Genomic DNA, 56,518 nt, shown 5'->3' with positions numbered 1-56,518 from the left:
TTCGGCGTCGAAGCCGTGCGCAGCGTGCCCATGCAGAGCCGCGGGCTCGCCATGGGCGCCTACACGGCGTTCCTGGATCTCGCGCAAGGGCTCGCGAGCCCGGCACTCGGATTGATCGCGACCGGCGCGCGACTGAACGTCGTCTTTCTCGTCAGCGCCGTGACCGTGCTCTCTGCCGCCCTGGTGGCGCTGTGGCTGATGGCGCACCCGACAAGCTTGGAAGGAACCCCGTCATGAGGATGCTCGCGACCTTGCTTTCATTGTGTCTGTTCGCCGGCGCGGCCGCCGGACAGACGTCCATCGCAGGAGTAAATCCAATGCCAAAGCCGGAAGACGTCCGCGCCGTCGCTCCCGCCCTCGAAGGCTATGCGCAAAAATTCGTCCTCGGCGATCTCTGGAAGCGACCGGGGCTGTCGCGGCGGGATCGCAGCATCGTCACCGTCGCCGCGCTGATCGCGCGCGATCAAACCGTCGAGCTGCCCTCCTATTTGGCACTCGCGCTCGATAATGGCGTGAAACCGTCGGAGATATCGGAGATCATCACGCACCTGGCCTTCTACACCGGCTGGGCGAACGCGATGGATGCGATCCCCGCGGCGAGGCAGGTGCTCAGGAGCCGCAACATCGGGGACGATCAGCTGCCGCCGGCCTCGGGACCGCAGCTGCCGCTCGATGAGACCGCGGAGAAGCAGCGGGCGACGCGGGTTGCAGAGCAGTTCGGGCAAATCACGCCAAGCCTGGTCCAGTACACGACGGACGTGCTGTTCCGGGATCTCTGGCTCAGGCCGGCGCTGGCGCCGCGCGACCGCAGCCTAGTCACCGTGAGCGCTCTCATCGCAACCGGCCAGGTCGCGCAGATCACCTATCACCTGAACCGCGCGATGGACAATGGGTTGACGCAGGAGGAAGCCGGCGAAGTGCTCGGCCATCTCGCCTTCTACGCCGGCTGGCCCAACGCATTCTCCGCAGCGCCAGTGATCAAGGACGTCATCGAAAAGCGTCCGCGCTGACCGGAGACACACCGTGATCACGCGACGGGGCGTACTCATCGCCGGCAGCGCCGCCGCCACTCTCGGAATTCAGCGGGTGCAGGCGCGCGCGTCCGAAGCACAGAAGGAGGCTCAAATGGAAATCGACATCAAGAGAAACGGGTCTCGGCCCTCGCAGAAGGGCTCCCAAGACTGGTTCAGTGGGAGCGTCCGCATCGATCCGCTGTTTCAGGCGCAGGATCCGGCTCGCACTGGGGCCGGCCAAGTCACGTTCGAGCCCGGTGCCCGCACCGCCTGGCACACGCATCCACTCGGGCAGACGCTGATCATCACGGCCGGGCTCGGCTGGGTTCAGCGCGAGGGCGGCCCGATCGAGGAAGTCCGCCCCGGCGACGTCGTCTGGTTCCCGCCCGGACTGAAGCACTGGCACGGCGCTTCTCCGACGACGGCGATGACACACATCGCAATCCAGGAGTCCTCCGGCGGCAAGAACGTGGATTGGCTGGAGAAGGTGAGCGACGAGCAATATCGGAAGTGATGCGCGGGCGCTGTAGAGTACATCCAGAAATCCGGAGAAACAGCGCATGGCGATCGTATTCATCACGGGCAGCACGGACGGCCTCGGCCGGGCGGCGGCACAATCCCTGCTTGATCAAGGCCACCGCGTGGTGCTGCATGCGCGATCGGTCGATCGTGCCGCGGCGCTTGGCGAGCTCACGCCGCGTGGCGCCGGAATGGTGGTCGGTGATCTCAGAAGTGCCGCTGAGACGAAGAGCATCGCGGACCAGGTCAATGCGATCGGCCGCATGGATGCGATCATCCACAACGCCGGTGTCTACACCCAGCGGAGCCGCGGCTCGACTCCGGAAGGCCATGCCAGCACGCTGGCGATCAACACTCTCGCGCCGTACATGCTGACGGCACTGATCGAGCGGCCCCGCCGCTTGATCTATCTCAGCAGCGGGCTGCACCGCGGCGGAGAGGGATCGCTGGATGACCTCGACTGGAACAGCCGTGCCTGGGATTCGGCAAAGGCCTACGCCGAGAGCAAGCTGCACGTGGTCGCCCTGGCGTTCGCGCTGGCGCGGCGCTGGCCGAACGTCCTCAGCAACGCCGTCGATCCCGGATGGGTGCGCACGAAGATGGGTGGCGCGAGCGCCCCGGTCGATCTCGACACCGGACAACGGACTCAGACCTGGCTGGCGGTGAGCGAGGATTCCGCGGCCCTGGTCAGCGGGCGCTACTGGCATCACCTGCGGCAGGAGGAGCCAGCCGATGAGGCGACGGACCCGGGATTTCAGGAGGACCTCATCGCAAAATTGGGCAAGCTGACGGGCGTTGAACTCCCACAGGTCTAGGCCGTAGCCCAACAAACATTGCGCTCGCTACGCGATCGACAGGATCTCGATCTCCTGGTTGCCCGAACCGACGACGTCGCCGACCGCTTTCCCAATCAACGATCGCGCGACCGGCGAGACGAAGGAGATCGAACCGGCCTTCGGATCGGCTTCGTCCTCACCGACGATACGATAGGTCTGCACGCGGCCATCGGCGCGGCTGAAGGTCACCGTGCTGCCGAAGGCGACTGTGTCGGTCGAGGTCGGATCGGGAGCGACCTGCGCCGTGCGCAGCCGTTCCGTCAGATAGCGGGCATCGCGCAAGGGCACCGCCGATTGTCGGCGCTTCTCGTTGACGTCCTCGATCGCTTGCGCGGCTTCATAGGCCGCGCGCGCCTCGGCAAGCTGCGTCTGCAACGCCTGCAAGCCTTTTTCCGTCACGAGGTTTGGATGCGGCGAGATCGGGCGATCCGGCAACAGCGTCTCGGACGCGGTTTCGGCGCTCTCTTCCTTGGTAAAGGCGACGCTCAATTTCAAAATCCTGTCGAACTTGTTTTGGCTAATGGCGCGACGCTCGCGCCGCCCGCCGATTGCCCTGACTATATCTCAAGTTCGACGAAGCGGCGCAGCTTGAAGACGAGATCCGGCAGGGCCTGGCGGAACCGGGTCGCGTTCCGGAACGTGGTCGAGAACGGCGCGAAGGTGATCATGGCGTTCCAGTGCCGGTAGCCATAGACCGTGACCGAGACGCCGGTCGCCGGAAAATTCTCCAGCTTGCGCAATTCACCAAGCACGAGATCGGCAATCGCTTCCGCAGGCAGCAATTTCTTGCCGTCTCGTGTGGTGGCGATTTTCGGAGGTGGCGCGACCGGCTTGGTCTCGGCTGGTACGGCTTCGGGGGCCGGCTCAGACTCCGCCGGCTCCGCATCGGTGCTGGAGGGCTCGACCGCCTCGAACCCGTTCGTCGGCGCTGTCGGAGGAGCCTCGGTGAGGGGCGGCGTCACGACGTCCGCGCGCTTGTTGCCTCCAAGGATGCTGCTGATCATGGCCACAAGGCCAGCATCCTTCCCGTCGTCACTCATTCCTTCCCCCGGACTTAAGCCTAATCTATCACCGCGCGCCACAATGTATGTGGTTGGATCCCATGGCGAAGGCCATCCTGCAATGGGCAACGGCGACGCAGCCGCTGATCCGGTCGCGCCGCCATGCGATCCGCTACCGCTTATCGAACGGAATGTATTGCTGGTACTGCTTGGGCACTGAACTGCGGTAGCGCGCGGGAACGGTGCCGGTGTCGATCGAATGATCGATCTCCTGCTGCCGCGTCATCTTCTTCTTCGCCGGCTTCTTCGATGCGCTCTTCTTGGAATCGGTCGGCTGGCTGGAGGTGTCGGTGGTCGCAGCCGGTGCCGTCGTCGCGGCCGGCGCAGCGGTTGTCGCGGCCGGTGCAGCGGCTCCACCGGCGGCCGGCGCGCTCTGCGCCAGCGCGAGCGGCGTTTGCATCGTGAGCACCAGCGCTGCCGTCGCTGCCAGCAAATATGACTTCTGCATCAGAACCTCCAAAATGCCTGATCCGAATGAGGCAAGCCTAGTCCCACGGGATCGAGGCGTGCAAGGTCGTTGAGAATAGGTCGGGAACCTGTGCGCGAACTGTGGTGGAGATCACATTGTCCGGCGCCGGCTGCGTCACGATGTATCTCACCTCGAACGCATCCCGCGTCGCGGACACCAACACAGCATGACCGTGCGTCAGACAGGCCACGGGAACGCCAAGGCAAGGCCGTTCCACCACCCTCGAAGGAGATTTGAAATGCGTCGCACCATCCTCACGCTTGCATCGTTCGCAACCCTGATCGCAGCGTCATTGTCAGCGGCGCCGGCGCAGGCCGCAAACGACAGATACTGCCTGCAAGGCCGCCAGTGGGGCTATCCCGGCAATTGCCAGTTCGCGAGCTATCAGCAATGTGCCGCCACCGCCTCCGGCACGTCGGCCTATTGCGGCATCAACCCGCGCTACGCGTACTCGCAGCCGTACCATTACTGACGAGCTGTTACCGACGAGCTGGCGGCGTGCGTCACCGCGCACGTCGCGCTGCTCTATGCGCGAATTCCGAGGCCGGTCTCCTGAAGCCGCGTCGCGAACCAGCGCGACAGCGCCTCGTCGACGAGGCCGCTGACGTAAACCTCCGACATCGTCACGTGCTGCCGGTCCAGCACCAACAACAAACCGATCCAATAGGGAAACCAGACATGCACGTCGGTCAGCGCCCTAAGCTTGTGCTGGTCGTGCTCGAGCGGCGTATGATTGCTCGCCTTGCGGATCTCGACAGTGAGCAGATTGTTCGGGATCTCGCGCTGGTGCACGGCGACATCAGGATAGATCGATTTGCCGAGATGGTCGTCGGTCGAGATGATCGTGCCGTGTGGCAGATGCAGCGTGCGCTCGCCGAGCCGATCGTAATTGCAGTCCACCGACCAGCCGGAGAACTGCTTCTCCAGGTGCACGGCGAAGCGGTGCGTGATTGCGCGCTCACCGACGTCCTTCTCGAACAGGAATGCTTCCTGCGCGTAGAAGTCCCGGAGCGCCGCGATCACCTTGTTCAGCTCGGTCTGCATCGTGCCTCCGGGCTCACGGCGCTCCGTCTGTTGATGCCTTACATCTGAACTTCGATCAGGCGCGGGCCGGGCTCGGCGACGGCTTCCGCCAGCGCCTTGTTGAACTCGTCGGCATTGGTGACGGCGCGGCCGGGCACGCCCATGCCCTTCGCCAGCGCGACGAAATCCAGCGTCGGGCGATCAAGCCGCAGCATGTCGTTGGCGCGCTGGCCGGGCTCGCCGGCGCCGACATTGTCGAACTCGCCGCGCAGGATCTGGTAGATGCGGTTGGCGAACACGATGGTAACGATGTTGAGGTTCTCGCGCGCCTGCGTCCACAGCGACTGGATCGTGTACATCGCGCTGCCGTCGCCGACCATGGTGATCACCTTGCGATCCGGACAGGCGATCGCCGCGCCGATCGACAGCGGCGTCGAGAAGCCGATCGAGCCGCCCATATTCTGGAGCCAGTCGTGCGGAGCCGCCGCCGCCGTCGGTGGGAAGAAGCCGCGGCCGGTGGTGAGGGATTCGTCGACCATGATCGCATTCTCGGGGATCGCACAGGCGATCGCCTGCGCGATCGAGGCGAAGGTGAGTGCGCCGGTCGGCTTGACCAGTTCCTGCAACGCCTGCGGCTTGACGTCCTTGGCGCTGGCCTTCACGGCGCCGGCAAGCGCTTCCAGCGCCGCGACTGAGTTCTCGCCCCAGGAGGTCATGCGATGGACCTCGCAGCCCTGAGGCTTGAGCATGCTCGGCTTGTTCGGATAGGCGAAGAACGCCACGGGATCGTCGGACTCGACCAGCACGATGTGACGGAATTTTGCCAGCATCGGCAGCGCGTTCTCGATGACGTAATGGATGCGGTCGATCGAGAAACGGCCGCGGCCCCGCGCCATCTTCGGGCGGAAGGTCGGGCCCATCACCGTGCAGCCGGTCTTGCCGGCGATCCGTTCGGCCAGCGCCAGGCCCTGCGCGCTTAGCGCGCTGCCGGTCATCAGCAGCAGCGTACCCTCGCCGTCGCGATGCAGGATTTTTGCGGCCTGCTCGACGGCCTGCGGCGAATAGCTCGCCCGCTGCTGCTCAGCCGGAACCTCGGCGACGCCGTCAGCCTCATTCCAGGCGGTGTCGGCGGGCAGGATCAGGGTCGCGATCTGCGGCGGTGCGCTTTTGGCGGCGGCAATCGCCGCGGCGCCGTCGGCAGCGACCGATTTGGAATCCGGCGAGGTGCGGACCCAGGACGACATCGGCCGGGCCAGGCCCTCGATGTCGGAGGTTAGCGGCGCGTTGTAGCCGATGTGGTAGACCGCGTGCTGGCCGACGATGTTGACGATGCCGGAATTCGCCTTCCTGGCGTTGTGCAGATTGGCGAGGCCGTTGGCGAGACCGGGGCCGAGATGCAGCAGCGTCGAGGCCGGCGTGCCCTTCATGCGGAAATAGCCGTCGGCGGCGCCCGTCACCACGCCTTCGAACAGGCCGAGCACGCAACGCATGCCCGGCACGCGATCGAGCGCTGCGACAAAATGCATCTCGGAAGTGCCGGGGTTGGTGAAGCAGACGTCCACCCCGCCCTTGACCATTGTCCGCACCAGGCTTTCCGCACCGTTCATTCCAAGGCTCCCACGACCGGCATTGTCCAGATATCGGTTCGATCAATCATTGTTCGCGCGTGCCGTCAAAGCAATAGCCGCCATCGCTGCCCTGCCCCGCGTGACGATGCGCCGGCTTGGCTAATTCTTTTCGGCAAATTGGCGTGGTTGCCGATTTGGTAACGCCAATCGTTAAGCATGGTGTTCCTCACGGGGCCGTGGCTTGCGGAAAGCCCGCAAATATGGCCTGTGGCTGTCATTGAATCGATTTTTTGCTGGGGGAGACAATGATCCGGTTTTTTGCCGCGCCGATCGCCGCCATCGCACTGCTGTCGGCCATGGCGGGCGGCGTGCTCGCCGAAGAGTTCGACACGCGCGACATCATGGGTGGCGGCCCGAACTTCTTCCGTTCCGGCGCAAATCCCGTCCCCCGCACCACCGTCATCTATAACGGCAATTACGCGCCCGGCACGATCGTGGTGAACACCGGCGAGCGGCGGCTGTATCTGGTGCTCCAGAACGGCCAGGCGCTGCGCTACGGCATCGGCGTCGGCCGCGATGGCTTCCGCTGGGGCGGGGTGCACAAGATCACCGCCAAGAAGGAATGGCCGGCCTGGACGCCGCCGTCGCAGATGCTGGCCCGCCGGCCCGACCTGCCGCGTCACATGAAGGGCGGCCTCGACAATCCGCTCGGCGCCCGCGCGATGTATCTGGGCTCGACCCTCTATCGCATCCACGGTTCCAACGAGCCGGAGACGATCGGCCAGGCGGTGTCCTCGGGCTGCTTCCGCATGACCAATGAGGATGTCACCGACCTCTACAGCCGCGTCGCGGTCGGCACCACCGTGGTGGTGCTGAACAATTAGAGCCACACCGGTGCTGCGCTCCCTCTCCCGCCCGCGGGAGAGGGTTGGGGAGAGGGTGTATCCGCACTGAGACTCCCAATGAGGAGAGAGCCCTCACCCGGCGCGCGGGACGATGCTTCGCATCGCCCGGGCGCGCCGACCTCTCCCGCCTGCGGGAGAGGTTGAGCCCGCGGCCCGAGCTCGGCATTGCGAAGTCCGTACTCTTTGGCTGCAGACGAGTGGCGGGAACCCGCGAGGCGCGTGAATTTGCGGGCTTGTGCGCGCGACGCGAATGCGGCAGCGTCGCACGACAATGAGCGCATTGAACCTGACCGCGCCGGCCTTCCGCATCGCCCTCTTGGCGCTCGCCACGCTCACATTGGTGCCTGACACCGCTACCACGGCCCGAGCGGGTGAACTGCCCGCCATCGTCTCGCGCCAGCGCTCCGAGAAGAAGAGCTTCACCGACGGCGAGATCGTCGAGGGATTCCTGAAGACGGCGTTCGGCGCCGAGTACCATCTCGCCGGTCGCGTCGACCGCATCCGCAAGTTCGACGGACCGGTGCGCGTGTACGCCGAGAGCGACCGCGCCGATCGCAAGACGCAGCTTGCGAAGGTCGTGAACGACATCGCCACGCGCGTGCAGCATCTCGACATCGCCATGACCACGACCAGCGAGGCGGCGAATGTGCGGGTCAAGCTCGTGCGCGACCGCGATCTCTACCGCACCCTCACCAGCTTTTACGGCGCCGAGAAGGCGCGCGAGATCCGCACCTCGCTCGATCCGCAATGCCTGTCCGGCTTCCGCAAGAACGACAATTTCGAGATCGAGCATTCGGACGTCATCCTCACCGTCGACAACGGCGATTTCGTCTTCCTCGACTGCGCCTATGAGGAGCTCTTGCAATCGCTCGGGCCGATCAACGATACCACCAGCGTGCCCTGGACCATGTTCAACGACAATGTCTCGATGGGCTATTTCGACGTCTACGACCAGTACATCCTCAATCTGCTCTACGATCCCCGCATCAAGGCGGGCATGACGGTGGCGGAGGTCAAGGCGGTGCTGCCCGCCGTGCTCAAAGATGTGCGCGCCTGGGTGAAGCGGGTGAATGATCTGAAGGAGTAGGTGATCCGTCATCCTGTGATGACGGTCATATGATTGCGCTCGTTGCTTCCGCCTTCGTCATTGCGAGCGCAGCGAAGCAATCCAGAATCGTTCCGCGGTGATAGTCTGGATTGCTTCGCTGCGCTCGCAATGACGGGGCAACAAGCGGGCCCTACTGCACGAGATCGGCAACGGTGGTTGCGGCCTTGAGGCCGGTGCCGGTGAGGACGGCGACCGTGGTTTCGTTTGCCTTGACCGCACCAGCGGCTGCGAGTTTGTCCAGCGCGGCGGCTGCGCTGGCGCTGGTCGGCTCGGCGAACAGGCCTTGCCGCGCGAGACGCCGCAGGGCGGCGACGATCTCATCCTCGCTGAGCGCGACGGTGCCGCCGCCGCTCTCGCGCAAGGCGCCGATGATTTCGCGCAGCCGCAACGGATTCTTGATGGCGGTGCCTTCGGCGATGGTTTTGTGCACCTCGCGCGCGACAGGCGTATCGACACCGGCCTGGAAGCTTGCATCGATCGGCGAGCAATTGAGCGGCTGCGCCGCGAACAGGCGCGGCAGTCTTGCGATCTGGCCGGCCCCCAGCAGCTCGCGGAAGCCGAAGGCGCAACCGAGCAGGCTGCTGCCCGCGCCGACCGGGACGATGACGTTGTCGGGCGCGCGGAAGCCGAGGTCTTCCCAGATCTCATAGGCGAGCGACTTGGTGCCTTCGAGGAAGAACGGCTGCCAATTGTGGCTGGCGTAAAAAGTCTGATGCGACTGGCGAATGGCCTCGGCTTCCGACTCCTCGCGCGGCCCCTCGACGAGTTGCACCGCGGCGCCATAGGCGCGGACCTGCGCGATCTTGGCCGGCGAGGTCGAGGCTGGCGCGAGGATCTTCACCCGCATGCCGCCGGCGGCACCGAGCCCGGCCATGGACGAGCCACCATTGCCGGAGGAGTCCTCCAGCACCGCATTGACGCCGATCTGGCGCAGGAAGGACAGCATCACGGAAGAGCCCCGGTCCTTGAAGCTGCCAGTCGGATTGAACCATTCGAGCTTGAACAACGGCCGCAGCTCGCCCCACTCCTGCTGGACCAATGGCGTGCAGCCCTCGCCGAGCGTGATCGGCTTTGCGATCTCGACCGGCAGCGCCGCCCGGTAGCGCCAGAGCGATCGTGTGCGGCCATCGATGTCCTCGCGCGAGATACCGGCGCCCGGCGTCACCAGCAGCGGCGCGCGCTCGTCCGAGCACCAGCGCGGCTGATCCAACGGATAAAGCTGTCCGTTGCGGGGGTCGATATAGCTGGCGGCGGGCATGGCAGTCTCCTGGACAAGGCGATTCGTACGATCGGGTTGATGTCACGTTTTGTCGAGAACCTGACGCCTGTCGCACGAAACGACGCAGCCCCCTTGAAAACATGAAAAATGGAAATATTTCAATCTCTTAAACTGGCCGCCGAGGCAGAGCGGCGAGGTCGGCCAACGCGCTCGGTGTTAAAGGGAGATCCTGCCGGCGCGGTGACCGACGGGAATTTGGCAACAAAGGGCCCTGCCCGCCCGGCACGATTAACTTGTCTGTCGTCGCCGGCCGCTACAATATGTTGGATTGAGCTCGCGTCGCCGGTGTCCTCGACTGGCAACGCGACCGAGCCAGGCCCGTCCGAACGGCGGGCCGTTGGCTTTTTGGGAGCCTGGACATGAGCCGCGCGAACCGTACCGACCACATCCGCCTGACCTCCCATCCGGAGCCAGGCCGGAAGGCCGCCTTTCCGATCCATTGGGGCGCCGCCGACCCGCGCGCACGAGGGCCGATCATCGGCACAGTGTCGCGCGCTGGGGATCGCAACGTGATCGGCAGCCATGGCGGATCCTACGCGATGTACCGGGCGCTCGCGGTGTCCGCCGGCGCGCTCGACCCGATCAGGCGTCCTGACCTCACCAACACGTTTCCGGCCGCGACCATCGGCCCGTTCCCGCAATGGAGTGATCCCACGAAAATCGTCGCGCTCGATCCCTGGGGGCATCTCGTCGCCGAGAATTTTCGCCAGGAGATCGCCGAAGGCGCCGACATCAGGCCGAGCATCGCGGTGACGCGAGCGCGGCTGGACCTGCCGGAAATCCGCGAGGCGCTGGCCGCAAAGCGGCTGCGCGCCGACGGCGAGGTCGTGCACGCCAATGGCAGCGTGTCGGTCGTCAAGATCGCGATCGATCCGGTCTGGCACCTGCCCGGCCTTGCGCAGCGCTTCGGCACCAGCGAGACCGAGCTGCGCCGCACGCTGTTCGAGCAGACCGCCGGCATGTTCCCCGAGCTGGTGACGCGACCGGACATGAAGGTGTTCCTGCCGCCGATCGGCGGCACCACCGTCTACATGTTCGGCGACGTCAGCAAGCTGCCGGACCATCGCACCAAGATCACCTGCCGCGTCCATGACGAGTGCAACGGCTCCGACGTGTTCGGCTCCGACATCTGCACCTGCCGGCCCTATCTGATCCACGGCATCGAGGAATCCGCGCGCGGCGCGCAGGAGGGCGGGCTCGGGCTCGTCGTCTACAACCGCAAGGAAGGCCGCGCGCTCGGCGAGGTCACAAAATTCCTGGTCTACAATGCGCGCAAGCGCCAGGAGGATGGCGACGCGGCCGCAGCCTATTTCGAGCGCACCGAATGCGTCGCCGGCGTCCAGGACGCGCGCTTCCAGCAATTGATGCCGGATACCATCCACTGGCTCGGCTTGACGCGCATCGACCGCTTCCTGTCGATGAGCGACATGAAATACGACGCGCTGACCTCGCAGGGCATCGACATCGTCGAGCGTGTGCCGATCCCGCCGGAGCTGATTCCCGCCGACGCCTATGTCGAGATCGCCGCGAAGAAGGCCGCCGGCTATTACTCGACCGACATCGCGCCGGAAAAGGACGTCAACGACGTGGTCGGGCGTTCGCTGGAAAAGTACTGATCGCGCGATGGCGGACGCTTTGGAACGAGAGGCGCGCGTGCTGCTCACCGCAGCGGCGGTTCGCGCGCGGGCCGCGCAGATGCTCGAGCTCGGCCTGGCCGGCGGGCTGAGCCATTTCACGATCGATCTCGACCGCATGGACGGCGTTGCGGAGGCGGTGCTGGCGGTGACGCGAAAGGCCTATCCGACGCTGGACGTTCCCTTCCATGCGCGCTGGCGGCATTTTGTACCTGGCGGCGTCGATCGCTGGGCGGAGCTTGCGGACGCGACGTCCTGGTCCGATCGCGCGGCGCGGGCGCGCGCGGAGTTCGATCTTGCCATCATCAGCGTGCTGCTCGATGCCGGCGCGGGTGCGATGTGGCGATATCGCGACGCGGTGACAGGAGAAAGCATCGGCCGGTCCGAAGGGCTCGCGATCGCAAGCCTCGACATGTTCGCTGGCGGCCTCTTCTCGCGCGATGCCGGCACGCCGTTCAGGGCCGATGCGGAAGTGCTTGCGCAACTACCCCTCACCTCTCTCACATCCGCTTTTCAGGTAACCGACGCCAATCCGCTGCTCGGTCTCGACGGACGCACCGATTTGCTGCGGCGTCTCGGCAAGCTGGTGGCGGAACAGGCTGAGGTTTTCGGCCTGCGCGATACGCCGCGGCCTGGCGGCCTGTTCGATCACATCGCGGCGCAAGCGAATGGCGGCGCCATTGCCGCACCTGCCATCTTGTCCGCCGTGCTGAACCAGCTCGGAGCGATTTGGCCGTCGCGGCTGGAACTCGCAGGCATTCCGCTCGGCGATTGCTGGCGTCACCCGGCCATCAAGGCGGACGACGCGACCGCCGGTCTCGTGCCGCTGCACAAGCTCTCGCAATGGCTGAGCTATTCGCTGATCGAGCCGCTCCAGCGTGCAGGCTTCGATGTGACAGACATCGACGGCCTGACGGGGCTGGCCGAATACCGCAATGGCGGCCTGTTCATCGATCATGAGGTGCTGCGCCTGCGCGATGCAGCGGACGCTGCGCGCGCGCATGCGGTGGATTCGCTGCTCGTCGTGGAGTGGCGCGCTCTCACTGTCGCCTTGCTCGATCGGCTGGCGGAGCGCATCCGCGCCAAGCTCGGCCGTACGCCAGAGACGCTGCCGCTCGCCAGCATCCTGGAAGGCGGCACCTGGGCTGCGGGCCGCGCCATCGCCTTTGCGCGCCGGCCCGACGGTTCGCCGCCGCTCAAGGTGATCAGCGACGGCACGGTTTTTTGAGCATGGTGCAGTCGGGCGCGATGCATGCCACAAAGCAGGTGCGCTCCCTCCCCCGCTTGCGGGGGAGGGCTGGGGAGAGGGTGTCTCCGCAGGTCGAGAATCCCCAAGAGGACAGAGCCCTCACCCGGCGCTTTGCGCCGACCTCTCCCGCACGCGGGAGAGGTTGACGAGCCTCGCACACAGCCTTTGTGAACTCAGGAGCATCCCATCATGCAAGGCGTCACGATCGTCGATCACCCACTGGTGCAGCACAAGCTGACGCTGGTGCGGGACAAGTCCATCTCGACCAAGTCGTTTCGCGAGCTGATCAAGGAGATCGGCATGCTGCTCTGCTACGAGGTGACGCGCGATTTGCCGCTCACCGACGTCGTGGTCGACACGCCGCTGGCGCGGATGCACTCGGCCAAGATCGCCGGCAAGAAGCTGGTGTTCGTGCCGATGCTGCGCGCCGGCACCACCTTCGTCGACGGCATGATGGACCTGGTGCCGACTGCGCGCGTCGCCCATATCGGGCTCTACCGCGAGCCGCATAGCTTTGCCGCGGTCGAGTACTTCTTCAAATCGCCGTCCGATCTCGGCGAGCGCCTGGCGATCGTGGTGACGTCGGTGGTCGCCACCGCCAATACGGCCGTGGCCGCCATCGACCGGCTGAAGGAGCGCGGCGCCAAGGATATCCGCCTCGCCTGCCTGATCGCCGCGCCGGAAGGACTTGAGCGGCTGCGAGGTCTGCATCCGGACGTACCGATCTGGACCGCCGCGGTCGACGAAGGCCTCGACGAGAACGGCTTCATTCTGCCAGGCCTCGGCGACGCCGGCGACCGCGCTTATGGGACGAGATAAGCGGAGCTAGATCTTCCCGCCGCCGCAAATGCCCTTCAGCGACTGCCACTCCTTGTTCGTCAGCAGCGGCGGGCCGCTGGCGGGACGATCTTCCCTGGTCATGCGCGCGAGGCGGTCTTCGGTGAGCGGGTGGCTGGCGAGGATATTTGTCAGACCAGAGCCGCCTTCCTTGCCGGTGATGCGGAACATCAGCTCGGCCGCGGGTTTTGGCGAGCGGCCGAGCGCATGCATGATCTCGATGGCGAAAGTGTCAGCGCCGGTCTCGGCCCCGCGCGAATAGGACGCTTCGACCACACTGCGCGAGGCGAAGATCACCGCCGAGGAGCCGGTGACGTCGCCGAACAGCAGGCCGATCAGGAACGAGGTGCCGCCGTTGTAGATCAGGCCGCGCATGTTGTCGTGATGCTTGAGATGACCGAGCTCGTGCGCGAGGATGCCTGCGAGCTCGTCGGGGCTTTCAGCCTTGTCGAGCAGGCCCTTCAGCACGAACACCTTGCCGCCCGGCAGCGCGAACGCGTTCGGCACCGGGCTCGGCAGCACGCCCGCCGTCGTGGAATCGTCATCGAGGCCGGCGGCATCGCGCAGGCGGTTGACGAGCTTTGTGAATGCGGCCTTGCCCGCGGGGTCCTCGCACACTCTGCGGCCGAAGATGGTCTTGACCTGGACCTCGGACGCATCGCCAATGCGTCGCTCGATCGGTTTCGGCACCAGCGGCGCGAGCCGGTCGGCGGCGAGCGGCACGCCGAACAGCACGACACAGACGATGGAGACGGCGGCGGCCACCGACCAGCCCACGATCTTTGCGACGCCGCGGCGCGAGGTCTGGTGCTCGTCGAGCCGCAAGCATCGCGCGGTGAGATCCGCTGCAAGCGCGGCATCACGGATCTCGAGCCGCGCGAGCGGCGGCGCTGACGTCGATGCCAGGCGCAAAACCCCGTCCGGGCCGTCGGCACGGCGGATATCGGCATAGGCCCAGCGAACCGGCGCTTCGCCGTCCTCGGCGATCTCGAGCACATCCCCGAGCGACAGCATCACCTGACGCCTGCGGCTCGAGACGCCGTCGAAGAAGATCGTCGGCTTGACGGACTGCGCCGGGGCCTCGGCAGACAACTCACTCACAGCTCAAAATCCTGCAACATCCAGTCCATCGGCAAAGCCTTCACCGAGCGCGCTGGCGAGCTTTCCGCTGCCGCGCACATCCGCCGCGGCCACGATGTTGTGCACCTCGACAGTCTGCAGCACCTTGGCCCAGAGATCGCGCTGAAGATAGATCCGCATGACGATGTTGGCGGCAAGGGCGAGCGCGAAATAGCCGATCACCATCATCACAACCATCGGGATGCTCTTGGCAGCATTGCCAGCCCCGAACACCTCCTCGGCCGAAACGCCGGTCAGGGTGACGACGAGAAAGGCGCCGCCGCCCATGTAGGCCGCGAAGGCGGTCGTGAGCAGCATCCACCAGCCGATCACCTTCCAGTACAGGCCGTAGAAGGCGTCATGAGGCAGGTGCGAGGACAGGCTGACGTCGCCGATGCGGATGCCGTCGAGCCACCAGCGCCATTCGCGCGCCTTGAACTCGGCATAGAAGAACGGCGCGAGCGGGAAGATCAGCACCGCGATCGGGCTGAGCAGCCACAGCCACCAGCCGCGCTTGAAGAACGTCCAGCCGTCGCCTTCGAAATCGCCGGTGAGATCGCCGTAATGGGTGTGCTGCATCTTGTAGCGTTCGAGTGCAGCCTCGCGCCAGGGCAGCGCCAGGCCGAGCGTCAGGAACACCAGCACGCCCCACAGCATGGCGCGGAGCGAATAGGCCCAGCCCGAGCCGTCCATCCAGAACCGCAGGCCGCGCCAGACCGTACGCGTCAGGCGATAGCGCCGCGCGCGAAAAATCGCGAATTGGCCGAAGGCGTAGAAGGCGATGAAGAGTGGTGTCGAGGCGAAGCCCTGCCAGCGCTCGAATTCGATGCCGACAAGAAAATACGCGAGATAGATCGGCATCAAGATCGCGAGCGCGAACAGGAAGCCGACCAAGAGCTCCTTAGCCCGTCCGGTGTATTCGGCGGCATCGCCGTCCACCGCGGTGTTCGTCCACAAATGACGGCGAATGTCGGTGACGAGCCAGAACCGGTAGAAGCCGAAGGTGACGAGTTCGAGCATGGCACCCCTGGTGACCAACTTGCGGAACTCGGAGCGGTTGCCGATGAAATCGACCCGCGTGGGCGGCAGCGGCGGCGGGACCGGTTCGGAGCCGATAGGGGCCCATTGCATGTCGTTCACGGCGGCAACCTCGGGATGCGGATCTGTTACGGCCAAACTATAGATCAGAGGTTAGTCGATCCCCAAGATGACCGGGTTCGATTTACCCCGATTCCAGTTGGTTTCTTGCACGATTCCGCCGTTAGAGGCGTGAGGGGGATCACGTCGCAAATCTGTCGTCCCGTAGCCTGGATGGAGCGCAGCGCAATCCGGGTCAGCGGTCGTGGCGGCCCGAACCCCGGATTACGCTTGCGCTCCATCCAGGCTACGCACCTCCCGCAAAGGTTGGATGTGGCAAACTCTCCCTTGCCCCGACGCAGACAACCGGCTGTAATTGCAAATCAAATGCCGCAGCGCAGAATTCAACGAGAACGCGCGGTTCACCACAGGGAGAGCGGTCATGCATGGGACCATCGAGAGCGCCGCCAAGCTCGACGCACTTCGCGCACGCGCGACGTCGCTGCCGCTGGAGCAGTTCGATCCGGGCGATCCTGAATTGTTCAGGACCGATACGTTCTGGCCCTATTTCGACCGCCTGCGCCGGGAAGATCCGGTGCACTACTGCAAGAACTCGATGTTCGGGCCGTATTGGTCGGTGACGCGCTACAACGACATCATGGAGATCGAGACCAATCATTCGGTGTTCTCCTCGGCCTCCTCGCTCGGCGGCATCACCATCCGCGACATCGATCCGGACTTGCGTCGCGAGAGCTTCATCTCGATGGACCCGCCGCGGCATGCGGCGCAGCGCAAGACCGTGGCGCCGATGTTCACGCCCACTCATCTGGACAATCTCGCGCTGAACATCCGCAAGCGCTCGGCCGAGTGCCTGGACAACCTGCCGCATGGCGAGGTTTTCGACTGGGTCGACCGCGTCTCGATCGAGCTCACCACGCAGATGCTGGCGGTGCTGTTCGACTTCCCCTGGGAGGACCGCCGCAAGCTGACGCGCTGGTCCGACATCGCCACCACCATTCCCGGTCCCGACGGCCTCGTTGCGAGCGAAGACGAACGGCAGGCCGAGCTGACGGAATGCGCGGCCTATTTCTCCCGCCTCTGGAAGGAGCGCATCGCGCAGCCGCCGAAGAGCGACCTGTTGTCGATGATGGCGCATGGCACTGCTACGCGCGACATGGATGCGAAGAACTTCCTCGGCAATCTCATCCTTTTGATCGTCGGCGGCAACGACACCACCCGCAACACCATGTCAGGCTCGCTTCTCGCGCTGAGCCAGCATCCGGAGCAGTACCGCAAGCTGCGCCAAAACCCCGATCTACTCGACAGCTTCGTGCCGGAGGTGATCCGCTGGCAGACGCCGCTCGCGCATATGCGGCGCACGGCGCTCTCCGATTTCGAGTTCCGCGGCAAGCAGATCAAGAAGGGTGACAAGGTCGTGATGTGGTACGTCTCTGGCAACCGCGACGAGGAGGCGATCGAAAAGCCCTACGATTTCATCATCGATCGCGCCCGCCCGCGCACCCACCTCTCCTTCGGCTTCGGCATCCACCGCTGCGTGGGCTTGCGGCTAGCCGAACTCCAGCTCAGGATTATTTGGGAAGAAATTCTCAAGCGCTTCGACCATATTGATGTGGTCGGCGAACCCAAGCGGGTCTATTCGAGTTTCGTGAAGGGTCTGGAAGAGCTCCCGGTGAAAATCGCGGCATAAATCTGCAGCAGATGAGCCCGAACGATATCCACGAGGAAGCTGCGCCCCCTCTCCCGCTTGCGGGAGAGGGTTGGGGAGAGGGTGTCTCCGCAACGGGACAATCCCCAATAGGATAGAACCCTCACCCGGCGCTGCGCGCCGACCTCTCCCGCAAGCGGGAGAGGTTGAGCAGAAACAATGGAGCCACGACGATGAACATCCAAGCGCCGGTTAAAGTGGACAAGGCCGAACGCATGCGCAGGGCGCGCGAGGAGGCCTATGCGACGCCGCTGGCGCAATTCCACCCCGGCGCGCCCCGGCTGTTCCAGGACGACACGCTGTGGCCGTGGTTCGAGCGGCTGCGCAAGGAAGAGCCGGTGCATTACTGCACCAACGCGCCGATCGAGCCGTACTGGTCGGTGGTGAAGTACAACGACATCATGCATGTCGACACCAATCACGGCATCTTCTCCTCGGACTCGACGCTCGGCGGCATCTCGATCCGCGACGTGCCGGAGGGCTACGACTGGCCGAGCTTCATCGCCATGGACCAGCCCCGGCATTCGGCGCAGCGCAAGACGGTGTCGCCGATGTTCACCCCTCAACACCTGGACGAGCTGGCAAAACTGATCCGGCAGCGCTCGCAGACGGTGCTGGACAATCTGCCGCGCAACGAGACCTTCAACTTCGTCGAGCGCGTCTCGATCGAGCTGACGACGCAGATGCTGGCGACCCTGTTCGACTTCCCCTGGGAGGAGCGGCGCAAGCTGACGCGCTGGTCCGACGTCTCCACCGCGCTGCCCAAGAGCGGCATCGTCGCCTCCGCCGAGGAGCGCCGCCGCGAGATGGACGAGTGCTATGCCTACATGTCGAAGCTGTGGAACGAGCGCGTCAATTCCGCGCCGCGCAATGACCTGTTGTCGCTGATGGCGCACAACGACGCCACGCGGTTCATGGATCCCGATAATCTCATGGGCAACATCATCCTGCTCATCGTCGGCGGCAACGACACCACGCGCAACACCATGACCGGCTCGGTGCTGGCGCTGAATGAGAACCCCGAGCAGTACGACAAGCTGCGTGCCAATCCGGCGCTGATCGATTCCATGGTGCCGGAGGTGATCCGCTGGCAGACTCCGCTGGCGCATATGCGGCGCACCGCGCTTGCCGACACCGAGATCGGCGGCAAGCCGATCCGCAAGGGTGACCGCGTCGTGATGTGGTACGTCTCCGGCAACCGCGACGAGGAGACGTTCGAGAAGCCAAACGACTTCATCATCGACCGCCCGCGGCCGCGCACCCACCTCTCCTTCGGCTTCGGCATCCACCGCTGCGTCGGCATGCGCCTTGCCGAGCTTCAACTCCGCATCGTCTGGGAGGAGATGCTGAAGCGCTTCGACCGCATCGAGGTGGTCGGCGAGCCCAAGCGGATCTATTCGAGCTTCATCAAGGGGTATGAGTCGCTGCCGGTGAGGATTCCGGGGTGATCGCCCCATCCTCCGTCATTGCGAGGAGCTCTTGCGACGAAGCAATCCAGACTGTCACCGCAGAGGAATCCTGGATTGCTTCGCTGCGCTCGCAATAACGAGGTTTTGCACACTCGTAGCCGCAGCGCGTTGACGCCCGCCAGCTATAAAATTCCGGCATGACAGCTCGCTCAAGATGCGAAGGGCCGGCTGCGGGCTTGTGCCCTAAACCGCTGGCGCGGCAGCGTTCGGTGCGCTCCGTCGCCCCGAGGCGAAGATCAAGCGAGCCTGATGTCCCACACCCCTTCCTTGCGGCAGGCGGCGACTTCCTCGCGCAGAAGCGCGGTGATGGCGAGCGAGGCCGTCGAGGCCGGACGATCGATCGGAGAAGCGAAAATGAGCTCGCGCGTCATCGGCTTGGATACGGGCGCGGTCTCCAGCCGCCCGTCCGCGACCTCGCCGTGGACGGATGAGGGCGGCAGCAGCGCGAAACCAAGGCCCTCCTCGACCAGGCTCGTCAGCACGCGGAACGAATCCGCTTCTAACTGGACGTCGAGCTTGATCTTGCGCTGGGCGGCCGCGTGCTCGATCAGGGCGCGGAGGCCGTGGGAATGACTGGGCAGCACCAGGCGTTGTCGCAGCAGCCAGCCGATATCGACGCTCTTCCTGCGCGCGAGACCACAGCCGCGCGGGCCGACCGCGACGATGTTGTCGCGCCCCAAGCTCTGCACATTGAGATGCAGATCGGCCGAGCGTCCATAGAGGATGGCAAGATCCATCTCGCCGCGGTGCAGCCATTCGACGAGATGGCCGCTGTAGCTCTCGACGATGCGCAGCGAGATGCCGGGAAATTTCTCGACGCAGCGCCGCGCAAAACGCGCCGACAGCACGCAGCTCACGGTCGGAACCAGGCCGAGCACGACTTGGCCGGACGGCGGGCCCTTGGCCGACTGGATGTCGTCGCGGATCTGGTCGATCTGCCGCACGATGCCGGAGGTGCGCGCCAGCAGCAGGCGGCCAGCGTCGGTCAGCACCATGCCGCGGCCGTTGCGCGTGAACAGCTCGGTGCGCAGCTCGTGTTCCAGGAGCTTGATCTGGCGGCTCAGCGCCGGCTGCGCCACACGCAACGTGTCGGAGGCCTTGGACAGGCTGCCGAGCTCCGCCACGCAACTGAAGGTCCTGAGTTGACGGAAATCCATGCTTGCCAATCCTGGAAGGCTACTCCATACGCTATAACAAATGAGCATAGGGGGCTGGCGTTGTTTTCACAACGCCAGAGGATTGGCCGGCGTTATCTTAACTGCCGTTACTGATTGGAAACGCCATGAGTCAAGAACACCATACCGAAGATTACGCCGACATCCGCGAAGCCGTCGCAAAACTCTGCGCGCAGTTTCCCGGCGAATATTGGCGCAAGCTCGATCGCGAGATGGCTTACCCCAAGGCCTTCGTGGATGCGCTGACCGAGGCCGGCTATCTCTCGGTGCTGATCCCCGAGGAATATGGCGGCGCTGGCTTGAAGCTCTCCGCCGCGGCTGCGATCCTCGAAGAGATCCAGCGCGCGGGGTGCAATGGCGGCGGCTGCCATGCCCAAATGTACACGATGGGCACGGTGCTGCGGCACGGCAATGCCGAGCAGAAGGCGAAGTATCTGCCGAAAATCGCGAGCGGCGAATTGCGCCTGCAGGCCTTCGGCGTCACCGAGCCGACCAGCGGCACCGACACCACCTCGCTGAAAACCTTCGCGCGCAAAGAAGGCAACGACAGTTACATCGTCAACGGCCAGAAGATCTGGACCAGCCGCGCCGAGCATTCCGACCTGATGATCCTGCTGGCGCGCACCACGCCGAAGGAGCAGGTCAAGAGGCGCACCGACGGGCTTTCGGTGTTCATCGTCGACATGCGCGAGGCCAAGAACCATGGTCTGGAGATCCGCCCGATCCGCACCATGATGAACCATGCCACCACGGAAGTGTTCTTCACCGACATGAAGGTGCCGGCGGAGAATCTGATCGGCGAGGAAGGCAAGGGCTTTCGCTACATCCTCTCCGGCATGAATGCCGAGCGCATTTTGATTGCGGCCGAATGCGTCGGCGACGCCAAATGGTTCATCGCCAAGGCCACCAATTACGCCAAGGAGCGCGCAGTCTTCGGCCGGCCGATCGGCCAAAATCAAGGCATCCAGTTCCCGATCGCCAAGGCCTATGCCTCGATGCGTGCGGCCGAGTTGATGGTGAAGGAAGCGACGCGCAAATACGAGGCCGGCCTCGACTGCGGCGCCGAGGCCAACATGGCCAAAATGCTCGCGGCGGATGCGTCCTGGGAAGCGGCCAATGCCTGCATCCAGACCCATGGCGGTTTCGGATTTGCCGAGGAATACGACGTCGAGCGTAAGTTCCGCGAGACGCGGCTCTACCAGGTGGCGCCGATCTCGACCAACCTCGTGCTGTCCTATGTCGCCGAGCACGTGCTCGGCATGCCCCGCTCGTACTGAGGTAGCAATCATGGGAGCACTTGACGGGATCAGGGTGATTGCGGTCGAGCAGGCGGTGGCGGCGCCGTTCTGCTCCTCGCGCCTGGCGGATGCCGGCGCGGAAGTGATCAAGATTGAGCGGCCCGAGGGCGATTTCGCCCGCGGCTATGACGCGGCGGCCAAGGGCCAGAGCAGCTATTTCGTCTGGCTCAACCGCGGCAAGCAATCGGCGGTGGTCGATCTCGCAACGAAAGAAGGCTGCGCCGAGCTGGAGAAGCTGATCGCCAGTGCCGACGTGCTGATCCAGAACCTCAAGCCGGGCTCGATGGACAAGCTCGGCTTTTCGCGCGAGCGACTGCTCAAGGACTATCCCAAGCTGATCTCGTGCACCATCACCGGCTACGGCGATGAGGGCCCCTACGCGCATCGCAAGGCCTATGACCTTCTGATCCAGGCCGAGAGCGGCCTCGCCTCCATCACCGGCAACCCCGACGGCGCCTCGCGCGTCGGCATGTCGATCGTTGACGTCGCAACCGGCGCCACCGCCCATGCGGCGATCCTGGAAGCGCTGATCGCACGCGGGCGCACCGGCAAGGGCGCCGACATCCGCATCTCCATGTTCGACGTGATGGCCGATTGGTGCACCGTGCCGCTGCTCAACTCGGAAGCCGGCAATCCGCCCAAGCGCATGGGCCTGCGCCATCCCTCGATCGCGCCCTACGGCGTGTTCACCTCGAAGGACGGCAAGGATATCCTGATCTCGATCCAGAGCGAGCGCGAGTGGAAGACGCTCTGCGCGAAGGTGCTGGACCAGCCGGATCTGCCGAGCGATCCGCGCGTCGCCAACATGGTCGAGCGCGTGCGCAACCGCGACTTCACCGACAGGACGGTCGCAGATATCTTCGGCAAGATGACGCGCGACGAGCTTCTCAAGCGGCTGTCGGACGCCGACATCGCGTTCGCCGAGGTCAACACCATGGCCGATCTCACCAACCATCCCCATCTGCGCCGCATCGAGGTCGACACGCCGAACGGCCGCGTCAGCTATCCCGCGCCGGCGCCGATCATCGTCGGCGAGACGCGCTCGTATGGCCCGGTGCCCGCCATCGGCGACCGTCCCCAATCCAGGAAATAACAAGAGCGAGGCGTCATGACCGAGAAGCTCGACATCGATCACTTGCGGCAATGGATCGGCCGCAGCACAGAGGCCACCGACATCGTCACCACGCAGCTCGTGAAGGGCCTGCGCGCGACGCTGTTCCAGGACGTTGGCGAGCCCAGGGCGGGCGATGCCGCACCGCTCACGGTGCATTGGTGCCTGGCACAGCCGGTGTTTCCGATGTCGATGCTCGGCCCCGACGGTCACCCGACCCGCGGCGGCTTCCTGCCGCCGGTACCGCTGCCGCGCCGGATGTGGGCCGGCGGCGAGATCGAGTTTTTGCAGCCGCTGCGCGTCGGCGACGAATCGACGCGGACCTCGCGCATTGCCGACGTTCAGGTGAAATCAGGCTCGACCGGCACGCTGTGCTTCGTCTCGGTCGAGCACAGCATCTCTTCGCCGCGCGGGCTCGCTATCCGCGAGCGGCAGGACATCGTCTATCGCGAGATGACGAGCAGCGCGCCGGCGCCCGCAAAGGCTCCGCCCCCGCCTCCGAAGGCACAGCACCGCGAGACCCATGTCTCCGATCCCGTGCTGCTGTTCCGCTACTCCGCGCTGACCTTCAACGGCCACCGCATCCATTACGACCGCGACTACGTCACCAAGGTCGAGGGTTATCCGGGCTTGATCTTCCACGGGCCGTTGCAGGCGGCTCTGATCATCGAAATGGCGGCCCGCTTGCGCGACGGCAAGGCGCCGAAGAGGTTCACCTATCGTGGCGTGCAGCCGCTGTTCGAAGGCACGGAGTTCTCGATCAACGCGAATGACAGCGGCGAGAGCATGGAGCTGTGGACTGCGAATGCCGAGGGGCAGCCGACGATGAAGGGCACAGCGGTGTGGTAAGCCACCGCTGCCTCCTCGTCATTGCGAGCGCAGCGAAGCAATCCAGACTCTCCCCGGGGAGATAGTCTGGATTGCTTCGTCGCAACGGCTCCTCGCAATGACGTTGGGGCTGATTGCGCGAGAACCAACAAGGGACGGAACCATGTCCAAGAACGGCAAGACCGGCAGCAAATCCGTCACAGTGAAGCAGGCGACTCTCGGCCTGCTGCGATCCTTCGGCATCGACAGGGTGTTCGGCAACCCCGGTTCGACCGAGCTGCCGTTCCTGAGCGACTGGCCCGACGACATCGACTACGTGCTGGCGCTGCAGGAGGCCAGCGCGGTCGGCATGGCCGACGGCTACGCGCAGGCGACGCGCAATGCCAGCTTCGTCAATTTGCATTCGGCGGCCGGCGTCGGCAACGCGCTCGGCAATATCTATACCGCACATCGCAACCAGACACCGCTCGTGATCACCGCGGGCCAGCAGGCGCGTTCGATCCTGCCGCTGCAGGCGTTCCTCTACGCCGAGCGCGCCTCCGAATTTCCGCGGCCTTACGTCAAATACAGCGTCGAGCCGGCGCGGCCCGAGGACGTGCCGGCCGCGATCGCGCGCGCCTATTACACCGCGATGCAGCCGCCCTGCGGGCCGACCTTCGTGTCGATTCCGATCGACGACTGGGCGCATGCGGCAGCTCCCATCGAGGCCCGCAAGGTCAGCCGCGAGATCGGACCCGAACCGGAGGCGATGCAGGCGCTGGTGAAGGCGCTGACGTCGAGCAAGCACCCCGCCCTCGTGGTCGGTCCCGGCGTCGACCGCGCCGGCGCGGTCGATCTGATGGTGCGCGTCGCCGAGAAGGCCAGGGCCAGCGTCTGGGTCAGCCCGTTCTCGGCGCGCTGCTCGTTTCCCGAGCGGCATCCGCAATTCGCGGGCTTCCTGCATGCGTCGCCCGCGCAGCTGTCCGATGCGCTACGCGAGCACGACCTCGTCGTCGTCATCGGCGCGCCGGTGTTCACCTTCCATGTCGAGGGCCATGCCGCGATCTTCGACGGCGGCGCGACGATCTTCCAGATCACGGATGATCCGGATGCGGCGGCGGTGACGCCGGTCGGCACCAGTATCATCGCCACCATCAAGCCGGCGCTGAGCCTGCTGCTCGACCTTTTGCCGGAGAGCAAGCGGTCGACGCCGAAAGGCCGCACGCTGCCGCCGCCGCCGCAAGCCGCCGATCCGCTGCCCGTCGACTTCTTGCTGCACTCGCTGTCGCAGGCGATGCCTGAGGGCGCGTCGCTGGTCGAGGAAGTGCCCTCGCACCGGCCGGCGATGCAGAAATTCATGCCGATGCGCGGCCAGGACAGTTTTTACACGATGGCGAGCGGCGGCCTCGGCTACTCCTTGCCCGCCGCGGTCGGCATGGCGCTCGGCAAGCCAAAGCAGCGCACGGTCTGCCTGATCGGCGACGGCTCGGCGATGTATTCGATCCAGGCGCTATGGACCGCTGCGCAGCGCAAGCTGCCGCTCACCGTTGTCGTCATCAACAATTCCGGCTACGGCGCCATGCGCTCATTCAGCCAGGTGATGCAGGTGCGCAACGTGCCCGGGCTGGAGCTGCCGGGGATCGATTTCGTGCGGCTCGCCGAAAGCATGGGCTGCCATGCGGTACGGGTGAGCGAGGCGGCGGAGCTGGGCGAGGCGCTGAAACGCGGGATGGCACACGAAGGCACGAGCCTCGTGGAAGTGATCGTGGATGCGGCGGTGCCGGTGCTGTACGGGCAAAAGCATTAGGAGTGCAGGCCATATCTTCACCGTCGTCCTGGCTCGCATGCACCACTAGGACGCCAAAAATCCTCCATCCGCCGCGAGCACGTGTCCCACGACATACGACGACGCGTCCGACGCCAGCCACACCACCGCCTCCGCCACTTCCTCCGGGCTCCCCATCCGCCGCAGCGGCAGGCCGGCGCTCACCGTTGCGACATCGCCGACGCCGGCGCGAAGCATCATGTCGGTGACGACGCGGCCGGGGGCGATGGCGTTGATGCGGATGCCGCGGGGGGCATTCTCCATCGCGGCCGAACGCGTCAGCGAAATCGCGGCGGCCTTGGAGGCCGAGTAGAGCGAGAAGCCGGGATTGGGATTGCGCACGCCGCTGACGGAGGCGTTGACGACGATGCTGCCGCGGCCCTTCGCGAGCATTGCCGGCAATTGGTGGCGCAGGCACAGGAACAGCGCGCGGACATTGGTGTCGAACACGCTGTCGTAGATATCAGTGCCCTGCTCCTCCAGCGGCGCGCGGCGCTCCTGGAATCCGGCATTGTTGAAGGCCACGTCGAGCCGGCCGCAGCGCTTCATGGCCGTGCTGACGAGGCGCGCGACGTCGTCCTCTCGCGTGATGTCGGTCTTGACCGGAATGGCCAAGGCACCGAGCTCGCCGCATGCCGCGGCGGTTGCTTCGATCTCGGCCTCGCGCCGGCCCGCGACAAAAATCGCTTCCGCGCTTTCGGACGCCATCCGTAGCGCGGTGGCACGGCCGATGCCGCTGCCGCCGCCCGTCACCAGGCAGACCTTGCCCCTCATCCGCATCCCCGCCGGCAAAGTTCCGCTCATGGCTCACTCCAAAACGCTTGCGTGCGCCGTTGCACGCATATAGTTGTATGATACAACTATATGCCAGGAGTCAAGATGGCCGAGCTTTCGCTGATCGACGACATCCGCGCCGCCTCGCGCCTGATGGTGCGCGAGCTCGGCTTCATGGACGCGACGGTGGCGGCATCGGACTATCCGCCGTCGGCGGTGCACACCATCCTCGAGATCGGCATCCGCGGGCCCATGACCTCGGGACAGCTCGGCGATTTCCTGCGGTTGGAGAAATCCAGCGTCAGCCGCCTGGTGCGCAAGCTGATCGACTGCGGCGAGCTCAGGGAGACGCCGGATGAGCTTGATGCACGCAGCAAGCTGCTGTCGCTGACAGCGAAGGGACGGCGCACGCTGCAGGCGCTGCACGCGTTTGGGCGGCAGCAGGTGAGCGGAGCGCTGGCGGCGCTGACGGAGGCGGAGCAGCGCACCGTGCGCGAGGGGATGATGCTCTATGCGCGGGCGCTCAGGCAGAGCCGGATGGAGGAGGAGGGGCGGAGTGCGGCGTAGCCGTGTAGCTCGCCCCATCGTCGTCCTGGCGAAAGCCAGGACCCATTACCCCAAGGAGTAGTTTGGCGAAGACTTGCCGTTCGGTACTCCTATCGCGGCTAGATCGGTAGACCTCGCGGTATGGGTCCTGGCCTTCGCCAGGACGACACCGAAATTGCGGCACTCCCTCCCTACTTCCCGAACTCCTCCCGCATCTTCGCCTGGATCTTGGCCATGCCGCCGATCCAGCGGTCGTAATTCTCGGTCTTTTTGCGCATGTAGCCGAGCACCTGGGGGTGCGGCAGGATCAGGAACGTCTCCTGTTCGAGGCCGGCGAGCACGTCTTTCGCCACCTGCTCCGGCGTCAGATCGCCGTCGCCGGATTGCGGGCCTTTCGGGATCGAGCGCAGCATGTTGGTGTCGACGCCCTGCGGGCAGAGGATCGAAACCTTGATGTTGTGGGCCTTGTGCGAGATCGCGAGATTTTCGGCAAAGCCGACCGCGGCGTGCTTTGTCGTCGAATAAGCCGGGCTGCCGACCTGCGACAACAGGCCGGCGGCCGAGATCGTGTTGAGGAAATAGCCGCCGCCGCGCGCCTTCATGCGCGGGATCAGATGCCGCGCGGCATAGACGTGGGCCATGACGTGGATCGCCCAGCTGCGCTGCCACGGCTCGTCGGAGGCGCCGCCGGCATTTTCTGACATCGGATCGAAGCCGCCGCCGATGCCGGCATTGGAGCAGAACAATTCGATCGGGCCGAACTGCCGCTCGGTCTCCTCGATGACGTGCGCAATGTCCTTTTCCTGCGCGACGTCGCATTTGAAGGCGGCCCCATCCACCATGGCCGCGACCGCCCTCGCATTGGCGGCATCCATGTCCGCGACGACCACCTTGGCTGCACCCGCCTCGTGAAAAGCCTCGCACAGCGCCTTACCGATGCCATTGGCGCCGCCCGTGACGACCACGACCTTGCCGGTCACCTGCATGCGACGTCTCCTCTTGTCTTGGACCGCGTCTCTTATACCGCTTCGCGGCTTGCTCAGCTCAACACGAGGTCGAGAACCGCGGTATAATGACACGCCGCGCCGGCCAAGACAAAGCCGTGCCAGATCGCATTCTGGAAGCGCAGCCGCCGCCAGGCGTGGAAGATCACGCCAAAGCTGTAGAGCAGGCCGCCTGCAAGGATGAAGCCCAGCACCAGCGAGGGCAACGCCCTGACGACGGCGTCGTAGATCATGAGGCCACTCCAGCCCATCGCGAGATAGATGCCGACCGAGACCCGGTCGAACCGGCCGGGATAGAGAAGCTTCAGCACGATGCCGAGGATCGCCACGCACCAGACGCCGGCAAGCAGCACCAGCGCGAACACGCTGTCCTTCACTTCCAGGATGAACGGCGTGTAGGTCGCCGCGATCAACAGATAGATCGCGGAATGGTCGAACCGCCGCAGCAGCCATTTGGCCGGCGACACCGGCCAGAGATTATAGGTCGCCGACAGCACCAGCATCGAGATCAAGCCGGCGACGTAGATCGAGACGCCGACGATGTCGGTGGCCTTGGAATAGACCGCGGCCAGCACCACCAGCACGGTCGCTGCGATGATGCCGAAGAGGACGCCGATCGCATGCACGACGCCGTCGGCGATCAGCTCGGCGCGATCGTAGTTCCAGCCGATCGCGTCGGCTGCGGCGTGGACGGAGCTGGATGCAAGCTGTTTCAGTTGGAAGACGGTCATGGCAATCCGCAAAGCGTGGCAATGCCCTCTTGTATGGGTCTTTCGAGATCGGCGCATCGTTCAAACGGCTGATTTGCCGACAAAGGCGGTGGAAGTATGAAGCTTGATTTTCCTCAGGCAGTTGCCACTTTTGTGAACGGTCGCACATTCCTCCCGCCCGAGATCCCCTAACGTTCATATGGTATTCAGTTTCCAGGATATGGTCGAGGAGGCGCGGCTGTCGGCGAGGGCGCTGATCGACTATGGCGAGCATTTCTTCAATCCGACGCTGCGGCTTGGCGTCACCGGCCTGTCGCGGGCCGGTAAGACGGTATTCATCACGGCGCTGATTCACGGCCTCACCCGCGGCGGCCGGTTTCCGGTGTTCGAGGCCTATGCCTCGGGCCGGATCGCGCGGGCGCATCTGGCGCCGCAGCCCGATGATGCCGTGCCGCGCTTTGCCTATGAGAACCATCTGCGCGCACTGATCGAGGAGCGGCGCTGGCCGAGCTCGACCGTCGATATCAGCGAGCTCCGTCTCGTCATCGACTACCAGCGCCCGAATGGCGCCGACCGCGCGCTCACGCTCGACATCGTCGACTATCCCGGCGAATGGCTGCTGGATCTGCCGCTGCTGCAGAAGAGTTTTAGGCAATGGTCGGCGGAAAGCCTGGCGCTGTCGCGTGAGGCGCCGCGTGCGCATCTGGCAACGGACTGGCACGCGCATCTCGCAACGCTCAAGCCCGACGCACGCGAGGATGAGCAGGCAACACTGACGGCCGCGAAGCTCTTCACCGATTATCTGCGCGCTTGCCGCGACGAGCGCTTCGCGATGAGCCTCTTGCCCCCCGGCCGCTTCCTGATGCCCGGCAGTCTCGCCGACACGCCGGCGCTGACCTTTGCGCCGCTCGACGTGCCCGCCGACGGGCGGGCGCCGGAGGGATCGCTATGGGCGATGATGGTGCGCCGCTATGACGCCTACAAGGACATGGTGGTGCGGCCGTTCTTCCGCGATCATTTTGCGCGGCTCGACCGCCAGATCGTGCTGGCCGATGCGCTCACCGCGTTCAACTCCGGACCCGAAGCGCTGCACGATCTCGAAGCCGCGCTTGCCGGCATTCTGGATTGCTTTAACATCGGTCGCAGCACGTTGCTCTCCAGCCTGTTCCGGCCACGCATCGACCGCATCCTGTTCGCGGCGACCAAGGCGGACCATCTGCATCATTCCAGCCACGACCGGCTCGAGGCCGTGCTACGCCGTGCGGTCACCGGCGCGGTTACGCGCGCGGAAAATACTGGCGCGGAGATCGACGTGGTGGCGCTCGCCGCCATACGCGCCACGCGCGAGGCGCAGGTGGCGCGTGGCCGCGACAAATTGCCGTCGATCCTGGGAACGCCCGCCGCGGGCGAAAGTGCCGGCGGCGAATTCTTCGACGGCAACACCGAGGTTGCGACCTTTCCAGGCGATTTGCCGCTGGATCCCGAACCGCTGTTCAACGGTACGGACGCGTTCCGCGGGCTCTCGACGCAGGCCGCCGAGAAGAGTGATTTCCGCTTCCTGCGCTTCCGCCCGCCGAAGCTCGAGCACGAGGGCACGGAAGAGCCGGCCCTGCCACACATCCGCCTCGACCGTGCCTTGCAGTTCCTGATCGGAGACAAGCTCTCATGAACGAGCGATCCCAGCAGCGGCGGCCCGCGACGTTCCGGCTGGACGATCCCAGTGTCGTCGTCACTGAAGCCGACGAGACGGGACGGATCAGTCGCGGCACCATCCAGATCACGCCGGAGCCCGATCCACTGGCGCTGCCGGTGCCGGTTCAAACCACGCTTCCGGCGCGGCGCGGCTTTCCCTGGGGCACGATGTTCTGGTCCGGGCTCGCCGGGTTGACGCTGCTCGGTACCGGGCTCGGTGTCGTCCGTCTGATCGAGGATCTGTTTGCGCGCAGCGAAAGCCTCGGCATGGTCGGCCTCGCTTTCGCGTTCGTCACTGCGCTTGCGCTTGCCGTCGTGATCGGGCGCGAGGCGTTCGGGCTGGCACGGCTCGCGACCATCGAGAAACTGCATCAGCGCGCCGCGGCGGTGCTTGCCAGTGATGATCGCAAGGAGAGCCGCGTCATCGTGCAGGACCTCCTGAACATCGCGCACCAGAATCCGCAGCTCGCACGCGCCCGCGCGACGCTGGAGAGCCATGCCGGCGAGATCATCGACGGCGCCGACATGATCCGGCTCGCCGAGCGCGAGTTGATGTCGCCGCTGGACGCGGAGGCGCGGCGGCTGGTGTCGTCGGCCGCGCAAAAGGTCTCGATCGTCACGGCAGTCTCGCCGCGCGCGGCGATCGACGTGCTGTTCGTGTTCGTCGCCGCGCTGCGCCTGATCCGCCAGCTCGCCTACCTCTATGGCGGCCGCCCCGGCGCGCTCGGCATGATCCGCCTGCTCCGCCACGTCATCGCCCATCTTGCCATCACCGGCGGCATGGCCGCGAGCGACAGCCTGGTGCAGCAGATGCTCGGCCACGGCATCGCCGCGAAGCTGTCGCAGCGGCTCGGCGAAGGCGTGCTCAACGGTCTGCTGACGGCACGGCTCGGCCTTGCCGCGATCGAAGTCACGCGGCCGCTGCCGTTCGCGGCCCTGCCGCCGCCGAAGCTGTCGGACCTCGCGACGGATCTGTTGCGGAAGAAAGACGAGGAGGGGTAGGGCTCTGCTCGTCCTTACCCTCCCCTGGAGGGTAGGGCTATCGCATATGCATTTCGCGGGGACCACCCGCGAGTTTGCTCCGCCTCTCCCGCTTGCGGGAGAGGCCGACGCGTCCCGGGCGATGCGAAGCATCGTCCCGAGCGCGGCGGGTGAGGGCTCTCACCGCACTGGGATCGCCTCCGCAATTCTCGACAATCCCGACGCGGAGGCACCCCCACCCCAGCCCTCCCCCGCAAGCGGGAGAGGGAGCCCACTGCCGATGGAGAGATCACCCCACCCCGCTCGCGCTGCGCGCGATCGACCCTGCCCCTCCAGGGGAGGTAAGAGAAACCGCGCGAGCCTCGCGCTGAATTCTCCCGCCAGCACGCGCCACTGAAACAGCGGCGAATCCTTCGGAGGCGATAGCTCCGGCGTCCAGCCGGTGAGCTTTTCCAGCACATAGGTGTCCATCACGCGCCCACGCCAGCGGCGCTCGACCTGGCCAAGCGGCTCGCGTTTCGCCGGGATGCTCTCCCATAGCGATGATCGATTGTCCGGCTCCCGCCCGACATAGATGCCGGCGTGGCCCTTGATCCGATCCATGCCGGGATCGCGGAAATCCTGGAAGCGGCCGCGCTCGTTGATCTCGACAACGGGCACGCGGCCCCTGAACAGCCAGCGCATCATGGCGTAGGTGCGATAGTCCGTGGTGGCGATCCAGGTCGCGCCGGTCTCGTCCAGCGCGGCCTGCGCGCGCGCGGCGACCTGCTCGTAGCCGGCTTCCGCGCCGATCGGGTCGATCTTGCCGAGCAGATTCCAGGGCGCGGCGACGTAGTAGAGGAACACGATGACGACGAAGGCGATGCCCGTGGTGATGGATGTCCTGGCCCAGAACGCCGACGATCTGAGCATGCGCGCCGACCATCCCTCCTTCCTCATCGTTGCGAGGTTCACAGCCGCCGCGGCGAAGCCGACCGGCCACATGAACATCGGCCAGGTGTCGCCGACCCGAAGCGTCATCGACTTGACCAAGAAATAGAGAAACGGCACCAGCACCGCGGTCGACAACAGGATCGCAACCGGCTCGCGCGTGCGATAGCCGCGCCATGCCGTCAGCACCAGGCCCGTCAGCACCACCGGCAGCATCACGAAGCCGACCAGGCCGAATTGCAGGCCGATGTAATCGCCGATGGTGCGCAGCGAGATGCCGTAACTGGCAGTGGCGCGCACGCCCTGGAAGCGAAACGAGGCCCAGTCGTGCTGCGCATTCCAGATCAGCACCGGCGAGAACACGAGGGTCGCGACCAGCACCGCGAGATAGGGATAGGGGCTGCGTAGCCAACGCCAGCGCCAATCTGGCACGAGTAGAAAAGCTGCCACGGCGGGCGCGAACATGATCGCGGTGAATTTCGACAGCATCGACAGACCCGCGAACAGGCCGGCCGCGAGCCACCAGCGTCCATCGCCGCTTTGCGCGAGCCGCACTAGCGACCACATCATCGCCACCGCAAACGGGATCATGGCGACATCGGGCGCGACCTTGGCCATCAGCAGGCCGTAATAGAGCGCGGCCTCCGGCATCAGCACCGCGATCATGATCGCTCGTGCGTCATGGGTGAGACGGCGAACGATGTCGGCGAGCAGCAGCTGCGTCACCAGCATCGCGACGATGCCGCCGAAGCGGACGCCAAGCGCGGTGTCGCCGAAGATCGCAGTGCCGAAGCGAATGAGCCAGGCGACGCCAGGCGGATGATCGAGGAAGCTGAGCGCTGCCTCCTTCGACCAGGTCCAGTAATAGGCCTCGTCGGTGCGCAACTCGATCGCGGAGGCGTAGACGATGCGCAGCACGGTCATCGCAGCGATGATCGCTGCGGCCATGACGAGGGGCCGGCGCGCGGCGCCGCGGAGGGGCACGGTGATGTCAGGGGCTGTCGTCACGGCCGCGCTTTTGGCCAACCTGGGAGGGGGAGTCAATGCGGGGGGCTACCGTCGTCCCGGGCAAGCGAAGCGCAGACCCGGGACCCATAACCACAGGGTGGAGTTTGGCGAAGACTCGGAGTTACCAACCCGTCGCACAACATCTTCCTGTGATTATGGGTCCCGGATCGGCGCGCTTGGGGCGCGTTTGTCCGGGACGACGGCGGAGCGGAAGGACGCGGAATGGTGGGCACGGCGCCAAGGCGCCTTTGCCCACCCTACGAGGCTGTGACTCTTTTCCGTATCGAGCGTCAGGCGGATATGATTCTCTAAGCAGATTGATTTGCTGGAGAGAATGATGGCTGACGACGGACTTTTTGGCGAATTGCCGGAACAGTCGGCGCCATGCACCGAAGTGGTGCCGCGGGGCGCACCTCGGCTGCGCGAGCCTGTGCGCGATCAGGTCGAATTGCGAGCGGTCGATATCGATAGCCTGATCGGGCAGGATCATCCGGTGCGGGTGATCTGGGCTTATGTCGAAGGGCTCGACTTGAGCGAGCTGGAAGATCGCGTCAAGGCGCGGGAGAACAGGCCGGGTTATCCGGCGCCATCGCCACGGTTGCTGCTGGCGCTTTGGCTGTACGCCACGAGCGATGGCGTTGGCAGCGCGCGGGCGCTGGACCGGCTCTGCGACAGTCACGACGTCTACCGCTGGCTCTGCGGCGGCGTGTCTTTGAACCATCATACGCTATCGGACTTCCGGGTCGGCTGTGCCGACTTGCTCGACCGTTTGCTGGTCGAACATCTGGTGGCCCTGAACGAGGCAGGGTTGGTTGATCTGGAGAAGCTGACCCAGGACGGGGTGCGGATACGGGCGAGTGCGGGAACCGGATCGTCCGGCGGGAGGCGACGCTGGATCGGCAGATGGCACAGGCCGGGGCCGTGGTGGAAGAGCTCAAGCGCGAGGTCGATGCGGATCCGGAAGCCAGCAATCGGCGTATCCGGGCCGCTAAGGAGCGCGCGGCGCGGGAACGCAGCGAGCGGGTGCAGGCCGCGCAAGCGGCGCTGGCTGAGATCAAGCGCAAGCGAAAACAGCTCGATGACAAGGGCGGCAACGGCAAAAAGCCAAAAGAGCCACGGGCCTCTACCACCGACCCGCAGGCACGGGTGATGAAGATGGCGGATGCCGGCTTCCGTCCAGCCTACAATGTGCAGGTGGCTAGCGCGGCCGGCGAACTGATCGTGGTCGCGATCGATGTCGACAACAGCGGCTCAGATCGCGGCTTGATGCGACCGATGCTGGAGCGAACGCGCGCTCGGCTGAAGCGCTTGCCACGCCGCTACCTCGCCGATGGCGGGTTTTGCAGTGGCGAGGACATCGAATGGGCGCATGGCGAAGGTATCGAGGTTTACTGTCCTCCTCCCAAATCCAGGAGCGGTGTCGATCCCTTTTTACCCCGGAGCAACGACGGTCCTGGCGTAGCGGCCTGGCGTGCTCGCATGGCCAGCGAAGCCGGCAAGGCACAGTACCAAGCCCGCACAATCTGCGAATGCATCCATGCCCGATGGCGGAACTGGGACCTCAGGCAATTAACCGTGCGCGGTATCGCGAAGGTCCGTGCCGTTGTGCTCTGGTACGCCCTCACCAACAACATCCTGCAGGGACACCGTCTCGTAAAGGCATAGACCGCAGCAGCATACCGACGGCCTGACGCCGCCGGCTTCGACCTCAAGGGACGCTAACGCCCCTTGAGGTCCATGCCGAAACAAACGAATTGGCTCACAGGCTCTACGATTCCGTAACCTTGCCGCGGATGTGACCTCACAACCTGTCCAGCCCTGGAATTAAACGCTACGCTGGCTGTTCTCCTTCATGAACTGATACAACCGAATCATGGCCACCGCTCCCATACAGATGTCCGTCGTCCGTGCCACCAGCGTGCGGCAGGTGCGGCTTATCTGTGGAATCATCCTGTTCTCCTATGTGGTGAGCCATTTCCTCAACCATGCGCTCGGCAACATCTCGGTCGATGCCATGGAGGCCGGGGTCTACTACCACACCCTATTCTGGCAGTTCCTCCCCGTCGCGATCGTGTTCTACACGGCCGCACTCACCCATATGGGGCTCGGCCTTTACGCGCTGTACCAGCGCCGGCAGTTCCGCTGGCGGACGATCGAGCCGCTCCAGCTGGTGCTGGGCTTGAGCATCCCCGCTTTGGTCATGGCGCATGTGATCGGGGTGCGGCTCGGCCAGACGCTGTACGGACACCAAAAGCTGTATCCGCAGGAACTCTATCTGTTCTTCGTCGCATCACCCGGCCGGCTCTGGCAGATGACGATCCTGCTTCTGGTTGCCTGGGTGCACGGCTGCATCGGCATCTTCTTCTGGCTTCGCCTCAAGCCGTTCTTCACGCGCGCGGCACCCTATCTGCTCGCGGCGGCCGTGCTGATCCCGACGCTGTCGCTGCTCGGCATCTATCAGGGCGGCCGTAGCATCGCCGTCGAGAGCGACGATGGAGAATGGCGTACGCACAATCTCACCCGCCGCCAGGTCGGCACCGTCGCGGAAGGCAATACGCTCGACCACATCACCGGCGGCCTCACCGTCGGTTATTTCGGCCTGCTCGGACTGGCGCTGGCGGCGCGCGGCGTGCGCGCGTTGCGCGAACGGCGCGGCGGCATGATCGCGTTGTCCTACGGCAACGGCAAGACGGTGCGGGTCCCCAAAGGGCTGTCGGTGCTGGAAGCGAGCCTGCGCCACAATGTACCTCATGCCAGCGTCTGCGGCGGCCGCGCCCGCTGCTCGACTTGCCGCATCCGCATCATCGGCGATCACGGCGCCCTGCCCGAGCCGTCGCAGCGCGAGGCTTTCGTGCTGACCCGCGTCGGCACCAGCGATCCCTCGATCAGGCTCGCCTGCCAGCTGCGGCCGACGTCGGATCTCTCCTTCTTTCAACTTTTCACCCCGCACACACTCTCCGCGAATGCGCAGGCTTCGACGCCTGCCAGAATCGGCCAGGAGCGCTATCTCGTCAGCCTGTTCGTGGACATGCGCGGCTCGACGCAGCTTGCCGAGAAGCGGCTGCCGTTCGACACCGTCTTCATCGTCAACCGCTTCCTCGGCGCGGTGTCGCAGGCGGTGATCGAGAACGGAGGCCAGCCGAACCAGTTCGTCGGCGACGGCATGCTGGCGCTGTTCGGGCTGTCGGCCGATCCGCAAGAGGCCTGCCGGCAGGCCCTGAAGGCAGCCGCGGGGATCGCCACGCATATCGACGAGCTCAATGAGCTCCTGAGCCACGATCTGCGCCAGCCGATCCGTTTCGGCATCGGCATCCACGGCGGCGAGGTCATCATCGGCGACATCGGCTATCGCGATCACATCGTCTTCACCGCGCTCGGCGATGCCGTCAACGTCGCCGCCCGCCTCCAGGACATGACCAAGACGCTGGCTTGCGAAGCGATCGTCTCGGAGGAAGTCCGCCGCACCGCCGGCCTTGTCGAGCACGCCCTGCCGCAGCAGGAGGTCGCGATCCGCGGCCGCGACGAGCCGATGGCGGTGCGCGTCATCGCGGATGCGAGGGAGCTGACGGCGCTAGTCGACGGGAGCGTGCGCGTCGCGGCGTAGCGCGCAAGCCACACGGAAGGTGCGCTCCCTCCCCCGCTTGCGGGGGAGGGTTGGGGAGAGGGTGCCTCGACAACGGGACAATCCCCCAGAGGAGAGAGCCCTCACCCGGCGCTCCGCGCCGACCTCTCCCGCAAGCGGGAGAGGTGGAGCGCACCGTCGCTGCCGTTACAACTCTAGTCCCTCTCATCACCACGTAACACCGGCCTGCTGCAACGCAGCGGCATGGGCTTGCTGCGAAAGCACGAATTGACTTCGTCCAAATCGTTGCAACAGATGAGCGCAGGATCGCGGTGATGACCGTGATCCAACGAAAAGCTCCGGGAGGGGACCAGAATGTTTGATCGACGCGACCTGCTCAAGGGAGCGGGTCTTTCCGCACTTGCGGCCACACTGAGCTCAACCAAGGCGCTGGCGCTCGACACCGTCACCCTGCCCTTTGCCAACGGCGAACGGCCGCTGGTGAAGTATCCGCAGAAGAGGCCGATGATCAGCCTGACCAGCCGGCCGCCGCAGCTCGAGACGCCTTTTGCGATCTTCAACGACGGCCCGATCACGCCGAACAACGCGTTCTTCGTGCGCTATCATCTCTCCGACATGCCCTACAATCTCGATCCCGACAAGTTCACGCTCGAGGTCAAGGGCAAGGTCGACAAGCCACTGAAGCTGTCGCTCAAAGACATCAAGAAGATGAAGGCGACAGAGATCGTCGCCGTCAACCAGTGCTCGGGCAACAGCCGCGGCTTCTTCGAGCCACGTGTCGCTGGCGGCCAGCTCGCCAACGGCGCCATGGGCAATGCGCGCTGGCGCGGCGTGCCGCTGAAGGCCGTGCTGCAGATGGCGGGCGTGCAGGCCGGCGCCAAGCAGGTCACCTTCAACGGCATGGACGGCCCGGTCAACGACAAGACGCCCGATTTCATCAAGGCGCTTGATATCGATCACGCCACCGACGGCGAGGTGATGCTGGCCTATGGCATGAACGGCGAGGACCTGCCGTTCCTCAACGGCTTCCCGCTGCGCCTGATCGTGCCCGGCTATTACGGCACCTACTGGGTCAAGCACCTCAACGAGATCACGGTCATCGACAACGTCTATGACGGCTTCTGGATGAAGTCGGCCTATCGCATTCCCGATACGCCGAACAATGCGGTCGAGCCGGGCACGGCGCCGAAGGCGACGATCCCGATCAACCGCTTCACCATCCGCTCCTTCATCACCAGCGTCCCGGACGGCGCCAAACTGAAGGCGGGAGCCAGGACCCTGCGCGGCATCGCCTTCGACGGCGGCAAGGGCATCAAGGAGGTCCAGGTCTCCACCGACGGCGGCAAGACCTGGACCAGCGCCAAGCTCGGCAAGGACCTCGGCAAATACTCGTTCCGCGAATGGAAGCTGCCGGTGAAGCTCGCCGCTGGCAGCCACGAGCTCAAGGTCCGCGCCACCGGCAATGGCGGCGAGACCCAGCCGGACACGCCGCGCTGGAACCCGGCGGGTTATTTGCGCAACGTCGTCGAAGCCGTCCGCGTGACCGTGGCCTGAAGGAGAATGATCATGCAGCGCACCGTTCTCCTCGCCATCTCCCTCGCCCTCGTCGCCGCGATCGGTTCGGCACTTGCGGCGCCGGTCAATTACAAAACCCCGGACGAGGTCGCCGCGTTCAAGCCCGGGCCCAATCTCGAGGTCGTGCAGAGCAATTGCGGCGCCTGCCACTCGTCCGACTACATCGCCACACAGCCGCCGATGAAGGACAAGAAGGCCTTCTGGCAGGCCGAGGTGACCAAGATGATCAAGGTCTATGGCGCACCGATCGACGATGCCGATGTCGCCAAGATCGTCGATTATCTGGCCGCGACTTATTGACGGATGGCGCGCGGCGTGCCGGCCATTTGACCGCGAAACGGGCAAAACCGGCAAAAACGCTGCGAAGTTGAGCGGAATTCGGCGAAACGCCGGTGTGGTTTGAGCTACCAAGCCTGCCACATTCCGCGTATCTTGTTAGGACCGAACCGGCCGGTTGGCGGGGACTGGCGGTTCGAGATCTCGGAGGAAGACCCGCGGAGAAGTCGTGATGGCTAAAGGTACGGTCAAGTGGTTCAACCCGACGAAGGGTTATGGATTTATCCAGCCTGCGTCGGGTGGCAAGGATGTGTTCGTGCATATCTCGGCAGTGCAGAAGGCCGGTCTGTCCACCCTCAATGAGGGACAGACGGTGGAATACGAAGAGATCGCAAACCGGGGCAAGACCTCCGCAGAGAACCTCAAAGTATAAGCCCGCGCCAGCCATTGCTGCCTCCCGGATCTGTCCGGGAGCGGGGCCAAAAAATTTTCAGAAGACGGCCAGTGCATTCGACGACAGGCGTTGCGATTGCACAAGGATAGCTATTTTTTCCGTGAAGACTGCTCAATCAACGCCACAGCAATGACAATCGCGACAGCACTTCGCTAACCCACCGGCAACGGTGCGTCGCGCTTGATCTCCTCCATCACCGCATAGGTTCGCGTCTCGCGCACGCCCGGCATCGACAGCAGGGTCTCGCCGAGGAAGCGTCGATAGGCGGTCATGTCTGCCAGCCGTGCCTTGACAAGATAGTCGAAGCCGCCGGCAACCATGTGACACTCCAGCACCTCGGGCGCGAGCTTCACGGCACGCGCGAAACGCTCGAAATTGTCGGGCGTTGTCTTGTCGAGCAGCACCTCGACGAACACCAACAGACCGAGGCCAAGCCGGTGCGGATTGAGCCGGGCGCCGTAGCCCTCGACAAAGCCCTCGCGCTGCAAGCGCTTCAGCCGCTCGCCGATCGACGTCGGCGACAGCCCGATGCGCTCGGCGAGCTCGACATTGGCGATGCGCCCATCCTCCTGCAAGATCGAGAGGATTTTCCGGTCTGTTCGATCAAGTTCCATATTTTGCGCGGCTAAACGTGTAATGACCTTCATTTTCTAAGGCAATTCGGTCAAATTGTCTATCGAGTTACGGTCACGCGGGCCTTATCCTGGATTTCAGCCACAGGACACGCCATGCCGAACATTCCGCCACCCTTCTCCGCCCCTTACGCGCCCGATGATAGTGACATCGCCGCGCGCCTGTTGCCGGCGTCGCATCTGAGCCCGCCGCAGGAGGCGCGGATCGACCGCACCGCGACGCGGCTGATCGAGGCAATTCGCAAGCGCGACGACCGGCTCGGCGGGGTCGAGGACATGCTGCGGGAGTTTGCGCTCTCGACCAAGGAGGGGCTCGCGCTGATGGTGCTGGCCGAGGCGCTGCTGCGCGTGCCTGACGCACGCACCGCCGACCAGTTCATCGAGGACAAGCTCGGCGAGGGCGATTTCATCCATCACGAGACCAAATCCACCGCCTTCCTGGTCAATGCCTCGGCCTGGGCGCTCGGCATCTCGGCGCGGGTGATCCAACCCGGCGAGACGCCTGATGGCACCATCGGCCGGCTGGTGAAGCGGCTCGGTGCGCCGGCCGTGCGCACCGCCACGCGCCAGGCGATGCGGCTGATGGGCAATCATTTCGTGCTGGGTGAGACCATCGAGCAGGCGCTGGAGCGCGGCCGGCCGCGCTCCGGCCAGAAGCCGCGCTATTCCTTCGACATGCTCGGCGAAGCCGCGCGCACGGCGGCGGACGCCAAGCGCTATTTCGACGCCTATGCGAGCGCCATTGAGACGATCGGCAAGACTGCCGGCAACCATCCCCTGCCCGACCGGCCCGGCATCTCGGTCAAACTGTCGGCACTGCATCCGCGCTTCGAGGCGATCAGCCGCGAGCGGGTGATGCGCGAACTTGTGCCACTGCTGCTGGACCTCGCGCAGCGCGCGAAGGCCCATGACCTCAACTTCACCGTCGATGCCGAGGAAGCCGACCGGCTGGAGCTGTCGCTCGACGTGATCGCGGCAACGCTCGCCGATCCCTCGCTTGCCGGCTGGGACGGATTTGGCCTGGCGATCCAAGCCTATCAGAAGCGCGCGAGCGCGGTGATCGACTATGTCGATGCGCTGGCCCGCGCGCATGACCGCAAGCTGATGGTGCGGCTGGTCAAGGGCGCCTATTGGGACACCGAGATCAAGCGCGCGCAGGAGCGCGGGCTCGACGGCTATCCCGTGTTCACGCGCAAGGCGATGACGGACCTGAACTACGTCGCCTGCGCGTCGCAGCTTCTCGCCTTGCGGCCCCGCATCTTCCCGCAATTCGCCACCCACAACGCGCTGACAGTCGCGACCGTGCTCGAGCTTGCCGGGAAGAGCGGCGGCTTCGAATTCCAGCGCCTGCACGGCATGGGCGAAGCGCTGTACGAGCGGCTTGCCAAGGACCATGCTGACATCGCCTACCGCACCTATGCACCGGTCGGCAGCCACCGCGATCTGCTCGCTTATCTGGTGCGGCGGCTGCTGGAGAACGGCGCCAACTCCTCCTTCGTGGCGCAGGCGGCCGATTATCGCGTGCCGGTCCCGGCGCTGTTGCAGCGCCCCGCCGATGCAATCGAACGTCCGCAACAGGCGGCTCATTCCAAGATTCCGCTGCCTCGCGATCTCTTTGCGCCGGAGCGCCGCAATTCGCGCGGCGTCGAATTCGGTGAGCGTGCCGCACTCGACCGGCTGCTGGCCGACGTCAAGGCCGCAGCGGCCGATCTCAAGCCCATCACTGACGCGACGCCGGATCGGGCCAACGCAGCAGTGACTGCGGCGCGAGCTGGCTTTGCCGCCTGGAGCCGGACGCCGGCAGCTGCGCGCGCGGCGGCGCTGGAGCAGGCCGCGCATCTGCTGGAGAGCCGCAGCGTCCATTTCATCGCACTGCTGCAAGCCGAGGGCGGCAAGACGCTGGACGACGCGCTGTCCGAGCTGCGCGAGGCCGCCGACTTCTGCCGCTACTACGCCGCGCAGGGCCGCAAGCTGTTCGGCGTTGATGCCGCCATGCCGGGCCCGACCGGCGAGAGCAATGCGCTCGCCATGCGCGGTCGTGGCGTGTTCGTTGCGATCTCGCCGTGGAATTTTCCGCTTGCGATCTTCCTCGGCCAGGTCACGGCGGCGCTGATGGCCGGCAACAGCGTTGTGGCCAAACCCGCCGAGCAGACGCCGCGCATCGCGCGCGAGGCCGTGGCCCTGCTGCACGAAGCCGGCATCCCCAACAGCGCGCTGCATCTCGTCACCGGCGACGGCCGTATCGGCGCCGTGCTGACCGCGCATGCGGACATCGCCGGAATCGTCTTCACCGGCTCGACCGAGGTGGCGCGCGACATCAACCGCGCGCTCGCCGCCAAGGACGGGCCGATCGTGCCGCTGATCGCCGAGACCGGCGGCATCAATGCCATGATCGCGGATGCCACCGCGCTGCCCGAGCAGGTTGCCGACGACGTCGTGACCTCGGCGTTCCGTTCCGCCGGCCAGCGCTGCTCGGCGCTGCGGCTCTTGTTCGTGCAGGAGGATGTCGCCGACCGCATGATCGAAATGATCGCAGGCGCTGCGCGCGAGTTGAAGATCGGCGATCCCAGCGATGTCGCGACCCATGTCGGGCCGGTGATCGATCGCGAAGCCAAGCAGCGTCTCGATGCCCACATCGCGCGGATGAAGACGGAGGCGCGGCTGCACCTTGCAGGCCATGCACCGGAGGGCTACTTCGTCGCGCCGCACATCTTCGAGCTCAAGGACGCCGGCCAGCTCACCGAGGAGGTGTTTGGCCCGATCCTCCACGTCGTCCGTTATCGGCCCGAGACCCTCGAACGTGTCTTGCAAGCGATCGAGCGCACCGGCTACGGGCTCACGCTCGGCGTCCACTCCCGCATCGACGACACCATCGAGGCGATCATCGATCGCGTCCAGGTCGGCAACATCTACGTCAACCGCAACATGATCGGCGCCGTGGTCGGCGTGCAGCCGTTCGGCGGCAACGGCCTGTCCGGAACTGGTCCCAAGGCCGGCGGCCCGCACTACCTTGCGCGCTTTGCGACCGAGCAGACCGTGACCATCAACACCGCGGCAGCCGGTGGCAATGCTGCGTTGCTTGCGGGGGAGGAGTGAGGCCCTGCGCCCGGCGCCGTTGCATCCCGGGGAAACATCGGTCTAATGCTCCCATGATGGGCTCGCGCCAATTCCAGCGCGCGGGAAACGACAAGAGCGAGGGAGCAACGCCGCGATGGAAAAGGGCATTTTTGCGGGGCTGAAGGTTCTGGACTGCGCGAGCTTCATCGCAGCGCCCGCGGCCGCGACCGTGCTGTCGGACTTCGGCGCCGACGTCGTCAAGATCGAGCCGCCCGGCACCGGGGATCCCTACCGCAATCTGCCGAATCTTCCGGGCTATCCGACTGGCGAGCACAATTTCGCCTGGCTGCTGGAGGCCCGCAACAAGAAGAGCATCGCGCTCGACCTCTCCAAGCCGGAAGCGCAGGCCGTGCTCTACAAGCTGGTGGCGGAGGCCGACGTCTTCATCACCAACATGCCGCCGCCGGTGCGCGCCAAGCTCGGCATCACCTATGACCATCTTGCCCATCTCAATGACCGGCTGATCTACGCCTCCTTCACCGGCTATGGCGAGAAGGGCGAAGAGGCCAACAAGCCCGGCTTCGACAGTAACGCCTATTGGGCGCGCTCCGGCCTGATGGACCTCGTCCGCGCCGATACCCACACGACACCCGCCCGCTCGGTCGCCGGCATGGGCGACCATCCCTGCGCGATGGCGTTCTACGGCGCCATCGTCACCGCGCTCTATCAGCGCGAAAAGACCGGCAAGGGCTCGCATGTCGCCTCCAACCTGATGGCGAACGGGGTGTGGGCGGCGAGCGTGCTGGCGCAGGCAAAACTCTGCGGCTCGAAGTTCGGCGAGCGGCGCCCGCGCGAGCGCGCGCTGAACGCGGTCGCCAACCACTACCAGTGCAAGGACGGCCGCTGGCTGATCCTGTCCTTGCTCAACGAGGAGCGGCAGTGGCCGACGCTGGCGCGCTGCCTCGGGCGCGAGGATCTGATCGACGATCCCCGCTTCGTCACCAAGGCCGACCGCCACGCCCGCTCGGTCGAGCTGATCAAGATTCTGGACGACACTTTCGCGACCAGGGATCTCGCCGAATGGCGCAATATCCTCGACGGCAATGGCCTCGTGTTCGGCGTCGTCGCCATTCTCGACGACATCCCGAACGATAAGCAGATGCTCGACAACGAGGTGCTGGTGCCGTTCGAGAACGACACCATGCTCACCATCAACAGCCCGATCTGGATCGATGGCGCCAGGAAGGTCCAGCCGCGCAAGCCGCCTGCCGTCGGCGAGCACAGTGACGAGATTTTGCGCGGCGCGGGATACGACGAGGCGGCGATCAAGCAGCTGCGGGCGAAGGGGGCGGTGGGGTAAGGCCGAGTCGCTCGCTCCGAACACCGTCATTGCGAGGAGCCCTTGCGACGAAGCAATCCAGACTGTATCCGCGGATGCATTGCTGGATTGCTTCGCTGCGCTCGCAATGACGATGTCGTACTATTCCGGTATAATTTCGCGACCACACTCGTCGTCGTGAGGCCCCCATGCCCAGCTATCGCCTGCACTACTTCCCCGAATCCGGCAACAGCTACAAGCTGGCGCTGATGCTCACGCTTTGCGGCGAAACGTTCGAGCCGGTCTGGACCGATTTCGGCGGCGGCGTCACGCGCACGGCGGAATGGCGCAAGGCCGTCAACGAGATGGGCGAGATCCCCGTGCTCGAAATCGACGGCGTGAAGATGACGCAGACGGCGCCTCTCCTGCTCAAGCTTGCCGATCAGTACGGGCGTTTCGGCGCAGAGACGGACGAGGAAAAGTTCGAGCTGTTGCGCTGGCTGTTCTGGGACAACCACAAGCTTACCGGCTACATGGCGACCTATCGCTTCATGCGCGCCTTCACCGAGAAAAACGACCCGCAGGTGCTGAAGCATTTTCGCCGGCGGCTCGAGGATTTTCTCGGCATCCTCGACGGACACCTCCAGCACAATGAATTCGCGATCGGCGCAAGGCCGACGGTCGCCGACATCTCGATGATGGCCTATCTGCACTATCCGAGCGACGAGCACGGCTTCGATTTTGCCGCGAGCCATCCCGCCATCCACGCCTGGCTCGGCCGCATGGCCGCCCTGCCTGGCTGGAAGCCGGCCTATGAGCTGCTGCCGGGAAAACGGATGACGAATTACGCGAAGTGAGGACGCCGGCTACTGCAGCGCCAACCAGCCGAGCGTGAACAGAATCCCACCGATGATAACCGCCATCGCGACCGCCCAGATACTGACGCGGATGCTGCCGGTGACCTGCTTGGCTTCCTCATTGCGCGCGATCTCGCGATTGCGCTCCTTGTTAGCCTCGCTCGTATCCGTCATGGGTCATCCAAATCGCTTGGTTGCTTTATCTTGCGCGTGATCCTTTGGAAAAACCGCTAGACACTTTTTCGGATCACGCGCTAACGCGTCTTGATGAAGCACATGCCGATGCGGCGCGAGGCCGCGGCAGCCTGACAGGTGAGACCTTTAGCACAGCTCCATGACGTAAAACTCTTGTCCGCCGTTCCCAATCCCGCAGTTTGCAGGGAACAATGCGCGCCCCAGCCGTCCTGATATTCGGTGCCAGCGAGTTCGCGGCTGCCACGGGTCTGCGGCCGGCTGGCAAATCCGCGTGAGAAATCAGGGCGCTTGCCCGCGGCGAATGCGGTCAGGATTTCACGGCGGCGGACCTGATCGCCGAAGAAATGCGGCGAGGCCGGCACGATGGCGGAATTGGACGGCTGGCCTGCAAGCCAATCCACGCCCGGGAAATGGAAGCCGCCGATGCCGCGAGTCTGGTGGCAACCGGCGCAGGTGACGTCGTTGAGGCGGCGCTGAAAGCCCGCGACCGAGCGGACGTTCTGCAGATCGATGCCGCGCGCGGCAGCCTGCTTCAAAGCACCGACCACGTCGTCATCGCTGAAAACGGGATCGTCCCTGCCCTCCGCTTTTCCTTCTCCCTGCATCATGCCGAACTCCGGCTGCAAGGCGGAGGCATCGAGCCCGGCGGGTGTCGGCACCACCGCAGACATCGCCAGGAATTTTTCGGGGATCAGCACCGTGCCGCGATCGAACTCGCGCAGATTTTCGGGCGCGAGCAACCAATCCCTGAAGCCGCGCCGAAGCGCATCGTCGGCAAGGATCCGGTCGCGGTCGATCTGGTTCTCCAGCGTCGATTCCTCGAACTGCTTGGTGGCAGTGTCGTACTTGAACACCTTGAGCAGATAGTCGGAACGGAAATCGTGCAGCGCCGATTTCGGCGCGACGGAGACCTGGATGTTGGTCTCGATACGATCGAGCATGGCGTCATTAGGGGAGAAGCCACTTCCGATCAGATCTTGCCAGTCGCTATTGTCGAGCCAGCGCCGCGCGATCTCGGCGCAGCTGACCGGATTGCCGTTCCCGTTCATCTGGCGCGCATCGCGCGCCTTCATCACCAGATTGAGCGTCATCGGCAGGCGCGTCGCGGTCTTGCCGCCATCCGGCCTGCTCTCGAAACGCGCGAGACGGTAGATCAGCCGGATCTCCCCACAGGACTCCTCCGAGACATAGGCGCGGTCCATGCGGTTGACGATGCCGACGAGGACGAAACGCGTGTCGCGCGATCTCAGATTGGCGAGGTCGAACAATTGCACGTCAAGACCCTCGCCAACGCCAATCGTCTCGCCCGGATATGTCGCCTTGTACCTGGAGATGTAGCGGTCGAATTCCGCATCGATCGCCGGCGGAATCGCTTTGAGCTGCGGCAGCGACGAGAACAGCAGGTCGGTCGTGAGCGGAACGTCCGCGTTCCGCTCCGGCCATAGCAGGCGCGCGATCTGACCGCGTCGCTCTGATCGAGCCGGCGCAACAGATCGGGATCGGTGATCGCCGTGCCGCGCGCCAGTTGCGCGTTCTCCCCAGCGGAAAGCGAAACGACGCCGCCCAACAATGCAGCGACAGCAACGAAAATTCGCAACGCGCGGCTCATGTCCCCAGTAACACCGCGCGGGGATGCCTATTCAAGCAAAAAGGCGCTTCACATGGTGGTGAAGCGCCTCTTCGAAAGTCGAATATCGGACGCTCAGCGCGCGACGATCAGGCCCTTGCTGGTGACGACCACCCAGCGGCCGTCCTGGCGGCGGATCGCATCGACGCGGCCGACGCCGGGGATGGGATCGCCGGGATATACTTCGTAGAGGCCGTCGCGGCCCTCGATCAGCGCACCGCCATTGGCGGCGTTGCGCAGCCTCCAGCCTTCGATCGTCGGCAGGCGGCCGACCTCGGTCTTGGGCGCGGCGGGCGTCGGAGCCGGGGCGGCCGCGGCGGTCGCGACCTGGGTCGGTGCGATCGAGCCGGTGGTCTCCTTGGCGGGCGCGGCGGCTGCGGCCGGCGCAGGGGCCGGCGGCGCGGCGCGCAGCTTGTCGACCGTCTCCGAGAGCTTGGCGATCTTGGCCATCGGCTCGGCCTGCGCCTTCTCGAGCTTGTCGAGACGGTCGTTGGCCCGGTTGAGCTGGCTGACGCCGGTTTTCGCGCTGTGCTCGACATTGGCCTTGAGCGCGACGAGATCGGCATCGATCCGCGCGACGGAAGCATCCAGCGCGCTGGTATCGGCGACCTGAACCGGCGCCGGGGCCGGGGCAGCAAAGTGCATCATGCCGGCGGTCGCGAGCGCGCCGCTGATCGCGCCGACGCAAGCGGCAATCGCCACCACCGCGGCCATCGCCGACAGGCGACGCTTGCCGGCGGTCTCGCGCGGTTCCTCCGCCTTGATGTGGGGAGCAAAATCCTCGCGGTCCCAGGAGCGCTCCGAGGGCGCCATCACGATCAGCTTGCCGGGACTCGGCTCGACCTTGGGTTCAGCCTTGGACTCGGCTTTGGGTTCAGCCTTGTGTTCAGCTTTGGCTTCGAACTTCGGCACCTCGATCCTTGGTGCCTCGATTTTTGGCGGCTCGATCTTGACCGGGTCGGGCTTGGGCGGTGCCTCGTGGTCGGGGGCGATCGAGGGGGCCTCGATCCCGGCAGCCTCGACGGCCTGCGGCGCTGTCGCTGCAGCTTCGACGGCGCCATGATCCAGGGCGGCCTGCTCGGGCATTGGTTCGCTCACGGCTCAAATACTCCAGTCTAGGTTGACCTTTTGGTAACTTTCATTGCTTGCGAAATCCTTACCTTAGGACCCGCTTACCGAAATTTTAGGAACTCGTCCGAGGCCGAATTTGGCCAGGAAAGTGGAACCGGCGTGGCAGCGTGCAACAAAATGTAATCGGGGCAAGATGAACGGCGGCGCAACGGCCGGGCCGTCACCCTTCGAGGCTCGCTGCGCTCGCGCCTCCAGCGACAATGGCTTCGCCGTTGCGCGAGGGTGGCGGTGAGAGAGTTGAGCAAGCTGCTCCAGCATCGTCATTGCGAGCGCAGCGAAGCAATCCAGAATCCCTCCGCGGGGACAGCCTGGATTGCTTCGCTGCGCTCGCAATGACGGAGTGCGCGGCGCCTACCTCGTCACATCACAGTCACATCAGCACCGGCGCATCCGGCAGCTCGTTCGAATGCGGTCCTTGCGGCGGAAAATGCCGCGCCAGCTCGCACGACACGGCCTCGATGCCGGCGATCACGCCGCGTTCGAACTGGCCCGACCTGAACTCGGCCTCCATCGCCCGGCAGATCTTTTCCCAGCCTTCCGCGCCAACCTTCGCGTCGATGCCGCGGTCGGCCACGATCTCGACGTCGCGGTCGGCGAGCAGGAGATAGATGAGGACGCCGTTGTTGTGCTGAGTGTCCCAGATGCGCAGATGCGAGAACACGTCGAGCGCTCGCGCGCGCGCCGGCTGGTTGCGGAACAGCGGGCGGCCATCAAGCGCGCCTTCGACCACGAAGCGGACCTGGCCGGAATGGGTGGCTTCGCCCCGCTTGATCGCCTGCTCGATGCGGTCGAGCACGGCTTGCGGGAAAATCTGCTTTGCCCGCCAATGATGCTGCACGAGGTGTCTGGCAATACGCTTCATGCTCATGACCTACCAGCTCCCCGAGGCGCCGCCGCCGCCAAAACTGCCTCCGCCGCCGCTGAAGCTGCCGCTGTCGCTGCCGCTCGATGAGCCGCTGCTCCAGCCGCCTCCCGATGATCCGCTCGACCACGAGCCGCCGCGCGAGGATCGCGTGCCTGGTCCCATCACCGAAAACAGATCGGCGATGAATCCGATGATGAAGCCGAGAATGCCGAGACCAATCGCGAGCGCAAGAGAGCCGAGAATGAGCCAGGTCAGCGCTGCGATGATGCCACCGGTCGCCAAGGACCCGAGCAGCCGCCCCAGCATGGCCCGGAAGAACCCGCCGACCCCGATCGAAGCAAACAGTGTCACGATGAAAAGCGGCGCGAGGTCGTCCAGATGGCCGAAGTTGACGGTCGGCGAGGGAACCGGCAGCGGCTCGCCGTCGACGACCCGGATCATGCGATCGACACCATCGCCGATGCCGCCGCTGAAATCGCCCGTCCTGAATTTCGGTGTGATGACTTCATCGATGATCCGCCGCGACGTGACGTCGGTGAGCGCGCCTTCGAGTCCGTAGCCGACCTCGATGCGCAAATGCCGGTCGTTCTTGGCGACGATGAGGATCGCGCCGTCATCGACCTTCCTGCGCCCGATCTTCCAGGCCTCGGCAACGCGGATCGAGAACTGCTCGATCGTCTCCGGCTGTGTCGTTGGCACGATCAGGACGGCGACCTGGCTGCCCTTGCGGTTCTCGAAGTCGCGCAGCTTTTGCGACAGCGCGGCGATGTCGCTGCTGGACAGCGTGCCGGTCTGGTCGACCACGCGGTCGGTGAGCTCCGGCACGGCGACGTCGGCGGAGGCTGGGGGCGCGAAGGCGAGACACAGCATGAGCAGGAGAACGCCGCGCTGTAAGAAGGCAGAACGGGCGCGCCAAAACCTCGCTGTCATCGCCCGGCTTGACCGGGCGATCCAGTATTCCAGAGACGCCAGAGGACTACGGTGAAGCCGCGGCGTACTGGATTCCCCGCCTTCGCGGGGAATGACGGCGGTGGGTGGGGCTAAGGGCATTCGCGAAACGATGCGTGCTTACTTCGACGGCGCCGGCGCCGGGTTGAAGTCCACCTTCGGCGCAGTCGAGATTTCTTTCTCGTTCTCGACCGAGAAGTTCGGCTTCTCCTTGTAGCCGAACGCCATCGCGGTCAGGTTCGTCGGGAACGATCGGACGGTGACGTTGTACTCCTGTACCGCCTTGATGTAGCGGTTTCGCGCCACCGTGATGCGGTTCTCGGTGCCTTCGAGCTGCGACATCAGGTCCTTGAACAGGGCATCGGATTTGAGCTGCGGATAGTTCTCAGTGACGACCAGGAGCCGCGACAGCGCGCTGGAGAGCTCGCTTTGGGCGGCCTGGAATTTCTGGAAGGCAGCGGGATCGTTCAACACCTCCGGCGTTGCCTGGATGCTGCCGACCTTGGCGCGGGCATTGGTGACGCCGAGCAGCACGTCCTTCTCCTGCTGGGCAAAACCCTTCACCGAGTTGACCAGATTGGGCACGAGATCGGCGCGGCGCTGATACTGGTTCACGACCTCGGACCAATTGGCCTTGATCTGCTGATCCTCGCTCTGGATCGCGTTGTAGCCGCAATTGGTCAGGCTCAGCGAGGCCAACGCCGCCAGCACGGTGAGGATCTTGCGCATCAAATTTCTCCCGGTGGAATCTGGTGCAAACTACCAGATTAAGCGCCTGAGAAAAGCAGCCGACTGACGCAAGCCTCTTGCCTATCCCTCGCCCACATAGTCAACTCGGGCAAAACAAGAACGGAAACGCCAGGGGAAAGCGATGAGCTCGTTCGAGACCATCCTCGTGGAGCGACCGGAGCCGGCGATTGCCCGGATCGTGATGAACCGGCCCGAGGCGCGCAACGCGCAGAACCTGCAAATGACCTACGACCTCAACGCCGCCTTCGATGCGGCGGTGCAGGACGATGCGGTCAAGGTCATCATCCTCGCCGGCAACGGTCCGCACTTTTCGTCCGGGCATGACCTGCGCCCCGGGGCTAAGAATGCCGCGGGCGTCGATTTTCCGCCGATCGGAAATTGGGGCGGTTTTGCCGAGCCCAATGCCCATGGCCGCTTCGCGCGCGAGCAGGAAATTTATCTCCAGATCACCCGGCGCTGGCGCAACCTCGCCAAGCCTGTTATCGCCGAGGTGCATGGCAAATGCATAGCCGGCGGGCTGATGCTGGCCTGGGCCTGCGACCTCATCATCGCCAGCGACGATGCGCAGTTCTGCGACCCCGTCGTCACCATGGGCGTCTGCGGCGTCGAATGGTTCGTGCATCCCTGGGAGCTCGGCCCACGCAAGGCCAAGGAATTCCTGTTCACCGCCGACAGCTGGAGCGCCCAGGAGGCGCATCAGCTCGGCATGGTCAACCAGGTCGTGCCGCGCGCGGAGCTGTCGTCGCGCGTGCTGGCGCTAGCGCGGCGGATCGCGACAAAACCGTCCTTTGCGCTGAAGCTGACCAAGGAGGCGGTGAACCGCTCGGTGGACGTGATGGGCCAGCCCGCCGCGATCGATCAGGCCTTTGCGCTGCATCAGCTCTGCCACGCCCATAATCTCCAGGAGTTCGGCATGATCGTCGATCCCTCCGGCCTGCATCCCTCCGTGCGCAAGCCGCCGGCGACGGAGTAGTCCCATGGACCTCAATCTCAGTGACGAGCAGCGCCTGCTGCGCGAGAGCGCGGAACGGTTCGTGGCCGAAAGCTACGATGCCGATCATCGCCGCAAGATGGCGAACGATCCGCTCGGCTTCAGCCCTTTGGTATGGAAACAGTTCGCCGAGCTCGGCTGGCTGGCGCTGCCGATCGCGGAGGAATTTGGTGGGCTCGGCGGCGGCGCGGTCGATGTCGGCATCCTGATGGAAGCTTTTGGCCGCGGGCTGGTGTCGGAGCCCTATGTCGCAACCGTGGTGCTGGGAGCCGCGCTGATCGCTAGATGCGGCACTACGGAGCAGAAGCAAGCGAGCCTGCCCAAGGTAGCGGACGGATCACTGAAGCTCGCATTGGCGCATTCCGAACGCGCGGCACGGTTCGATCTCGCCAAGGTCGCGATGGTCGCGGACAAAACGGCGCAGGGCTGGCGCCTTTCCGGCAGCAAGATCGCCGTCCTCGACGGCCATGCCGCGGACGAGATCATCGTCTCCGCGCATGTTCACGATCATCGGGGACCTTCGGGACGGATCGGCCTGTTCCTGGTGCCGGCGACGACGCCGAGCATTGCGATCAGCGACTATCAGCGCCTTGGCGGCGGACGGGCCTGCAACATCGAGCTGTGCGACGTGCATCTACCCGAAGACGCTCTGCTCGGCGACGGCAGCGATGCTCTGCCCGCGATCGAGTGGGCGGTCGATCGCGCCATGGCCGCGCTCGGTGCGGAAGCCGTCGGCATCATGCAGACGCTGCTCGACACCACGCTGGAATACACCAAGATCCGAAAACAGTTCGGCCGATCGCTCTCGGCCAACCAGGTGATCCGCCACCGCCTTGCCGACATGGCGATGCAGGTCGACGAATCCCGCTCGATGGCGCTGCGCGCTGCGCTGAAAGCCGACGCCGATCCCGTTGAACGCGCGCGGGCCGCCTCGGGTGCGAAGGCGAAGATCGGGAGGTGTGCGCGCTTCGTCGGCGAGCAGTCGATCCAGCTCCACGGCGGCATGGGCGTCACCGAGGAGCTCGAGGTCGGCGCGTACTTCAAGCGGCTCGTCGCCTTCGACACGCTGTTCGGCGGCAGCGCGCACCACTATGCCCGCCACGCCGCGCTGGGCCGCACCAAAGCGCCGGCCTGACACTGGGAGAGCCTCATGGACCTGTCGTTCAATGCCGAGGAGCGCGCCTTCCAGGACGAGGTCCGCGGCTTCATTGCGAAAAAACTCACCGAGGAGATGAAGCGCGCAACGGCGCTGACACCGTCGGTGTTCTCCGATCCCGACATCGGCATGGCCTGGCAGCGTGCGCTGCACAAGCAGGGTTGGGGCGCGCCGGGCTGGCCAGTCGAATATGGCGGACCGGACTGGACACCGGCGCAGCGCTGGATTTTCGAGACCGAATGCGCGAGCGCCGGCGTGCCCAACGTCAACGTGATGGGCGTGAAGATGGTCGGGCCCGTCATCATCGGTTTCGGCAGCCCCGAGCAGAAGAATTTTTATCTGCCGCGGATTCTCTCCGGCGAGGACTATTGGTGTCAGGGCTATTCCGAGCCGGGCTCCGGCTCCGATCTATCGTCGTTGAAGACGCGCGCGGTGCGCGACGGCGACGACTACGTCATCAACGGCACCAAGATCTGGACCACACATGCTCACCACGCCAACCGCATGTTCGCGCTGGTGCGCACCAGCGACGGGCCGCGGCAGCAGGACGGTATCAGCTTCATCCTGATCGACATGAAGACGCCGGGCATCACCACGCGCCCGATCCTCACCATCGGCGGCGACCACGAGGTCAACCAGGTGTTCTTCGATGACGTGCGCGTGCCTGTCGCCAACCGCGTCGGCGAGGAAGGCAAGGGCTGGACCTATGGCAAATATCTGCTCGAGTTCGAGCGCGGCTCGGGGATCGCCTCGGCAAAGCTGCGCGAGGGCCTGAAGGCGATCGCGGATCTTGCCGAGTCCGACCTGACGGGCCGCGCGATCGACAGCCCCGATATCGCAGCGCGCATCTCGGAGGTCGAGATCGACATCGATGCGCTGGAGATGACCGAGCTGCGCGTGCTCTCGGCGCTGCAGACCGGGCAAAATCCCGGCGCGGTGTCGTCGATCCTGAAGCTCCGCAACAGCGAAATCCGCCAAGCCGTGACGCGGCTCGGGGCCGACGTGATCGGCCACGACGCGCTCGCCGTCGAGCCGATGCGCCCGCTCTACAAGCTCAACCACGAGCCGGCGATCCCGGAGGAGATGCTGACGGTGATGCCGGAATATCTCAACGGCCGCGCCTATACGATCTTCGGCGGCACCTCCGAGATCCAGCACGACATCATCGCGAAGATGATGCTGGGGATTTGAGGCTCGAGCTGGCGCTGCATTCTCCGCTGTCGTCCCGGCGCAGGCCGGGACCCATACTCGGGGGAGAAGCTGTGGTGCGAAGCTGATAACCACCAGCATTCGCCAAATTTGACTCGGTGGTTATGGGTCCCGGCCTTCGCCGGGACGACGAGCTGAGTTTGGAGCAGCGACGGAGAACTCCTACCCCGCCCTTGCATCGCGGATGGCCTGCCAGATCTTCTGCGGCGTCAACGGCGTGTTCAGCTGGGTGATGCCGAGCTCGGCCAGCGCGTCCATCACGCCATTGGTGACGCAGGGCGGGCCGCCGATGGCGCCGGATTCGCCGCAGCCCTTGGCGCCGAGCGGATTGGTGCGGCAGGGCGCGGAATCATCCAGCGTCACCACGATCGGCGGCACGTCGTCGGCGCGCGGAATGCAGTAGTCCTGGTAGCTCGCGGTGAGGAGCTGGCCGTCGGCGTCATAGGCCACGCCCTCATACAGCGCCTGACCGATACCTTGCGCAACGCCGCCGTGAATCTGGCCCGTCACCAGCATCGGGTTGACGGCGATGCCGACGTCGTCGACGGTGGTGTAGCGCACGACGCGGGAGACGCCGGTCTCGGGATCGATCTCGACCTCGCAGATATGCGTGCCGTTCGGCCAGCTCGGACCATCCACCTCACCCTCGGAATCGACGCTGAGCTTGGCGCCGCTCTCCTTCTCGGCGAGATCGAACAGGCTGATGCGGCGGTCGGTACCGACCACGGTGAGCATGCCGCCCTGATACTCGATGTCCTCGACCGAGGTCTCCAGCACGTTCGCCGCCTTCTCGCGCGCCTTCTGGATCAGATCGTTGGAGGAGACCGCAACGGCCGTGCCGCCGACGAACAGCGAGCGCGAGCCGACGCTGCCAAAGCCCATCGCCAGATCAGTGTCGCCCTGAACCACGTCGATCTTGTCCATGGAGACACCGAGCGTGTCGGAGATCATCTGGGTGTAGGTGGTCTGCAATCCCTGCCCCATCGCCATGGTGCCGGAATGCAGGACGACGCGGCCCTGCGAGGTCGCGTGCAGGCTGACCTTCTCGGTATGCGCACGCCCGCCCGTCCATTCGATATAGGAGGTGAGACCGCGGCCGTAGAGCAAGCCCTTCTTCTTCGCGGCCTTCTTGCGCGCGGCAAAGCCATCCCAATCGGCGAGCTTCACGGCGCGATCGAGCATATGCGCGAAAGCGCCGGAATCATAAACCTGCCCTGCCGCGTTCGTGTAGGGCAGCTGCGCCGGCTTGATGTAGTTGGCTTTGCGGATCGCGCGCGGATCCATGCCGATCTTGCGCGCAGCAGCGTCGAACAGGCGCTCGACGATGAAAACGGCTTCGGGTCGGCCCGCGCCGCGATAGGCTCCGACCGGCGCGGTGTGGGTCATCACCGACTGCACCTCGAAATGCACCAGCGGCAGATCGTAGACGCCGGTCTGCACGAACGGCCCGAGCACCAGCGGGATGATGTTGGCCGCACCCGAGGAATAGGCGCCGGTGCAGCCGATCGACTTGACGCGATAGGCCAGCACCTTGCCCTTCTCGTCCAGCGCGAAGGAGGCGGTGGAGGTGAGGTCGCGGCCGTGGGTGCCGCCGACGAACTCGTCGGTGCGATCGCCGCGCCAGCGGATCTTCCGGTTCAGCTTGGTCGCGGCATAGGCGACGAGGCCATCTTCGGGATAGAGGTTGGTCTTCTGGCCAAAGCCGCCACCGATGTCGCCGACCAGCACGCGCACGCTGTCCTTGGGACGCTTCAGCACGGCTTCCGCCAGCACGTCGCGGGTCGAGGCCGGCGTTTGCGACTGCACGTGCAGCAGCAGGCGGCCGGTCTTCTTGTCGATCTCGGCAATGGTCGAGCGCGGCTCCATCGCGGAAGGAACGAGGCGCTGGCTGACGAGATCGAGCTCGACGGTATGCGCGGCCTTGGCAAACGCCTCGTCCACCTTGGCCGCATCGCCGTAAGCCATCGCGCCGACGATGTTGTCGGGCGCCTCCGGCCACACCACGGGCGCGCCGGGCTTTACCGCCTCGACGGGATCGACCACCGCCGGCTGCACGTCATATTCGACCACGATCGCTTCGGCCGCGCTCTGCGTCTCAGTGCGCGAGGCGGCCACCACTGCAGCGACCGCTTCGCCGGCATAGCGCACGACTTCATAGGCGAGCAGCCGGCGCGGCGGCACCGTCATCGGCTTGCCGTCGGGACGCTTGAAGATGTTGAGCGTCGGAATGCCACCGATGTCGTCCTTGACGAGGTCCGCGCCGGTATAGACGGCGGTGACGCCGGGCATCGACACCGCGGCGCTGGTATCGATCGAGACGATCTTCGCGTGCGCATGCGGCGAGCGCAACACATGCAACCACAGCGCGCCGTCCTCCGGCTTGTCGTCGATGAATTGCCCCTTCCCGGTGAGCAGCCGCTGATCTTCCAAACGCTTGACGGGCTGGCCCGCTCCGAAACGCAAATTGCCGGGAAGAATGTTCATTCCGTTATGTCCTTGAAATCCGGAAAACGACCGCGGCGGTTTTAGCCGATTTTGCAGTCGATACAACCGAGCCGCAGCACATCAGCATTGCGTGCCACGCCTCCTTTGGCCGCGCAGATTGCGAGGTCAGGAACGCTCGATGTCGATGATGCCCACATTCACGTCGCGGGTGTCCGAGCCGCGCTTGACAGTGAGGCGGACGGTCTTCCCGGCCCCCGCCTGCTCCAGTGCATCCGACAAGTCGGCGAGGCGCCGCACCGGCTTGCCTTCGACCGCGGTGATGATGTCTCCGACCGCTCCAGTCGATAAGTTGACACCGCGAATCCCTGCCCGTTCGGCAGGGCTGCCGGGGGCCGTTCGCACCACGATCACCCCTTCGACGCCAAGCCGCGTCGAAACATCCTCGCTGGCGGCGACGATGCCGATGCCGGGCGTTGGCACCCGGCCGTTGCGAATGAGCTCGGGGACAATCCGGTTCACGACATCGACCGGCACCGCGAACCCGATGCCGGCGTTCGAGCCGGACGGTGAGATGATCGCCGTCGTGACACCAATCAGGCGGCCTGCGGAATCCAGCAGCGGCCCGCCTGAATTGCCTGGATTGATCGCGGCATCAGTCTGGATCACATTGGCAATCTCCCGGCCGCCATGGGTCGG

The 56,518-nt window shown here is 65.1% G+C and carries 50 protein-coding genes and 2 pseudogenes (2 of these 52 only partly in view); 30 read left to right on the top strand and 22 right to left on the bottom strand.

Features of this window, described 5'->3' with window-relative positions:
• The 4 genes from ACNJX8_RS07465 to ACNJX8_RS07450 form a co-directional block, all read left to right on the top strand.
• On the top strand, window positions 1-237 hold the end of the coding sequence (locus ACNJX8_RS07465) for an arabinose transporter (RefSeq protein ID WP_439360087.1). It extends 972 nt beyond the left edge of the window; only the last 237 of its 1,209 coding nucleotides appear in the window; its start codon lies beyond the left edge, outside the window; it ends in the stop codon at window positions 235-237.
• Complete coding sequence (locus tag ACNJX8_RS07460) at window positions 234-1,010, top strand: carboxymuconolactone decarboxylase family protein (RefSeq protein WP_439360086.1); 777 nt, start codon at window positions 234-236, stop codon at window positions 1,008-1,010. The genes ACNJX8_RS07465 and ACNJX8_RS07460 overlap by 4 nt, the downstream gene beginning before the upstream one ends.
• Before the next feature lie 121 nt (window positions 1,011-1,131).
• Window positions 1,132-1,527: a (R)-mandelonitrile lyase gene (locus ACNJX8_RS07455; protein WP_439361829.1), complete on the top strand. Its 396-nt coding sequence runs from the start codon at window positions 1,132-1,134 to the stop codon at window positions 1,525-1,527.
• 46 nt (window positions 1,528-1,573) lie between these two features.
• The gene (locus ACNJX8_RS07450; protein ID WP_439360085.1) at window positions 1,574-2,347 is read left to right on the top strand and encodes an SDR family NAD(P)-dependent oxidoreductase; all 774 of its coding nucleotides are present in this window, start codon (window positions 1,574-1,576) and stop codon (window positions 2,345-2,347) included.
• Between the two features lie 27 nt (window positions 2,348-2,374).
• Here the strand turns inward: ACNJX8_RS07450 and greA are convergent, their stop codons facing one another.
• The 3 genes from greA to ACNJX8_RS07435 all read right to left on the bottom strand — a co-directional run bounded on the left by greA (window position 2,375) and on the right by ACNJX8_RS07435 (window position 3,877).
• Window positions 2,375-2,857 (bottom strand): transcription elongation factor GreA, encoded by a 483-nt coding sequence (greA, locus tag ACNJX8_RS07445; protein ID WP_128941475.1) that lies wholly within the window; start codon window positions 2,855-2,857, stop codon window positions 2,375-2,377.
• 68 nt (window positions 2,858-2,925) lie between these two features.
• On the bottom strand, window positions 2,926-3,408 hold the full coding sequence (locus tag ACNJX8_RS07440) for a hypothetical protein (protein ID WP_439360084.1): 483 nt from the start codon (window positions 3,406-3,408) through the stop codon (window positions 2,926-2,928).
• 133 nt (window positions 3,409-3,541) lie between these two features.
• The gene (locus ACNJX8_RS07435) at window positions 3,542-3,877 is read right to left on the bottom strand and encodes a hypothetical protein (protein ID WP_249759967.1); all 336 of its coding nucleotides are present in this window, start codon (window positions 3,875-3,877) and stop codon (window positions 3,542-3,544) included.
• Window positions 3,878-4,136: 259 nt separating this feature from the next.
• Between ACNJX8_RS07435 and ACNJX8_RS07430 the strand changes: the two genes are divergently transcribed.
• The gene (locus ACNJX8_RS07430) at window positions 4,137-4,370 is read left to right on the top strand and encodes a DUF3551 domain-containing protein (RefSeq protein ID WP_128931657.1); all 234 of its coding nucleotides are present in this window, start codon (window positions 4,137-4,139) and stop codon (window positions 4,368-4,370) included.
• 53 nt (window positions 4,371-4,423) lie between these two features.
• Here the strand turns inward: ACNJX8_RS07430 and ACNJX8_RS07425 are convergent, their stop codons facing one another.
• Window positions 4,424-4,942, bottom strand: a complete 519-nt coding sequence (locus ACNJX8_RS07425; RefSeq protein WP_128931656.1) for a hypothetical protein — start codon at window positions 4,940-4,942, stop codon at window positions 4,424-4,426.
• Window positions 4,943-4,980: 38 nt separating this feature from the next.
• A complete protein-coding gene (locus ACNJX8_RS07420; RefSeq protein WP_439360083.1) occupies window positions 4,981-6,528 on the bottom strand; it encodes an acetolactate synthase large subunit in 1,548 nt (515 codons plus the stop codon).
• A gap of 266 nt (window positions 6,529-6,794) precedes the next feature.
• On the opposite strand from ACNJX8_RS07420, the gene ACNJX8_RS07415 reads away from it, so the two are divergent.
• On the top strand, window positions 6,795-7,373 hold the full coding sequence (locus ACNJX8_RS07415) for a L,D-transpeptidase (protein WP_128941481.1): 579 nt from the start codon (window positions 6,795-6,797) through the stop codon (window positions 7,371-7,373).
• Window positions 7,374-7,665: 292 nt separating this feature from the next.
• Complete coding sequence (locus ACNJX8_RS07410) at window positions 7,666-8,481, top strand: DUF2927 domain-containing protein (RefSeq protein ID WP_164934986.1); 816 nt, start codon at window positions 7,666-7,668, stop codon at window positions 8,479-8,481.
• A 151-nt stretch (window positions 8,482-8,632) separates the two neighbouring features.
• Here ACNJX8_RS07410 and ACNJX8_RS07405 read toward each other — a convergent pair whose 3' ends face one another.
• Window positions 8,633-9,760, bottom strand: coding sequence for a threonine synthase (locus ACNJX8_RS07405; protein WP_439360082.1), 1,128 nt, complete (start codon window positions 9,758-9,760; stop codon window positions 8,633-8,635).
• Window positions 9,761-10,140: 380 nt separating this feature from the next.
• On the opposite strand from ACNJX8_RS07405, the gene ACNJX8_RS07400 reads away from it, so the two are divergent.
• The 3 genes from ACNJX8_RS07400 (at window position 10,141) to upp (ending at window position 13,483) form a co-directional block, all read left to right on the top strand.
• Window positions 10,141-11,397 (top strand): GTP cyclohydrolase II, encoded by a 1,257-nt coding sequence (locus ACNJX8_RS07400; protein WP_439360081.1) that lies wholly within the window; start codon window positions 10,141-10,143, stop codon window positions 11,395-11,397.
• A gap of 7 nt (window positions 11,398-11,404) precedes the next feature.
• Entirely contained in the window at window positions 11,405-12,643 is a 1,239-nt protein-coding gene (locus tag ACNJX8_RS07395) for a URC4/urg3 family protein (protein WP_439360080.1), read from the top strand.
• A 210-nt stretch (window positions 12,644-12,853) separates the two neighbouring features.
• A complete protein-coding gene (gene upp, locus ACNJX8_RS07390; protein WP_091881044.1) occupies window positions 12,854-13,483 on the top strand; it encodes a uracil phosphoribosyltransferase in 630 nt (209 codons plus the stop codon).
• Window positions 13,484-13,489: 6 nt separating this feature from the next.
• Here upp and ACNJX8_RS07385 read toward each other — a convergent pair whose 3' ends face one another.
• Entirely contained in the window at window positions 13,490-14,602 is a 1,113-nt protein-coding gene (locus ACNJX8_RS07385; RefSeq protein WP_439360079.1) for a M48 family metallopeptidase, read from the bottom strand.
• A 3-nt stretch (window positions 14,603-14,605) separates the two neighbouring features.
• Window positions 14,606-15,751, bottom strand: a complete 1,146-nt coding sequence (locus ACNJX8_RS07380; RefSeq protein WP_439361828.1) for a DUF898 family protein — start codon at window positions 15,749-15,751, stop codon at window positions 14,606-14,608.
• A 388-nt stretch (window positions 15,752-16,139) separates the two neighbouring features.
• Between ACNJX8_RS07380 and ACNJX8_RS07375 the strand changes: the two genes are divergently transcribed.
• A complete protein-coding gene (locus tag ACNJX8_RS07375; RefSeq protein WP_439360078.1) occupies window positions 16,140-17,405 on the top strand; it encodes a cytochrome P450 in 1,266 nt (421 codons plus the stop codon).
• 191 nt (window positions 17,406-17,596) lie between these two features.
• Window positions 17,597-18,871, top strand: coding sequence for a cytochrome P450 (locus ACNJX8_RS07370; RefSeq protein ID WP_439360077.1), 1,275 nt, complete (start codon window positions 17,597-17,599; stop codon window positions 18,869-18,871).
• A 257-nt stretch (window positions 18,872-19,128) separates the two neighbouring features.
• Here the strand turns inward: ACNJX8_RS07370 and ACNJX8_RS07365 are convergent, their stop codons facing one another.
• Window positions 19,129-20,049 carry a LysR substrate-binding domain-containing protein gene (locus ACNJX8_RS07365; RefSeq protein WP_128931645.1) on the bottom strand — a complete coding sequence of 307 codons (921 nt, stop codon included), beginning with the start codon at window positions 20,047-20,049 and terminating at the stop codon, window positions 19,129-19,131.
• A gap of 125 nt (window positions 20,050-20,174) precedes the next feature.
• Here ACNJX8_RS07365 and ACNJX8_RS07360 point away from each other — a divergent pair, with 125 nt between their 5' ends.
• The 4 genes from ACNJX8_RS07360 to mdlC all read left to right on the top strand — a co-directional run bounded on the left by ACNJX8_RS07360 (window position 20,175) and on the right by mdlC (window position 25,090).
• The gene (locus tag ACNJX8_RS07360) at window positions 20,175-21,344 is read left to right on the top strand and encodes an acyl-CoA dehydrogenase family protein (protein ID WP_128944760.1); all 1,170 of its coding nucleotides are present in this window, start codon (window positions 20,175-20,177) and stop codon (window positions 21,342-21,344) included.
• 10 nt (window positions 21,345-21,354) lie between these two features.
• Complete coding sequence (locus ACNJX8_RS07355; RefSeq protein WP_439360076.1) at window positions 21,355-22,458, top strand: CaiB/BaiF CoA transferase family protein; 1,104 nt, start codon at window positions 21,355-21,357, stop codon at window positions 22,456-22,458.
• 15 nt (window positions 22,459-22,473) lie between these two features.
• Window positions 22,474-23,325, top strand: a complete 852-nt coding sequence (locus ACNJX8_RS07350; protein ID WP_439360075.1) for an FAS1-like dehydratase domain-containing protein — start codon at window positions 22,474-22,476, stop codon at window positions 23,323-23,325.
• A gap of 142 nt (window positions 23,326-23,467) precedes the next feature.
• A complete protein-coding gene (gene mdlC / locus ACNJX8_RS07345) occupies window positions 23,468-25,090 on the top strand; it encodes a benzoylformate decarboxylase (protein WP_439360074.1) in 1,623 nt (540 codons plus the stop codon).
• A 45-nt stretch (window positions 25,091-25,135) separates the two neighbouring features.
• Here mdlC and ACNJX8_RS07340 read toward each other — a convergent pair whose 3' ends face one another.
• Window positions 25,136-25,912 (bottom strand): SDR family NAD(P)-dependent oxidoreductase, encoded by a 777-nt coding sequence (locus tag ACNJX8_RS07340; RefSeq protein ID WP_439360073.1) that lies wholly within the window; start codon window positions 25,910-25,912, stop codon window positions 25,136-25,138.
• A gap of 75 nt (window positions 25,913-25,987) precedes the next feature.
• Here ACNJX8_RS07340 and ACNJX8_RS07335 point away from each other — a divergent pair, with 75 nt between their 5' ends.
• A complete protein-coding gene (locus tag ACNJX8_RS07335) occupies window positions 25,988-26,449 on the top strand; it encodes a MarR family winged helix-turn-helix transcriptional regulator (RefSeq protein ID WP_439360072.1) in 462 nt (153 codons plus the stop codon).
• A 170-nt stretch (window positions 26,450-26,619) separates the two neighbouring features.
• On the opposite strand, the gene ACNJX8_RS07330 is transcribed toward ACNJX8_RS07335, so the two are convergent.
• Both ACNJX8_RS07330 and trhA read right to left on the bottom strand, forming a co-directional pair.
• Window positions 26,620-27,414 carry an SDR family oxidoreductase gene (locus tag ACNJX8_RS07330; protein ID WP_128931638.1) on the bottom strand — a complete coding sequence of 265 codons (795 nt, stop codon included), beginning with the start codon at window positions 27,412-27,414 and terminating at the stop codon, window positions 26,620-26,622.
• 53 nt (window positions 27,415-27,467) lie between these two features.
• Window positions 27,468-28,163 carry a PAQR family membrane homeostasis protein TrhA gene (gene trhA, locus ACNJX8_RS07325; protein WP_439360071.1) on the bottom strand — a complete coding sequence of 232 codons (696 nt, stop codon included), beginning with the start codon at window positions 28,161-28,163 and terminating at the stop codon, window positions 27,468-27,470.
• Between the two features lie 178 nt (window positions 28,164-28,341).
• Between trhA and ACNJX8_RS07320 the strand changes: the two genes are divergently transcribed.
• Both ACNJX8_RS07320 and ACNJX8_RS07315 read left to right on the top strand, forming a co-directional pair.
• Window positions 28,342-29,811, top strand: a complete 1,470-nt coding sequence (locus tag ACNJX8_RS07320) for a YcjX family protein (protein ID WP_439360070.1) — start codon at window positions 28,342-28,344, stop codon at window positions 29,809-29,811.
• Window positions 29,808-30,836: a YcjF family protein gene (locus tag ACNJX8_RS07315; protein ID WP_439360069.1), complete on the top strand. Its 1,029-nt coding sequence runs from the start codon at window positions 29,808-29,810 to the stop codon at window positions 30,834-30,836. The genes ACNJX8_RS07320 and ACNJX8_RS07315 overlap by 4 nt, the downstream gene beginning before the upstream one ends.
• A gap of 159 nt (window positions 30,837-30,995) precedes the next feature.
• Here ACNJX8_RS07315 and ACNJX8_RS07310 read toward each other — a convergent pair whose 3' ends face one another.
• A complete protein-coding gene (locus ACNJX8_RS07310) occupies window positions 30,996-32,693 on the bottom strand; it encodes a glycosyltransferase family 39 protein (RefSeq protein ID WP_439361827.1) in 1,698 nt (565 codons plus the stop codon).
• 394 nt (window positions 32,694-33,087) lie between these two features.
• On the opposite strand from ACNJX8_RS07310, the pseudogene ACNJX8_RS07305 reads away from it, so the two are divergent.
• From ACNJX8_RS07305 to ACNJX8_RS07285, 5 genes and pseudogenes are all read left to right on the top strand, one after another.
• Window positions 33,088-34,418: pseudogene (locus ACNJX8_RS07305) on the top strand (IS1182 family transposase).
• Window positions 34,419-34,626: 208 nt separating this feature from the next.
• Window positions 34,627-36,357, top strand: a complete 1,731-nt coding sequence (locus ACNJX8_RS07300) for an adenylate/guanylate cyclase domain-containing protein (protein WP_128941500.1) — start codon at window positions 34,627-34,629, stop codon at window positions 36,355-36,357.
• A gap of 333 nt (window positions 36,358-36,690) precedes the next feature.
• Window positions 36,691-37,890, top strand: coding sequence for a SorA family sulfite dehydrogenase catalytic subunit (sorA, locus tag ACNJX8_RS07295; protein ID WP_439360068.1), 1,200 nt, complete (start codon window positions 36,691-36,693; stop codon window positions 37,888-37,890).
• A gap of 12 nt (window positions 37,891-37,902) precedes the next feature.
• Complete coding sequence (gene sorB / locus ACNJX8_RS07290; RefSeq protein WP_439360067.1) at window positions 37,903-38,211, top strand: SorB family sulfite dehydrogenase c-type cytochrome subunit; 309 nt, start codon at window positions 37,903-37,905, stop codon at window positions 38,209-38,211.
• Between the two features lie 208 nt (window positions 38,212-38,419).
• Window positions 38,420-38,620 carry a cold-shock protein gene (locus ACNJX8_RS07285; protein ID WP_008563500.1) on the top strand — a complete coding sequence of 67 codons (201 nt, stop codon included), beginning with the start codon at window positions 38,420-38,422 and terminating at the stop codon, window positions 38,618-38,620.
• 173 nt (window positions 38,621-38,793) lie between these two features.
• On the opposite strand, the gene ACNJX8_RS07280 is transcribed toward ACNJX8_RS07285, so the two are convergent.
• On the bottom strand, window positions 38,794-39,255 hold the full coding sequence (locus ACNJX8_RS07280) for an Lrp/AsnC ligand binding domain-containing protein (RefSeq protein ID WP_025032087.1): 462 nt from the start codon (window positions 39,253-39,255) through the stop codon (window positions 38,794-38,796).
• 114 nt (window positions 39,256-39,369) lie between these two features.
• On the opposite strand from ACNJX8_RS07280, the gene putA reads away from it, so the two are divergent.
• From putA to ACNJX8_RS07265, 3 genes are all read left to right on the top strand, one after another.
• The gene (gene putA, locus ACNJX8_RS07275; protein ID WP_439360066.1) at window positions 39,370-42,369 is read left to right on the top strand and encodes a bifunctional proline dehydrogenase/L-glutamate gamma-semialdehyde dehydrogenase PutA; all 3,000 of its coding nucleotides are present in this window, start codon (window positions 39,370-39,372) and stop codon (window positions 42,367-42,369) included.
• 115 nt (window positions 42,370-42,484) lie between these two features.
• Complete coding sequence (locus tag ACNJX8_RS07270; protein WP_439360065.1) at window positions 42,485-43,690, top strand: CaiB/BaiF CoA transferase family protein; 1,206 nt, start codon at window positions 42,485-42,487, stop codon at window positions 43,688-43,690.
• Between the two features lie 167 nt (window positions 43,691-43,857).
• Complete coding sequence (locus ACNJX8_RS07265; protein WP_249759946.1) at window positions 43,858-44,505, top strand: glutathione S-transferase family protein; 648 nt, start codon at window positions 43,858-43,860, stop codon at window positions 44,503-44,505.
• Window positions 44,506-44,514: 9 nt separating this feature from the next.
• Here ACNJX8_RS07265 and ACNJX8_RS07260 read toward each other — a convergent pair whose 3' ends face one another.
• The 6 genes and pseudogenes from ACNJX8_RS07260 to ACNJX8_RS07235 form a co-directional block, all read right to left on the bottom strand.
• Window positions 44,515-44,679, bottom strand: coding sequence for a hypothetical protein (locus ACNJX8_RS07260; RefSeq protein ID WP_164934989.1), 165 nt, complete (start codon window positions 44,677-44,679; stop codon window positions 44,515-44,517).
• An 80-nt stretch (window positions 44,680-44,759) separates the two neighbouring features.
• A pseudogene (locus ACNJX8_RS07255) lies at window positions 44,760-46,309 on the bottom strand (hypothetical protein).
• Between the two features lie 93 nt (window positions 46,310-46,402).
• A complete protein-coding gene (locus ACNJX8_RS07250) occupies window positions 46,403-47,413 on the bottom strand; it encodes a hypothetical protein (RefSeq protein WP_439361826.1) in 1,011 nt (336 codons plus the stop codon).
• Between the two features lie 415 nt (window positions 47,414-47,828).
• Window positions 47,829-48,326, bottom strand: a complete 498-nt coding sequence (locus tag ACNJX8_RS07245; RefSeq protein ID WP_439360063.1) for a TPM domain-containing protein — start codon at window positions 48,324-48,326, stop codon at window positions 47,829-47,831.
• 3 nt (window positions 48,327-48,329) lie between these two features.
• Entirely contained in the window at window positions 48,330-49,253 is a 924-nt protein-coding gene (locus ACNJX8_RS07240) for a TPM domain-containing protein (protein WP_439360062.1), read from the bottom strand.
• A 138-nt stretch (window positions 49,254-49,391) separates the two neighbouring features.
• Window positions 49,392-50,000, bottom strand: a complete 609-nt coding sequence (locus ACNJX8_RS07235; protein ID WP_128931624.1) for a LemA family protein — start codon at window positions 49,998-50,000, stop codon at window positions 49,392-49,394.
• Window positions 50,001-50,142: 142 nt separating this feature from the next.
• Here ACNJX8_RS07235 and ACNJX8_RS07230 point away from each other — a divergent pair, with 142 nt between their 5' ends.
• From ACNJX8_RS07230 to ACNJX8_RS07220, 3 genes are read left to right on the top strand one after another with little or no spacing between them, the layout of a single operon-like run.
• Window positions 50,143-50,994 carry an enoyl-CoA hydratase gene (locus ACNJX8_RS07230; protein WP_128931623.1) on the top strand — a complete coding sequence of 284 codons (852 nt, stop codon included), beginning with the start codon at window positions 50,143-50,145 and terminating at the stop codon, window positions 50,992-50,994.
• A 4-nt stretch (window positions 50,995-50,998) separates the two neighbouring features.
• Window positions 50,999-52,147 carry an acyl-CoA dehydrogenase family protein gene (locus ACNJX8_RS07225; RefSeq protein ID WP_439360061.1) on the top strand — a complete coding sequence of 383 codons (1,149 nt, stop codon included), beginning with the start codon at window positions 50,999-51,001 and terminating at the stop codon, window positions 52,145-52,147.
• Between the two features lie 15 nt (window positions 52,148-52,162).
• Entirely contained in the window at window positions 52,163-53,359 is a 1,197-nt protein-coding gene (locus ACNJX8_RS07220; protein ID WP_439360060.1) for an acyl-CoA dehydrogenase family protein, read from the top strand.
• Window positions 53,360-53,539: 180 nt separating this feature from the next.
• On the opposite strand, the gene ACNJX8_RS07215 is transcribed toward ACNJX8_RS07220, so the two are convergent.
• A complete protein-coding gene (locus ACNJX8_RS07215; protein ID WP_439360059.1) occupies window positions 53,540-55,861 on the bottom strand; it encodes a xanthine dehydrogenase family protein molybdopterin-binding subunit in 2,322 nt (773 codons plus the stop codon).
• 126 nt (window positions 55,862-55,987) lie between these two features.
• Window positions 55,988-56,518, bottom strand: the end of a protein-coding gene (locus tag ACNJX8_RS07210; RefSeq protein ID WP_439361825.1) for a S1C family serine protease. 555 nt of this gene lie beyond the right edge of the window; 531 of the gene's 1,086 nt are visible here — the last part of the coding sequence; the start codon falls outside the window, past its right edge; it ends in the stop codon at window positions 55,988-55,990.

Source organism: Bradyrhizobium sp. SPXBL-04, assembly GCF_051853035.1.
In the GTDB taxonomy this organism is placed as follows: Bacteria; Pseudomonadota; Alphaproteobacteria; order Rhizobiales; family Xanthobacteraceae; genus Bradyrhizobium; species Bradyrhizobium zhanjiangense.
This window is presented reverse-complemented; position numbering and strand designations above follow the sequence as displayed.

Coding starts and splice junctions, on each gene's coding strand:
- ACNJX8_RS07340 (WP_439360073.1), bottom strand. CDS start 25,912: ATGAGCGGAACTTTGCCGGCGGGGATGCGGATGAGGGGCAAGGTCTGC.
- ACNJX8_RS07235 (WP_128931624.1), bottom strand. CDS start 50,000: ATGCGCAAGATCCTCACCGTGCTGGCGGCGTTGGCCTCGCTGAGCCTG.
- ACNJX8_RS07460 (WP_439360086.1), top strand. CDS start 234: ATGAGGATGCTCGCGACCTTGCTTTCATTGTGTCTGTTCGCCGGCGCG.
- ACNJX8_RS07315 (WP_439360069.1), top strand. CDS start 29,808: ATGAACGAGCGATCCCAGCAGCGGCGGCCCGCGACGTTCCGGCTGGAC.
- ACNJX8_RS07270 (WP_439360065.1), top strand. CDS start 42,485: ATGGAAAAGGGCATTTTTGCGGGGCTGAAGGTTCTGGACTGCGCGAGC.
- ACNJX8_RS07430 (WP_128931657.1), top strand. CDS start 4,137: ATGCGTCGCACCATCCTCACGCTTGCATCGTTCGCAACCCTGATCGCA.
- ACNJX8_RS07380 (WP_439361828.1), bottom strand. CDS start 15,751: ATGCAATGGGCCCCTATCGGCTCCGAACCGGTCCCGCCGCCGCTGCCG.
- ACNJX8_RS07395 (WP_439360080.1), top strand. CDS start 11,405: ATGGCGGACGCTTTGGAACGAGAGGCGCGCGTGCTGCTCACCGCAGCG.
- mdlC (WP_439360074.1), top strand. CDS start 23,468: ATGTCCAAGAACGGCAAGACCGGCAGCAAATCCGTCACAGTGAAGCAG.
- ACNJX8_RS07450 (WP_439360085.1), top strand. CDS start 1,574: ATGGCGATCGTATTCATCACGGGCAGCACGGACGGCCTCGGCCGGGCG.
- ACNJX8_RS07350 (WP_439360075.1), top strand. CDS start 22,474: ATGACCGAGAAGCTCGACATCGATCACTTGCGGCAATGGATCGGCCGC.
- ACNJX8_RS07440 (WP_439360084.1), bottom strand. CDS start 3,408: ATGAGTGACGACGGGAAGGATGCTGGCCTTGTGGCCATGATCAGCAGC.
- ACNJX8_RS07230 (WP_128931623.1), top strand. CDS start 50,143: ATGAGCTCGTTCGAGACCATCCTCGTGGAGCGACCGGAGCCGGCGATT.
- ACNJX8_RS07285 (WP_008563500.1), top strand. CDS start 38,420: ATGGCTAAAGGTACGGTCAAGTGGTTCAACCCGACGAAGGGTTATGGA.
- ACNJX8_RS07265 (WP_249759946.1), top strand. CDS start 43,858: ATGCCCAGCTATCGCCTGCACTACTTCCCCGAATCCGGCAACAGCTAC.
- ACNJX8_RS07375 (WP_439360078.1), top strand. CDS start 16,140: ATGCATGGGACCATCGAGAGCGCCGCCAAGCTCGACGCACTTCGCGCA.
- ACNJX8_RS07300 (WP_128941500.1), top strand. CDS start 34,627: ATGGCCACCGCTCCCATACAGATGTCCGTCGTCCGTGCCACCAGCGTG.
- ACNJX8_RS07420 (WP_439360083.1), bottom strand. CDS start 6,528: ATGAACGGTGCGGAAAGCCTGGTGCGGACAATGGTCAAGGGCGGGGTG.
- ACNJX8_RS07260 (WP_164934989.1), bottom strand. CDS start 44,679: ATGACGGATACGAGCGAGGCTAACAAGGAGCGCAATCGCGAGATCGCG.
- ACNJX8_RS07320 (WP_439360070.1), top strand. CDS start 28,342: ATGGTATTCAGTTTCCAGGATATGGTCGAGGAGGCGCGGCTGTCGGCG.
- ACNJX8_RS07225 (WP_439360061.1), top strand. CDS start 50,999: ATGGACCTCAATCTCAGTGACGAGCAGCGCCTGCTGCGCGAGAGCGCG.
- ACNJX8_RS07240 (WP_439360062.1), bottom strand. CDS start 49,253: ATGACAGCGAGGTTTTGGCGCGCCCGTTCTGCCTTCTTACAGCGCGGC.
- ACNJX8_RS07410 (WP_164934986.1), top strand. CDS start 7,666: ATGAGCGCATTGAACCTGACCGCGCCGGCCTTCCGCATCGCCCTCTTG.
- ACNJX8_RS07435 (WP_249759967.1), bottom strand. CDS start 3,877: ATGCAGAAGTCATATTTGCTGGCAGCGACGGCAGCGCTGGTGCTCACG.
- ACNJX8_RS07415 (WP_128941481.1), top strand. CDS start 6,795: ATGATCCGGTTTTTTGCCGCGCCGATCGCCGCCATCGCACTGCTGTCG.
- ACNJX8_RS07370 (WP_439360077.1), top strand. CDS start 17,597: ATGAACATCCAAGCGCCGGTTAAAGTGGACAAGGCCGAACGCATGCGC.
- ACNJX8_RS07360 (WP_128944760.1), top strand. CDS start 20,175: ATGAGTCAAGAACACCATACCGAAGATTACGCCGACATCCGCGAAGCC.
- sorB (WP_439360067.1), top strand. CDS start 37,903: ATGCAGCGCACCGTTCTCCTCGCCATCTCCCTCGCCCTCGTCGCCGCG.
- ACNJX8_RS07425 (WP_128931656.1), bottom strand. CDS start 4,942: ATGCAGACCGAGCTGAACAAGGTGATCGCGGCGCTCCGGGACTTCTAC.
- ACNJX8_RS07365 (WP_128931645.1), bottom strand. CDS start 20,049: ATGGATTTCCGTCAACTCAGGACCTTCAGTTGCGTGGCGGAGCTCGGC.
- ACNJX8_RS07400 (WP_439360081.1), top strand. CDS start 10,141: ATGAGCCGCGCGAACCGTACCGACCACATCCGCCTGACCTCCCATCCG.
- sorA (WP_439360068.1), top strand. CDS start 36,691: ATGTTTGATCGACGCGACCTGCTCAAGGGAGCGGGTCTTTCCGCACTT.
- ACNJX8_RS07215 (WP_439360059.1), bottom strand. CDS start 55,861: ATGAACATTCTTCCCGGCAATTTGCGTTTCGGAGCGGGCCAGCCCGTC.
- ACNJX8_RS07355 (WP_439360076.1), top strand. CDS start 21,355: ATGGGAGCACTTGACGGGATCAGGGTGATTGCGGTCGAGCAGGCGGTG.
- upp (WP_091881044.1), top strand. CDS start 12,854: ATGCAAGGCGTCACGATCGTCGATCACCCACTGGTGCAGCACAAGCTG.
- trhA (WP_439360071.1), bottom strand. CDS start 28,163: ATGACCGTCTTCCAACTGAAACAGCTTGCATCCAGCTCCGTCCACGCC.
- ACNJX8_RS07250 (WP_439361826.1), bottom strand. CDS start 47,413: ATGCCCGAGCAGGCCGCCCTGGATCATGGCGCCGTCGAAGCTGCAGCG.
- ACNJX8_RS07310 (WP_439361827.1), bottom strand. CDS start 32,693: ATGGCCGCAGCGATCATCGCTGCGATGACCGTGCTGCGCATCGTCTAC.
- putA (WP_439360066.1), top strand. CDS start 39,370: ATGCCGAACATTCCGCCACCCTTCTCCGCCCCTTACGCGCCCGATGAT.
- ACNJX8_RS07245 (WP_439360063.1), bottom strand. CDS start 48,326: ATGAGCATGAAGCGTATTGCCAGACACCTCGTGCAGCATCATTGGCGG.
- ACNJX8_RS07330 (WP_128931638.1), bottom strand. CDS start 27,414: ATGCAGGTGACCGGCAAGGTCGTGGTCGTCACGGGCGGCGCCAATGGC.
- ACNJX8_RS07405 (WP_439360082.1), bottom strand. CDS start 9,760: ATGCCCGCCGCCAGCTATATCGACCCCCGCAACGGACAGCTTTATCCG.
- ACNJX8_RS07220 (WP_439360060.1), top strand. CDS start 52,163: ATGGACCTGTCGTTCAATGCCGAGGAGCGCGCCTTCCAGGACGAGGTC.
- ACNJX8_RS07280 (WP_025032087.1), bottom strand. CDS start 39,255: ATGGAACTTGATCGAACAGACCGGAAAATCCTCTCGATCTTGCAGGAG.
- ACNJX8_RS07335 (WP_439360072.1), top strand. CDS start 25,988: ATGGCCGAGCTTTCGCTGATCGACGACATCCGCGCCGCCTCGCGCCTG.